Raw genomic sequence first — 56,887 nt, 5'->3', positions numbered from 1 at the left:
CCAGCAGGCATTCCAGGCATTGCGCCAACTTGACGTTATCGCCGTACAAGCGGTCCGGCAGGCCCGGTGTCACCTCGACCTTGAAGTCCAGCGACTTGCCCGACGCGTTGCCTTCGAACTGCACGCGCAAGGTATCGACCACGCTGCGCAAACTGAAGGTGGACGCCGAAGCCTTGAGCTTGCCGGCCTGCAATTCGGTCAGGGTAAGAATGCCGTTGACCATGCGCATCATGTCGCGTGCCGAACCGGCGGCCGTTTGCTGGTATTGCTCCAGCTCCGGGTCCATCTCGACGGTTTGCATCAATTCCAGCGAACCGATCACGCCGTTCATGGGGGTGCGCAATTCGTGGGTCAGCGTGGCGAGGAATTCATCCTTGAGCTTGTTACTGTGCGCCAGTTGCTGGTTGAGCACTTCAAGCTTCTGGCCAGCATCGAACAAGGTTTGCGCCTGTTGCTCGCGCATGGCGTTGATGCGGTCGGCCAGGGCCAGGGACAGCAGCGCCACTTCAATCGCCGAACCGATCTGGCTGGAATACATGGTCAGGAATACGTTCGGCAGGTAACCCAGCACCATCATCGTATTGATGATGCCGCCGAGCAAAAACGCCGACCAGGCGATGATGAAATAACGCGCCACCCGCAAGCCGCGCCACCAGGCGAAAAACCCTGCGGCGAAAATCACCACGGTGAACGACAGGGCCAGCGTCGTCGCCAGGCGCAGGGCCAGGGCGTAACTGGTCATCAATGACAACCCGACGACGACCGCACTGAACGCAATCAACGCCAGCAGCAGGCGATCGAGCCAGCGGCTGAGGGTCGCCGTTTGCAGGAAGCTGCGCGCAAACTGGCTGCCGAACAGCCCTGCACAACCAATGAAAAACGGCGTCGCGGCGTTGGCCCACCACGGGTTGTCTGGCCAGAAATACTCTACGGCCGCGCCATTCACCGACAGCTGATACAGGCCGAACGAGGCAATATAAAAGATGTAATAGAGGTAGCTGGTGTCGCGCACGCTGAGGTAGATGAACAGGTTGTAGACCAGCATCCCCAGCAACACGCCGTAAATCAGGCCCAACACATAAAGCCGCACCGGCTGTTCTTCGAGGAACGCGGTGCTCGACCACAACGTGACCGGCGCCTGGATCGACCCTTCGCTTTGCAGGCGCAAGTACACGGTTTGCGCTTGGTCGGGCGTGAAGTTCAGATCGAACAGGTAGTTGTTCTGGCGAATCTCGCGACTGCTGAACGGCAAGGCGTCGCCGGTCTGACGGGCCAATTGATAGCTACCGCCGGCATCAGGCAAATACAGATCAAGGTGATCGAGGGGCGGATAGGCCAGTTCCAGCAGCCACGTCCGCTGTGCAGCCGGATTGGTCGGGCGGTAATGCAGGTCGATTTTCAGCCAGAACACCGAACGCGAGTAACCGGCGTTGAGCGTGGCCTTGTCATGGGGCTTGAAGTGTCCGGCAGCGGCTTGCGCGCGGATATCGGCAATGCTCGCCTGACCATCGGCGTCTTCGAACACTTGCAGGGTTCGGCCCAAGGGCAGGCTTTGAGTGAACTCATCGAACTCGACTGCGCTTGCCATGAGGGGCAAGCAAAACAGCAACATCAGCAAATAGCGCATTTAAGCCCCAGCGTGGCCTGTCCGGTTATCTCAGGAAGCCCCTCATTCCTTTTGAGTAGACGTAAAACCGGCATTACCTGTTATTGGTTTGGATCCACTCTAGCATAGCCGTTGATGGCCATTGAACACCATTGAAATTTTTCTTGGAAAGGCTCTAGAACGGGTGTTCCAGAGAAGAATATAGAGCCAGAGCTGTTTGCTCGGTCAGATTGTGACAATCCCGGACGACTGCATTTCCAGCCCATAACACTCTATCGGCAGACCTGGCGGGCACTGCACCCGAAAATCGATGTTTGGTGGTAAGCTCGCGCACCATGAATATCTACAGCTCTCGCCCCGTTGTCCTCTGTCTCTCCGGCCACGACCCAAGTGGTGGCGCCGGCTTGCAGGCAGATATCGAAGCCCTGCTTGCCCAGGGATGTCATGCGGCTCCGGCCGTCACCGCCCTGACCGTGCAAGACACGGTCAACGTCACGGATTTCCGCGTCCTCGACCGTGAGTGGGTGCTGGCTCAGGCCAACGCCGTGCTCAACGACTCCGAAGTCGCCGCCGTCAAGCTGGGCATGCTCGGTTCCCTGGAAATGGTCGACACCGTCGTCGAACTGCTTCAGGCGCACCCGCATTTGCCGATGGTCTGCGACCCGGTGCTGCGCGCCGGCGGCGGCGGACGACTGGGCAAGGACGAAGTCGGCTACGCCATGCGCGAACGCTTGCTGCCCCTGGCTATCATCGCCACCCCTAACCTTCCCGAAGCCCGCATCCTCGCTGAACTGCCAGAAGGCACCGCCGACGAGTGCGCTGAAAAACTCCTGCCGTTCGTCAAACACCTGCTGATCACCGGCGGCCACGGTGATGAACACGAAATACACAATCGCCTGTACAGCCGCGACGGTCTGCGCGAAACCTATACCTGCCAGCGCTTGCCCGGCAGTTACCACGGTTCGGGTTGCACATTGGCGAGCGCCCTCGCCGGTCGTCTGGCCCAGGGTGAAAACCTCATCAGTGCCGTGCAGAGCGCGCTTAACTACACGTGGCGCACCCTGCGCGATGCCGAGCAGTTGGGCAAAGGCCAGTTCGTGCCGCGCCGCCTGCCACTGGATTTCTGTTCGTAACGCCATGAGGCTTGCCCGATGAAACTACGTGGCCTGTACGCCATTACCGACAGCCAGTTACTGGCCGGTAAATTTCTTTCGTACGTGGAGGCGGCGCTGGAAGGCGGCGTCACCCTGCTGCAATACCGCGACAAGAGCAGCGACGAGGCCCGCCGTCTGCGTGAAGCTGAAGCCCTGCGCGATCTGTGCGAACGCTACAAGACCCATCTGATCATCAATGACGATGCCGAACTGGCCGCACGCCTGAACGTCGGCGTGCACCTGGGCCAGACCGACGGCCCGCTGACCCCGGCCCGTGCGTTGCTCGGTCGCCAGGCGATCATCGGTTCGACCTGTCACGCGCAACTCGAACTCGCCGAACAAGCGGCCAAAGAAGGCGCCAGTTATGTCGCCTTCGGCCGTTTCTTCAATTCCAGTACCAAACCCGGCGCACCGACTTGCAGCCTCGAACTGCTCGACCAGGCCCGCAGCACATTGCACCTGCCGATCTGCGCGATCGGCGGCATCACCCTGGAAAACGCCGCCCCGCTGGTGGCCCACGGGGTCGATCTGCTGGCGGTGGTCCACGGCCTGTTTGGCGCCGAGAGCACGGCTGAAGTGACCCGCCGCGCCCGCGCATTTAACGAATTACTAAAAATCTGATTTGAGAGCCCCATCATGTCTCGTTCCGAAACGCTGTTTGCCAATGCCCAGAAACACATTCCCGGTGGCGTGAATTCGCCTGTTCGCGCGTTCAAGAGCGTTGGCGGCACCCCCCTGTTTTTCAAACACGCTGAAGGCGCCTACGTCACCGACGAAGACGACAAGCGTTATGTGGATTACGTTGGTTCCTGGGGGCCGATGATCCTCGGCCACAGCCACCCGGACGTGCTGGACGCGGTGCGCAAGCAGCTGGAACACGGCTTGTCCTATGGCGCCCCGACCGAGATGGAAACCGAGATGGCCGACCTGGTCTGCTCGATCGTCCCATCGATGGAAATGGTGCGCATGGTCAGCTCCGGCACCGAAGCGACCATGAGCGCGATTCGCCTGGCCCGTGGTTTCACCGGTCGCGACAGCATCATCAAGTTCGAAGGCTGCTACCACGGTCACTCCGACAGCCTGCTGGTTAAAGCAGGTTCCGGCGCCCTGACCCAAGGTGTGCCGAGCTCGGCCGGTGTACCGGCGGCCTTCGCCAAACACACCCTGACCCTGCCGTTCAACGACATCGACGCCGTGGAAACCATGCTCGCTGAAGTGGGCCAGGACGTGGCCTGCATCATCGTCGAGCCGGTGGCCGGCAACATGAACTGCGTACCGCCGGCACCGGGCTTCCTCGAAGGCCTGCGAACCCTGTGCGACAAGCACGGCGTGGTGCTGATTTTCGACGAAGTGATGACCGGTTTCCGCGTTGCCCTCGGCGGTGCTCAAGCGCATTACGGCGTTACGCCAGACCTGACCACGTTCGGCAAGATCATCGGTGGCGGCATGCCGGTTGGCTGCTTCGGCGGCAAACGCGCAATCATGTCGCACATCGCGCCACTGGGCCCGGTGTACCAGGCTGGCACCTTGTCGGGTAACCCGCTGGCAATGGCGGCCGGTCTGACGACCTTGCGCCTGATCAGCCGCCCAGGCTTCCACGCCGAACTGAGCGACTACACCAGCCGCCTGCTCGATGGCCTGCAACAGCGCGCCGACGCCGCCGGCATTCCGTTCGTGACCACCCAGGCCGGTGGCATGTTCGGCTTGTACTTCAGCGGCGCCGACGACATCGTCACCTTCGATGACGTGATGGCCAGCGACGCGAAGCTGTTCGGCCGTTTCTTCCACCTGATGCTCGAAGGTGGCGTGTACCTGGCGCCAAGTGCATTCGAAGCCGGCTTCACCTCGATCGCCCATGGCGAAGCCGAGTTGAAACTGACCCTGGATGCCGCCGAGCGCGCCTTCGCTGCATTGAAATAACGTTGTACCGCTGACGTTGGCGATTGCCAGCGTCAGCTTTCACCTACATTCCCGCCTCTTTTCCTACTCACCTGCCAATAATCCCCCGTAAAGTGGGCGATATATTCCCCGTGCAGCAGAAAAACGAGTAAAGACTTTGTAAGGTTGGCCCTGCTTATTTCATAATGCGCGCTTATTGGATCCCCTCGTTGGGTCCGCGCGCCCTTCAGAGGTAAGTCGATTCCCATGAACCGCACCGGCCGCGCCCTTGCAATGGGCTGCCTGTTGCTCCTTCAGCCCCTGCTCGCGCTCGCACAAGCAGGCGGCAACTCGTTGTTAATCCCAGCGATGGGTCGCTGCACCCTCAATACCCAGCCGCAAGACCTGGCACAGGCGCTCGCCGCCTGTCAGAAAGCGTCGGATGAAGGGGATGCGCAAGCGCAATACGAGTTGGGTGAGTTCTACTACGACGGCAAAAACACCCCGCGCGATCTGAAAAAAGCCCTGGACTACTTCGAAAAGGCCTCGCTGCAAGGCCATGCCCAGGCGCAATTCAAACTCGGCACCATGTTCTTCCACGGCGAAGGTGTACCGGCCAATAACGTTCAGGCATACATCGTGCTGAAAATGGCGGCGGTCAATGGTGCGGAAGAAGCGCTGGATACGGCGGATGAAGTCGCCGAGAAGATGCCGCGTGAAGAGCTTGAAGTGGCGACTCAGGTGCTTGGGCAGATCTTCCGCAAGTACCTGATGGAATTGCAAAGCGCCGATGGGCGTACGCCGTTTTCGCCTCTTCCCTGATTTCTGCCTCGATCTTTCTGGCCCCTTCGCGGGCAAGCCTCGCTCCTACAGGTCTTATGCGCACACATAACCTGTAGGAGCGAGGCTTGCCCGCGAAGGGCGCGACCCGGTCTTGAGCCTTACTTCTCAGGCATCGGCATCGGAAACGGCATCACATTGCCGACCGCGCCACGGGCTTCGCTGATTTTCGGGGTGCCCAGACGCTCGACTTCGTCGATGCGCACGATCGAATGCATCGGCACAAAACTGCGCACCACGCCCTCGAACTGAGCCTTGAGCTTCTCTTCGCTCGGGTCGACGACCACTTGCGTGCGCTCGCCAAAGACGAACTCTTCCACTTCCAGGAAGCCCCACAGATCACTTTGATAGATCTGCTTGGCGTACATTTCGTACACCTGGCCCTGATTGAGGAAAATCACCTTGTAGATTGGAGCTTCACGTTTGGTCATGGTGGGCGAGCAACACATCGGGGGATAAAAATGAGGGCGCGAACTATAGCATAGCCACCGGACGCGCAACGGTAGGAACCTTGGGACATGTTCCCTATAATGCGCGGTTCTTTGAATCACGTGATGACTGTATCCATGGCCAAGAAGCTTTACATCGAAACCCACGGTTGCCAGATGAACGAGTACGACAGCTCGCGCATGGTTGATCTGCTGGGTGAACATCAGGCCCTGGAAGTCACCGCTCGCGCTGAAGACGCCGACGTGATCCTGCTCAACACCTGCTCGATCCGTGAACGCGCCCAGGACCGGGTGTATTCCCAGCTCGGCCGCTGGCGCGAACTGAAACTGGCGAACCCGGAGATGGTGATCGCCGTCGGCGGTTGCGTCGCCAGCCAGGAAGGCGCCGCCATCCGCGATCGCGCACCGTACGTCGACGTGGTGTTCGGCCCACAAACCCTGCACCGTCTGCCGGAAATGATCGACGCCGCCCGCGCTACCAAGCTGCCGCAAGTCGACGTCTCGTTCCCGGAAATCGAAAAATTCGACCATCTGCCCGAGCCGCGCATCGATGGCCCGAGCGCTTATGTGTCGGTGATGGAAGGTTGCAGCAAGTACTGCACATTCTGCGTGGTGCCCTACACCCGCGGCGAAGAAGTCAGCCGCCCGTTCGATGACGTGATTGCCGAGATCATCCACCTCGCAGAAAACGGCGTGCGTGAAGTGACGTTGCTGGGCCAGAACGTCAACGGTTATCGCGGGACCACTCACGATGGTCGCCTGGCGGACCTCGCCGAGCTGATCCGCGTGGTCGCCGCTGTCGATGGCATCGACCGCATCCGCTACACCACTTCCCACCCGCTGGAGTTCTCCGACAGCCTGATCCAGGCCCACGCCGAGGTACCGGAACTGGTGAAACACCTGCACTTGCCGGTGCAATCGGGTTCGGACCGCATTCTGTCGGCGATGAAGCGCAACCACACGGCGCTGGAATACAAATCCAAACTGCGCAAACTGCGCGCCGCCGTTCCGGGGATCTGCATCAGCTCGGACTTCATCGTCGGCTTCCCGGGCGAGACCGAAAAAGACTTCGAACAGACCATGAAGCTGATCGAAGACGTCGGTTTCGACTTCTCCTATTCGTTCGTCTATAGCCAGCGCCCAGGCACGCCGGCGGCCGATCTGGCCGACGAAACGCCGGAAGAACTGAAAAAAGAACGCCTGAACGCCTTGCAACATCGCCTGAACCAGCAAGGTTTCGAGATCAGCCGACAAATGGTCGGTTCGGTCCAGCGGATCCTGGTGACCGATTACTCGAAAAAAGACCCCGGCGAGCTGCAGGGCCGGACCGAGAATAACCGGATCGTCAACTTCCGCTGCGACAATCCAACCCTGATAGGTCAGTTTGCCGACGTGCATATCGATGCGGCACAACCGCACTCGCTGCGCGGCTCTCTAATTCAATGACACCACAAAACCTGTAGGAGCGAGGCTTGCCCGCGAAGGCTGCGCCGCGATCTGTCATACGGACCGCGTTATCGTTCTTCGCGGGCAAGTCGGATCGCCGCACCGCTCGCTCCTACAGGGGACGGTGTTTGGCACTGGATTATTTAAGAGCTTTCGCACCCAGGCCACTGGCGTTATCCTTGATTTCATCTTAATTGCCCCAGGGCGGCTAAATACGACCTTGAACGCACCCATAGAACCACATCGTTTTATCCTCGAGCCCTTTGAGGCTCGCCGCTTTGCCAATCTGTGCGGGATGTTCGACGAGCACCTGCGCTTGATCGAGCAACGCCTGACCATCGAAATCCGCAACCGCGGAAATCAGTTCGAGCTGATCGGCGACCCCAAACACACCACCTCCGCGGAAAATCTCCTGCGCCGCCTGTACCGGGAAACCAAGGGTACCGAGCTGTCGCCGGACATGGTTCACCTGTTCCTGCAGGAATCGGCCGTCGAAGAGCTGGACAACGTTTCGCCGTCCGAACCCTCCGTGGCCCTGCGCACCAAAAAAGGCATGATTCGCCCTCGCGGCTTGAATCAGCTGCGCTACGTGAAGGAAATCCTCGGCAACGACATCAACTTCGGCATCGGTCCGGCCGGTACCGGCAAGACCTACCTGGCCGTTGCCTGCGCGGTAGATGCATTGGAACGCGAGCAGATCCGCCGCATCCTGCTGGTGCGCCCGGCGGTTGAAGCGGGCGAAAAACTCGGCTTCCTGCCCGGCGACCTGTCGCAAAAGATCGACCCGTACCTGCGACCGCTCTACGACGCACTCTACGAAATGCTCGGCTTCGAATACGTCGCCAAGCTGATCGAGCGCCAGGTAATCGAAGTCGCGCCGCTGGCCTACATGCGCGGTCGCACGCTGAACAACAGCTTCATCATCCTCGACGAAAGCCAGAACACCACCGTCGAGCAGATGAAGATGTTCCTGACCCGGATCGGCTTCGGTTCCACAGCGGTCATCACCGGTGACATCACCCAGGTCGACCTGCCGAAAGGCACCAAGTCCGGGCTGCACCACGTGATCGAAGTGCTGAAAGACGTACCGGGCATCAGCTTCACCCATTTCATGCCCAAGGACGTCGTGCGCCATCCACTGGTGCAGCGGATCGTCGAAGCCTACGAGCGCTTCGAGAATCGCGGGGCAGACGAAACACCAAAGGACAGCCGCCGCGATGCTTGAGCTTGATCTGCAACTGGCCACCGAAGCATCTGCGCCAAGTGAAGCCGAGTTCCGCCAATGGTGTGAACTGGCCCTGCGCCAGCGCACCGCCGACTCCGAAATGACCATTCGCCTGGTCGACGAAGCGGAGGGGCGCGAGCTGAATCACACCTGGCGGCAAAAGGACTACGCCACCAACGTGCTGTCGTTTCCTGCCGATGTGCCTGACGAGTTTCTCGACATCCCGCTGCTGGGCGATCTGGTGATCTGCGTGGCGGTGGTCGAGCGCGAAGCCGCCGAACAAGGCAAGGAACCCAAGGCCCACTGGGCACATCTGGTCATTCACGGCTGCTTGCATCTGCTGGGTTACGACCATATAGATGACGACGAAGCCGAAGAAATGGAAGCACTGGAACGAACGTTGCTTGCTGAGTTGGGCTACCCCGACCCGTACGCGGACGACGAAACAGAAACATCCCCTATCGTTACAACAAAGGATTCAGAGTAATCGCTATGAGCGAAGATCGATCGAGCAACGGGCAGAAGTCATGGCTGGGTAAGCTCACCCAGGCTTTTGCCCACGAGCCGAAGAACCGTCAGGAGCTGCTGGAGCTCCTGCGCGATGCACATCAAAACAAGTTGCTGGACAGCGAAGCGCTGGCCATCGTCGAAGGCGCCATCCAGGTTGCAGACCTGCAAGTACGGGACATCATGGTCCCGCGTTCGCAGATGATCAGCATCAAGGCGACCCAGACACCCCGCGAGTTTTTGCCCGCCGTGGTCGACTCGGCCCACTCCCGCTACCCGGTCATCGGCGAAAGCCACGATGACGTGATGGGCGTGTTGCTGGCCAAGGACTTGCTGCCGTTGATCCTCAGGGAGAACGGCGACAGCTTCAACATCAAGGACCTGCTGCGCCCGGCCACCTTCGTGCCCGAGTCCAAGCGCCTGAACGTGCTGCTGCGCGAATTCCGCGCCAACCACAACCACATGGCCATCGTCATCGACGAATACGGCGGCGTGGCGGGTCTGGTGACCATCGAAGACGTGCTGGAACAGATCGTCGGCGACATCGAAGACGAGCATGACGTCGAGGAAGACAGCTACATCAAGCCGCTGCCCAGCGGTGATTTCCTGGTCAAGGCCCTGACGCCGATCGAGAACTTCAACGAATTCTTCGACAGCGAGTTCTCCGACGACGAATTCGACACCGTTGGCGGCCTGGTGATGAGCGCGTTCGGGCACTTGCCAAAACGCAATGAAATCACTGAAATCGGCCCTTACCGCTTCCGTATCCTCAATGCGGACAGCCGTCGAATCCACCTCTTGCGCCTGACTCCAATTGCCCGTTAAGGACTGACATGCTCCGCGTAACCCGCCCCGGCTGGCCCGGTAACCTGCTGGCCGTGGCGGCCGGTGCACTCACCACCCTGGCCCTGGCGCCGTTCGATATCTGGCCGCTGGCACTGCTGGCGGTCGGGTTCTTTTATGCCGGTTTGCGCGAACTGAACCCACGTCAGGCCCTGGGCCGTGGCTGGTGCTTCGGTTTTGGTCTGTTTGGCGCGGGCACCAGCTGGATCTACTACAGCATTCACAACTTCGGTGGCGCTTCCGTGCTGCTGGCCGGGTTCCTGATGCTGCTCTTCACCGCAGCGATTGCCTGGTTTTTCGCCCTGCCCGCCTGGATCTGGGCGCGCTGGCTGCGACGCAACGAGGCGCCGCTGGCCGATGCCCTGGCATTTGCGGCGTTGTGGGTCGGCCAGGAAGCGTTTCGTGGCTGGTTCCTGACCGGTTTCCCGTGGCTCTACTCCGGTTACAGCCAGCTCGACGGCCCGTTGGCCGGGCTCGCACCCGTGGGCGGGATGTGGCTGATTTCCTTTACCCTGGCCCTGACCGCCGCACTGATCTACAACGCCTTGCGCCTGGTGAAAGCGGGTCGCAAAGGCTTCATCGCCGCCGGCGTATTGCTGTTGCTCGGCCCTTGGGTCGCCGGCATCGCACTCAAAGGCCATGCCTGGACCACCCCGGCCGGCGAGCCGCTGAGCGTCGCGGCGATTCAAGGCAATATCGAACAAAGCATGAAGTGGGACCCGGCGCAGCTCAATGCGCAACTGGCGCTGTACCGCGACATGAGCTTCAGCTCCAAGCCGGTCGACCTGCTGATCTGGCCGGAAACCGCCGTCCCGGTGCTCAAGGAGTCCGCCCAGGGCTACCTGAACATGATGGGAAACTTCGCCGCAGAACGTAAGAGCGCGCTGATTACCGGCGTACCGATCCGTGAAGAGGTTCACCACCAGAAGCGCTTCTACAACGGCATTACCGTAGTGGGTGAAGGCGATGGCACGTACCTCAAGCAGAAACTGGTGCCGTTCGGTGAGTACGTACCGTTGCAGGAAGTGCTGCGCGGGCTGATCGCGTTCTTCGATTTGCCGATGTCGGACTTTGCCCGCGGCCCCGCCGACCAGGCGATGCTGCAAGCCAAGGGTTATCAGATTGCGCCGTTCATCTGCTACGAGGTGGTTTATCCGGAATTCGCCGCCAGCCTTGCCGCTCGCAGCGATCTGTTGCTGACCATCAGCAACGACACCTGGTTTGGCACCTCCATCGGCCCGCTGCAACACTTGCAGATGGCGCAGATGCGCGCACTTGAGGCCGGTCGCTGGATGATCCGCGCCACCAACAACGGCGTCACCGGCCTGATCAACCCGTTTGGGCAGATCACTGTCCAGATCCCACAGTTCGAACGCGGCATTCTGTATGGCGAAGTAGTGCCAATGCACAACCTGACGCCGTATCTTGAATGGCGTTCGTGGCCGCTGATCATCGCGTGCGTGTTGTTGTTCGGCTGGGCGCTGGTCGCGAACCGGATGGCCAAAACCGTCTGAATCTCTGTAGGAGCGAGCTTGCTCGCGATGGACGTGAACGATGACGCGTGTTTGCCGCAAACAAGCGCCGCTTTCAGACTCATCGCGAGCAAGCTCGCTCCTATAGGGAATGTGCAAGTTTTGGGCTATCGGTAAAACAGCGGATACCCCACCTGCCCCGCCGCCTCATTCAACAACATCCCGCTTTGCCAGATCGACTTGAATTCCGGGACCCAGCCAGCCAGCGGCCGGGCATTATCCACCCCGAGAAACCCCATCGGTGCCGCCACCACCTCAAAACCTGCCTTCTGAAAACTCCAGACCGCTCGCGGCATGTGCCAGGCCTGGGTGACAACGACCACGCGCTTGACCCCTTCCGGCAACAACACTTCAGCACTGAATTGAGCGTTCTCCCACGTGGTGCGGCTGCGCTCTTCCTGCCAGCGCACGGTCACGCCGAAATCATCGCGCAACGAATCGGCCATCAACCTGGCTTCGCTCGGCGGCGTCCCGTAATGCAATCCGCCGCTGGTCAGGATCGGCAAGCCCGACGCCTTCGCCAGCCGCGCCGCATAACGTTCGCGCTCCAGCGCGACACCGGTCGGCTGGTCGGCGCCCCAGGCCAGGTCGCCACGTTCGCGCCCCGCACCGAGCACGATGATCGCGTCGGCGCGCTGAGCCAGGGTTGCCCACTCCTCGCGAGCCAGCGGCGGCTCGCGCTCCAGGGCTTTGGCGCCCCATTGCACAGCCACCGGCAGGCTCATCAGCCAGAAGCCGCCCGCCCCCAGCGCAAAGCACACACCGGCAAGGCGCGGTCTTGAGCGGCGAAACCACCAGGCAAGCACCAACAACAGCAACAAAATGCCGGGCGGCATGAGAAGGTGTTTAACGAAGTAACGAAAAGGCATCGAGCATCTCCTGAAGATGCTCGAAGCCTAAGTGGGTTGACGCAATGCGACAACAAATGCGAAAGGACTATGCTTTAAAAAACCACACGCCATGGGTTCAAGTGCCCTTACTTGAATTGCAGAGACCGGACCTTTACCGCGTCTTTGCCGGGTGCCTTGTCCTTGAGCCAGATGATCTTGGCCGAACGTGGTGCGTCGAGTTGCTTCACTGCTTCTGACAAGCATCCGTGTGTTTCACGTTCACTGCGATCCAGATACGCCTTGACCAGTTCAAACTCTGCGGGGCTCAGGCCACGCAGCTCCAGCTCCAGGGGACGTTCATCGCGCAACCGGCCAGCGGTTTTTGCCGCGTCCAAGGCCAATCCCAGACGATCGATCAGTCTTTCGTACAACTCCGGTTTTGTAACTTTTTGCTGTGACTCAACCATCCCTCACCTCATTGAAGATAAGACTCACTCCCCATTTAGAGCTTAGCTTCCATGAACAAACCGGCTGAACGCCGCGACCAACGGCCCTCGCAGCCATTTCTGCGAGACGCGCGGCAGTAATCAGGGTTTCCCTCGGTAGAGTGCGGTCATGTATGCTACGGCGCTTCCTGTAACTCCACTTCCAGCTCGTCTGGGCACCGAAACGCCGATTTGGCGTGATCACCGTCCAGCGTCGCATTGAAGAGGATTAGGCCACCCCTATTCAGTTCAAAAGTAGCCATGCACGAACAATATCAGCCCCGTGAAATCGAAGCCGCCGCCCAGTCGTTCTGGGACGAGCAAAAGTCCTTTGAAGTCAGTGAACAGCCAGGCAAGGAGACGTTCTATTGCCTGTCGATGTTCCCTTACCCCAGCGGCAAGCTACACATGGGGCATGTGCGCAACTACACCATCGGCGACGTGATCTCCCGCTACCAGCGCATGCAAGGCAAGAACGTCCTGCAACCCATGGGTTGGGACGCCTTCGGCATGCCGGCGGAAAACGCCGCGATGAAGAACAACGTAGCGCCCGCCAAGTGGACCTACGAAAACATCGCCTACATGAAATCCCAGCTGCGCAGCCTGGGCCTGGCGGTGGACTGGTCGCGTGAAGTGACCACCTGCAAGCCCGATTACTACCGCTGGGAACAATGGCTGTTCACTCGCCTGTTCGAAAAAGGCGTGATCTACAAAAAGAGCGGCACCGTGAACTGGGACCCGGTCGACCAGACCGTCCTGGCCAACGAGCAAGTGATCGACGGTCGCGGCTGGCGTTCCGGCGCGCTGATCGAAAAACGCGAAATCCCGATGTACTACTTCAAGATCACCGCGTACGCGGATGAACTGCTGGAGAGTCTCGACGATCTGCCGGGCTGGCCTGAACAGGTCAAGACCATGCAGCGCAACTGGATCGGCAAGTCCCGCGGCATGGAAGTACAGTTCCCGTACAACGTCGATTCCATCGGCGAAGCCGGCGCGCTGAAAGTCTTCACCACCCGTCCGGACACCCTGATGGGCGCGACCTACGTCGCCGTGGCCGCCGAACACCACCTGGCCACCCTGGCCGCACAGAACAATCCCGAGCTGCAAGCGTTCATCGCTGAATGCAAGGGCGGCAGCGTCGCTGAAGCCGACGTCGCCACCCAAGAGAAAAAAGGCCTGCCGACCGGCCTGTTCGTCGAGCACCCGCTGACCGGCGAGAAACTGCCAGTGTGGGTCGCCAACTATGTGCTGATGCACTACGGCGACGGCGCCGTCATGGCGGTTCCAGCGCACGACGAGCGTGATTTCGAGTTCGCCCACAAGTACAACCTGCCGGTCAAATCGGTGGTGCGCACCAGTTCAGGCGACACCAATCCGGCGCCGTGGCAAGACGCCTACGGCGAACACGGCACGCTGATCAACTCCGGCGAATTTGACGGCCTCGACTTCGCAGGCGCTTTCGACGCCATCGAAGTCGCGCTGATCAAGAAAAACCTCGGCGCCTCGCGCACCCAGTTCCGCCTGCGCGACTGGGGCATCAGCCGTCAGCGTTACTGGGGCTGCCCGATCCCGATCATCCACTGCGGCACCTGCGGTGACGTGCCGGTCCCGGAAGACCAGCTACCTGTCGTACTGCCGGAAGACGTGGTGCCGGACGGCGCCGGTTCGCCATTGGCCCGCATGCCCGAGTTCTACGAGTGCACTTGCCCGAAATGCGGCGCACCGGCCAAGCGTGAAACCGACACCATGGACACCTTCGTCGAGTCCTCGTGGTACTACGCCCGTTACGCCTCGCCGCACTATGAAGGCGGCCTGGTGGAGAAATCCGCAGCCGACCATTGGCTGCCGGTGGATCAGTACATCGGCGGTATCGAACACGCGATTCTTCACCTGCTCTACGCGCGCTTCTTCCACAAGCTGATGCGCGACGAAGGCCTGGTGAGCTCCAACGAGCCGTTCAAGAACCTGCTGACCCAGGGCATGGTGATCGCCGAGACTTACTATCGTCGCGAAGCCAATGGTGCTTACACCTGGTTCAACCCGGCGGACGTCGAACTCGAACGCGACAGCAAGGCCAAGGTCATCAGCGCCAAGTTGATCGCCGACGGCCTGCCGGTGGAAATCGGCGGCACCGAGAAGATGGCCAAGTCGAAGAACAATGGCGTTGACCCTCAGTCGATGATTGACCAGTTCGGCGCAGACACCTGCCGCCTGTTCATGATGTTCGCCTCGCCGCCTGACATGAGCGCGGAATGGTCCGACTCCGGTGTAGAAGGTTCGCACCGCTTCCTCAAGCGCGTCTGGCGTCTGGCTCAGGCCCACGTGACTCAGGGTCTGCCGGGCAAACTGGACATCGCCAGCCTGAACGACGAGCAGAAAGTCATTCGCCGTTCGATCCACCAGGCCATCAAACAGGCCAGCCACGACGTTGGCCAGAACCACAAATTCAACACCGCCATCGCCCAGGTGATGACGCTGATGAACGTGTTGGAAAAAGCCCCGCAAGCGACCGAACAGGATCGCGCGCTGGTTCACGAAGGTCTGGAAACCGTGACGCTGTTGCTGGCTCCGATCACCCCGCACATCAGCCATGAGCTGTGGCATCGCCTGGGTCACGCCGATCCGGTGATCGACGCCGGTTGGCCAGTGCTGGACGACAGCGCACTGGTGCAGGACAGCCTGACACTGGTTATCCAGGTCAACGGCAAGCTGCGCGGCCAGATCGAAATGCCGGCCAGCGCGACTCGTGAAGAGATCGAAGCCGCTGCCCGCATCAACGAAAACGTGCTGCGTTTTGTCGACGGCCTGACTATTCGTAAAGTGATCGTAGTGCCCGGGAAACTGGTCAATATCGTCGCCAGCTAATTGGATCAGGCGCCAGGTGAGCCTGGCGCCGAGTAAAACCTTTCGGGCCGCATGATCGGCCCACATGGTTTCAAGGGGAGCAACAAGATGATCAAACGCAATTTGCTGGTGATGGGCCTCGCGGTCCTGTTGAGCGCCTGCGGTTTCCAGCTGCGCGGCACCGGCACCTATGAAATGGCGATCAAGGAAATCGACCTGAGCGCGCGCAATTCCTACGGTGAAACCGTGACGCTCATGCGTCAGGTGATGGAAAACAGCGGCATCAATGTCCACAGCGGCGCACCTTACAAACTGGTGCTGGCCGACGAAAAAGAAACCCAGCGCATTCTCAGCTACGCAGGCGCCGGCCGTACTGGCGAGTATGAACTGAATACCGTGCTCGACTACGTCATCCTGGGTCGGAACGACCTGCTGCTGGTGAGCGACAAGATTGAAACGCAGCGAGTCTTCATTCACGACGGCAACAACCTGGTGGGTTCCGACCAGGAAGCCGCCGATGCCCGCAGGGACACGCGTCGTGAAATGGTTCAACGCATGATGATCCGCATGCAACAGCTCACGCCATCTCAGCTGGATCAGTTGCAAGAGACTGCCGAAGCCAGGGCCAAGGCTGAAGCCGCGGCACTTGAAGCAGCGCAAAAGGCTGAAGCGGAAACGCCGCGTCAGTCGCCTGTCGAAATCCCGCAGCAATAAGACTTACGGGGCGCTCAGGCGCCCCGTTTGCCCTCGCCTATGAAACTCGCCCCCGCCCAACTCGCCAAACACCTGCAAGGTACGCTCGCGCCGGTCTACATCATCAGTGGCGACGATCCGCTGCTGTGTCAGGAAGCCGCCGACGCCATTCGCGCAGCCGCCCGTCAACAGGGCTTCGATGAACGCCAGGTGTTCGCCGCCGAAGCCAGTTTCGACTGGGGAACGCTGCTGCAAGCCGGCGCAAGCATGTCGTTGTTCGCTGAAAAACGCCTGCTGGAACTGCGTCTGCCATCCGGCAAACCCGGTGACAAAGGCGCAGCCGCATTCATCGAGTACTGCTCGCGACCGGCCGAAGACACCGTGTTGCTGATCAGCCTGCCGAAGCTCGACGGCAGCGCGCAGAAAACCAAGTGGGGCAAGGCGCTGGTCGAAGGTCAGCACACTCAATTCGTGCAAATCTGGCCGGTGGACGCCAGCCAGTTGCCGGGCTGGATCCGGCAGCGCTTGTCCCAGGCAGGCCTGTCCGCCAGCCAGGACGCCGTGGAACTGATCGCCGCGCGAGTCGAGGGCAACTTGCTGGCGGCCGCGCAAGAGATCGAAAAGCTCAAGCTGATGGCTGAAGGCGGGCAGATTACCGTCGAAACCGTGCAAGCCGCGGTGGCCGACAGCGCGCGCTTCGATGTCTTTGGCCTGACCGACGCGATTCTCAACGGCGAAGCCGCCCACGCCCTGCGCATGCTCGAAGGGCTGCGCGGTGAAGGCGTCGAACCGCCGGTGATTCTCTGGGCGCTGGCCCGGGAACTGCGCTTGCTGGCCAACCTCTCGCTGCAATACAGCCAGGGCGTGCCGCTGGACAAAGCCTTCAGCTCTGCCCGACCGCCGGTCTGGGACAAACGCAAACCGTTGATGAGCAAAGCCTTGCAACGTTACTCGGCGCAACGCTGGGCACAGTTGTTGTTGGAAGCACAGCGCATCGACGCACAGATCAAAGGTCAGGCGGCGGGTTCGCCGTGGATGAGTTTGAGTCGGTTGTCGTTGTTGATGGCCGGACAGCGGCTGACATTGCCTGCCGAGTAAGGCGTTCGACCGCATCACGGCCATTCGCGGGCAAGCCTCGCTCCTACAAGGTTTAGCATCGGATCTGTAGGAGCGAGGCTTGCCCGCGAAGACGTCCGAAAGGTCCTACGCAATGTGGGGTCTAGACAGAACCCCAACTTCGGCAGATTATTTCCCCCGCAAAACCCCACTCAATCGAGAGATCCGATCATGAGCAAAAAGCCATCTAAACATGGCCCCAACAAGGCCAAATCCATCATCGCCCAGCCACTGTTCCGCAGCCGTCAGGAACGAGCCGGCAAGGGCAAAGGCAGCTACCGCCGCGAAGCCTTCCAGTCTGACAACTGGGAGGCTTCTTACTTTCTGGCGGCCTGAAAGGCAAGCCATCGCTCAACATGTTAAGGTCTGCACCTGATCCGTATTCCCTGGACCCGTGCATGCCCCTTTGTATTTCCCGTCGTTGGCATTTGCGCCAATTGATTGCTGCCTCCAGCCTCGTTCTGCTTGTCGCCTGCGCGGAAAAACCGACCGCCGCCGACGCCCAACCGCTTCAGACCCTTCCCGTCGCGACAGCCCCTGCGGTGATCCCGCCCGTGGTGCCGACCGGTGAAAATCTCGACATCCAGCCGACCCAGACCTTTGCCGAATGGCAGGCGGGTTTCCGCAAGGATGCGCTGGCCGCCGGCATCCGCGCCGACCTGTTCGACCGCGCCTTCGCCAATGTCAGCCTGGACACCAGCGTGATCCGTGCCGACCGCAGCCAACCGGAGTTTTCCCGCCCGGTGTGGGAATACCTCGATGGCGCCCTGTCGCCGCTGCGCGTGCGCAAAGGTCAGGCACTGGTCAGCCAGTACGCCGACATCCTGCAAAGCATCGAACAACGCTACGGCGTCGATCGTCAGGCACTGGTCGCGGTGTGGGGCATGGAAAGTAACTTCGGCCAGTTTCAGGGCAGCAAGTCGGTGATCAACTCCCTGGCGACGCTGGCCTACGAAGGCCGGCGCCCTGGTTTCGCCCACGCGCAATTGATCGCGGCCCTGCAGATCCTGCAACAGGGCGACATCGCGCCAGAGAAAATGCTCGGCTCCTGGGCCGGCGCCATGGGCCAGACCCAGTTCATCCCGACCACCTACAACACCCACGCCGTGGACTTTGATGGCGACGGCCGTCGCGACATCTGGGGCAGCTCTGCCGACGCCCTGGCGTCGACCGCGCACTACCTGCAAAGCTCTGGCTGGCAGAAAGGCCAGCCATGGGGCTTTGAAGTGCAGCTGCCGGGCAGCTTCAACTACGTGCTGGCCGATGGCTCGATTCGCAAGAGCGTCGCCGAATGGCAGCAATTAGGCGTCACGCTGCCTAACGGCGGCCAGGTTCCGGCCGGTTCGGAACACCTGTCGGCGGCCCTGCTGTTGCCGGCGGGCTATCGTGGCCCGGCATTCCTGGTGCTCGACAACTTCCGTGCGATCCTCAAGTACAACAACTCGTCGTCCTATGCGCTGGCCGTCAGTTTGTTGTCCGAGCGCTTCAACGGCGCGGGGTTCATCAATGGCACCTGGCCCAAGGATGATTTGCCGCTGAGCCGTACCGAACGGATCGAGCTGCAAAACTTGTTGAGCGCGCAGAAATACGAAGCGGGCACCGCCGACGGCATCATCGGCGCCAACACCCGCAAAGCGATCCGCAGCGCCCAGCAGTCGTTTGGCTGGCCGGCGGACGGGTATCCGACGCATAAGCTGCTCGAAGGCTTGCGTAACCGCTAAAAGCTTCGCGGGCAAGCCTCGCTCCTACAATGGATATGTAACACCTGTAGGAGCGAGCGGTGCGGCGATCCGACTTGCCCGCGAAGACTGACTATCAGGCGCTGTAGAACTATCGCTTGATAACCACATCCTGCTCCAACACCAATTCCTTATTGCCCGCATCCAGCCGGACCAATGCCCCCATCGGCAACGTCAGGTTCGGATCGCAATGCCCGCTGCGCCACCCCGACAACACCGGAATCCGCAACGGCTCGAACGTCTGCTTGAGCAACCGCTCCAGCGCAATCGAATCGACCCCGGCCACATCCCCCACCAGAACCCCGCGCAACTTGCCCAGCGTGCCGGCCAGACGCAGATGAGTCAGCAGCCGGTCGATGCGATACAACGGCTCGTTGATGTCCTCGAGAAGCAGGATGACGCCCTCGGCCTCGATTTCATAAGGCGTGCCCATGGTCGCGGCAATCATCGACAGATTACCGCCCAGCAAGCGCCCGTGAGCGATACCTGGCTCGATTGTGGTCAACGGGTAAGCCACCGGGTGCGTCAACACACTGCCGGCCTTCACCTGCCCCCTGAGCATGTTGAAAAACGAGGACTCGGTAGGTTTTTGCTTGTCCCCCAACAAATCAGCGTTGAGCAGCGGGCCATGAAAAGTCACGAACCCGGCATAACGGCTGATTGCCATGTGCAGCGCGGTGATGTCGCTGTAGCCGATGAACGGCTTGGCGTTGTTCTGCAATAGTTCGAAATCAATGCGATCGAGCAAACGCGGCGTGCCGTAACCACCGCGCAGGCAAATGATCGCATCGACCTCGCTGTCCGCGAACGCGGCGTGCAGGTCATTGAGCCGCACATCGTCGCTGCCGGCCAGGTAGCCGTCCTGCTCATACACACCGGGGAAAATCCGCAACGCGTAACCGCGCGCGCGCATCCAGCTGATGGCCTTATCGGTGTCCAGTGCAGCGGGGCCTGCGGGCGCAATGACGCCGATCAGCCCTTGCGAGGGCAAGGCCGGAACGGGTTTATGGGGAAAAAGAGTGTGGGTCGGTCGAACGGTCATCCATGAATCTCCCTGCGCGAAAGCTTCTGCACACAGTAGTCAGGAACGGGAATAAACAGAAGAGGGACAGTCGCCCCACAGCGTGCAGGAAAAGACTGTAGTTGCCGTAGGCACGGCAAAAAAATGCCCGCAAGGCTGAAAAGCCTTGCGGGCGTTTTGTTACAACGACGAGATCAGTTCAGCTTTAACCAGCTTCGCCTGCTCGTCGGCGTGGTACGAGGAACGTACCAACGGACCGGAAGCGACGTTCTTGAAGCCCATCTTGTAACCTTCCTCGGCGAACCAGGCGAAGGTGTCCGGGTGCACGAAACGTTGCACCGGCAAGTGGCTGCGGGACGGTTGCAGGTACTGGCCGAGGGTCAGCATGTCGATGTCGTGCTCGCGCATGCGCTTCATGACTTCGATGACTTCTTCGTCGGTCTCGCCCAGACCCAGCATCAGGCCGGACTTGGTCGGAATGTGCGGCATCATCTGCTTGAAGCGTTGCAGCAAGGTCAGCGACCACTGGTAGTCCGAACCCGGACGCGCAGCCTTGTACAGGCGCGGCACGGTTTCCAGGTTGTGGTTGAACACATCCGGTGGCTCGGCGGCGGTGATTTCCAGCGCCACGTCCATGCGCCCACGGTAATCCGGGACCAGGGTTTCGAGCTGCACGTTCGGCGACAGCTTGCGGATTTCGCGGATGCAGTCGGCAAAGTGCTGGGCACCGCCGTCACGCAGGTCGTCGCGGTCAACCGAAGTGATCACTACGTATTTCAGTTTCAGGTCGGCGATGGCAATGGCCAGGCTTTCCGGCTCATTCACGTCCAGTGGTTTCGGACGGCCGTGGCCGACGTCGCAGAACGGGCAGCGACGGGTGCAGATGTCGCCCATGATCATGAAGGTCGCGGTGCCGCCGGAGAAGCACTCGCCCAGGTTCGGGCAGGACGCTTCTTCGCACACACTGTGCAGCTTGTGCTTGCGCAGCAACGCCTTGATGCGGTCGACTTCCGGGGAAACCGGGATGCGCACGCGGATCCAGTCAGGTTTCTTCGGCAGTTCGGTGGTAGGAATGATCTTTACCGGGATGCGTGCAACCTTCTCGGCGCCGCGCAGCTTGACGCCGGCTTCAACCTTGGCACGCGGGGCCGGACGCTCGGTGACATCCAGCGTCGGGATCATGGTTTGCACTGCATCAGTAGTCATATCAGTCGATTCCGCCCGTTAGGGTCGTCTGCTCAGCATAGTCGAGGTGTTTGACGAGCTGCGCGCGCAGCCGGGCACTTACCTCGGCAAATTCAATCGATCCTGCGTGATCGCTCAGCTGGGTCATCGCCAGCCCGGCGTAGCCGCAGGGATTAATCCGTCGAAACGGTTCCAGGTTCATGTCCACGTTCAGGGCCAGGCCATGAAAGGAACAACCGTGGCGGATCCGCAGACCCAGGGAAGCGATTTTCGCCCCATCGACGTAGACACCCGGTGCATCCGGCTTGGCCGCAGCCGTCACGCCGTAGCTGGCCAGCAGCTCGATCAGGCAGAGTTCCATGCGGGTGACCAGGTCACGCACGCCAAAACCCAGCTTGCGCACATCGAGCAACAGATAGGCGACCAACTGGCCGGGACCGTGATAAGTCACCTGACCACCGCGATCGACCTGCACCACCGGAATATCCCCCGGCAGCAACAAGTGCTCGGCCTTGCCGGCCTGGCCCTGGGTGAACACCGGTGGGTGCTCAACCAGCCAGATTTCGTCCGCGGCATCGCTGCCGCGTTCGTTGGTGAAGCGTTGCATGGCATGCCAGACCGGCTCGTACGCCATCTGGCCGAGCTCGCGAAAGCCCAGCGTGCCAGACATCACAGCACCATGTGCACGAAGCCGGTAGCCCGCAGTTCGCTGTTGATGTTGTACAGCTGGTCCTGGTCGGTGGCGACGATGTGCAATTGAATCGTGGTGTATTTGCCGTTGGTGCTTTGGCGTTCATCCACACGGTCATGGTTGATCGTCGCGTGTTTCTTGACGATCTCGATGATCCTGTCTTTGTTGCCAACACCGGTATCGCTGATCACCTTAACCGGGTAATCAACGTTGGGGAATTCGATCTTGGGCGCCTTTACTTCAGTATCGGTCATGGCGTAACGGCCTCGTAAGCGTAAGCCGTGGCGACGGGCATGACCCCGCGCCGGATGAGCGCGGGACCATGCAGGTGCACACTAATTCAGTTGAACAAGCCGTAGAAGAATAGACGGATGCTATCCCACATGCGACGGAAGATACCACCCTCTTCGACGCCATCCAGAGCGATCAGGTCAGCGCTGTGCACCACCTTGTCGTCCAGTTTGACTTCGACTTTACCGATCACGTCGCCCTTGGCGATTGGCGCAACCAGTTGCGGGTTCATGGTCATGCTGGCAGCGAGCTTTTTCAGCTGGCCTTTTGGCAGGGTCATGGTCAGGTCTTCAGCCAGGCCGGCCTTGACTTGATTGGTGGAGCCTTTCCAGACAGGGGCCTGAGCCAGCTCGGCGCCTTTCTGATAGAAGGTCTGGGTTTCGAAGAAACGGAAACCGTAGGTCAGCAGCTTCTGGGTTTCCGACGCACGTGCCACTTCGCTGTTGGTGCCGAACACCACGGCGATCAGGCGCATGCCATCACGTACGGCCGAAGACACCATGCAGTAGCCGGCTTCATCGGTGTGGCCGGTTTTCAGACCGTCGACAGTCTTGTCGCGCCACAGCAGCAGGTTACGGTTAGGTTGCTTGATGCCGTTCCAGAAGAACTCTTTCTGCGAGTAGATCGCATAGTGAGCCGGGTCTTCGTGGATGATCGCGCGAGCCAGCACGGCCATGTCGTGAGCCGACGAGTAGTGCTCAGGGTTCGGCAGACCGGTCGGGTTCATGAAGTGGCTGTTGGTCATGCCCAGGTCGGCCACGGTTTTGTTCATCATGTCGGCGAAAGCGTCTTCGCTGCCGGCGATGTGCTCGGAGAGCGCAACACTGGCGTCGTTACCCGACTGAATGATGATGCCGTGCAGCAGGTCGCTGACGGTCACTTGCGAACCGACTTTGATGAACATCCGCGAACCGCCGGTGCGCCAGGCGTTTTCGCTGACGGTCACCGGGTCGTTTTCGCCGATCTGGCCGCGACGGATTTCCAGGGTCGCGATGTACGCGGTCATCAGCTTGGTCAGGCTGGCTGGTGGCAGACGCTGGTCACCGTTGTTCTCGACCAGCACGTTGCCGCTGCTGGCATCCATGAGCACATAGGCTTTGGCGGCCAGTTGTGGCGGCGACGGCATCATCTCGACCGCGAAAGCGGCAGGCGAGAGGAGCAGCGGGACTAGAAGGCACAGGCGTTTGGCAAAGGTGGTGATGTTCATCCGTCTCTCGAAATCGCTAATGGAAACTGCCCGAAGGCAAAACTAATCAGACAGCTTTCTAACGAGCTGTCGCGTGTTCAGTCGTTCACTCAGAACCCTTGCCGGGCTTTTGTTCTTCAACGAGCCAACAACCAGGTTCACCCCTCAAAACCGCAAGTGAACCGTCAATCAAGTACTACGTATTACTCGGCGGTGACCACGCTCGGCGAACCGAGATTGGCCAGGCGCACGCTGTTCTGCACTTGCTGGATTTCACCCGGCGAGCCGATCGGCCCCAAGCGCACCCGATGCAGTGTCTGTTGATTGCGCACGATCGAGCTGATGAACACCGGAGCGCTCACCATCCCGCTGAGCTTCGATCTCAGGAGTTCTGCAGCGTCCGGGTTGGCGAACGCGCCCACCTGCAGATACTGGCCAGAGGCTGGTACAGAAGCGTTTTTTTTTGCATCGATCTGCACGGGCACAACGGCCGCGGCATGTTGCTGCGGCGGCGGCGTCCATTGCTCGACCGTGCCGGCCGATGCGGTAATCGTCGGCGCGGCATTTTGCGCTACTTGCGGCTCGTTGAGCATCAAAGGCGCCGGACGGCCTTTGGCCGCCCACCATTGCTGCGGGTCGATGCCTTCGACCTTGACCCGTGCGGTGCCGGTTTCGGCGTAGCCGAGTTTCTTCGCGGCAGCGTAGGACAAGTCGATGATGCGATCCGAGTAAAATGGCCCGCGATCGTTGACCCGCAAAATCACTGACTTGTTGTTGTCGAGGTTGGTCACCCGAACGTAACTCGGCAGTGGCAAGGTCTTGTGAGCGGCGCTCATGCCATACAGGTCGTAAACCTCGCCATTGGCGGTGTTCTGGCCGTGGAACTTGGTGCCGTACCAGGACGCCGTGCCCGAGGCGACGTAGGTCTTGGATTCTTGCAGCGGGAAGTAAGTCTTACCCAGCACGGTGTACGGGTTGGCCTTGTAAGGACCGGTGTGCAGGGTCGGCGTGGCATCCGGGATGCGCGATACGTCGACGTCCCACCACGGTGCGCCATCTTTGTGGGCGCGGTTGATGTCCAGCCCCGGCGCCGAGCGCACGGCGGTGGATGATTTCTGTGACGGTGCGCGGCTGGTCGAACAACTGGCGACCAGCACTGCCAACGCGGCGAATGCCATCAGCTTCAGGGGTTTATTCATAGGCAATGCCCGCATTACTTGACGCCCCGTGCTTGGACCAGCTGTTCAGACAGTTGATGTACTGCCATGGCGTACATCACGCTGCGGTTATAACGCGTGATTGCGTAAAAATTCGTCAGGCCCACCCAGTATTCAGGGCCATTGTCACCTTCCAGGCGGAATGCCGTGACCGGCATATCATCGCGCAGCGCATCATGACTTGACCACCCTAGAGCCCGCAACTCCCCGACGGTTTTAGTCGGTTCGATGCCGGTGGTCAAACCTTCGTCGACCTGATCGCCACGCACATCGGCGCGGCTGACCACCGGTTCGCCGGCCACCCAGCCGTGACGCTTGAAGTAACTGGCGACGCTGCCGATGGCATCGTCCGGATTGGTCCAGATATTAATGTGGCCGTCACCGTCGAAGTCCACCGCATAGGCGCGGAAGCTGCTCGGCATGAACTGCGGCAAGCCCATCGCCCCGGCGTAGGAACCTTTGAGGGTCAATGGATCGACCTGCTCTTCCCGGGCCAGCAACAGGAATTCACGCAATTCCTTGCGGAAGAATTCGGCACGGGGAGGATAGTCGAAACCCAGGGTCGACAAGGCGTCGATTACCCGGTAATTGCCGGTATTTCGACCAAAAAAGGTCTCAACGCCGATGATCGAGACAATCACCTGGGCCGGTACGCCATATTCCTGCTCGGCACGGGCGAGTACCGCCTCGTGCTGCCGCCAGAAATCCACGCCGCGTGCGATGCGCGCGTCGGTGATGAACATCGGGCGATATTCTTTCCACTGCTTGACCCGTTCGGCGGGCTTGGAGATCGCGTCCAGAATCGACTGCTTACGCTCGGCTTCGCGGAACACGCCCATCAGCTGTTCACCGGCAAAACCGTAGTCGCGGGTCATTTCACCGACGAAGCCGGCCACCTGGGGTGAGCCTTCGTAATCGCCGGCCAACGCGTCCTGCGCTGTGCCAAGGATGCTTACCAGGCCGACCCATGGCGCGTATCGAGTCGCCCAGCCACGCATTACTTGCATTGAAATCTTCACCTTATTCAAACCTGTGCGATCCACTTGCGATGGGTATGGATCGACATCAAAACCCCAAACGCTGACAGCAGCGTTACCAGCGAAGTTCCTCCGTAGCTAATGAACGGCAACGGCACCCCTACAACCGGCAACAGGCCACTGACCATACCGATGTTGACGAAAACGTAAACAAAAAACGTCATGGTCAGGGCGCCCGCGAGCAGTTTGCCGAACAATGTCTGGGCCTGGGCGGTAATCACCAGCCCGCGACCGATCAACAGCAGGTAAATCAGCAGCAGTGCGCAGATGCCCACCAGGCCGAACTCTTCACCCATCACCGCAATAATGAAGTCGGTGTGGCTTTCCGGCAGGAAATCGAGGTGCGATTGCGTGCCCAGCAGCCAACCCTTGCCGAACACGCCGCCGGAACCGATGGCGGCTTTCGACTGAATGATGTTCCAGCCGGTGCCCAGCGGATCGCTTTCCGGGTCGAGGAACGTCAGGATTCGTTGCTTCTGGTAGTCGTGCATGATGAAAAACCACATCCCCACGGCCACCGGCACGGCGGCGGCCAGCACGCTGATGATCCAGCGCCAGCGCAGCCCGCCCATGAACAAAACGAATGCCCCACCCGCCAGGATCAACAGCGAAGTGCCGAGGTCGGGCTGACGCACGATCAGAATGAACGGCAAACCGATCAGGAACAGACTGACGCCCACATGCTTGAGCTGCGGCGGCAAGGTGCGCTTGGACAAGTACCAGGCGATGGTCGCCGGCATCAGGATCTTCATGAACTCCGAAGGCTGGAAGCGGATCACCCCCGGAATGTTGATCCAGCGCGTGGCGCCCATGGCGTTGTGGCCCATGACGTCCACCACCACCAGCAACAGCACGCCGACGACATAAGCGACCGGCACCCAACGGGCCATGAAGCGCGGCTCGAATTGGGCGATTACGATCATCGACACCAGGCCGATGCCGAAGGAAGTGGCTTGCTTGGCCAGCAGGTCCCAGCTCTTGCCGCTGGCGGAATACAGCACGAAAAGGCTGCCGGCGGCGAGGGTCAGCAGCAGGATCAGCAGCGGTCCGTCAATGTGCATGCGTTGCAACAGCGTCGCACGGCGACGCATCACATCCTCGCTGGAGAGGATGCGATCGAAATTACTCTTCACGGGCCGTAGCCTCCGCACTGATAGGGCTGGCGTATTCGGCTTTCAGTCGGCCGTCCTGGTCGAGGAGCCAGGCGTCCATGACTTGACGCACCACAGGCGCGGCGACACCGGAACCGGACTCGCCGTTCTCGACCATCACCGACACCACGATTTTCGGGTCGTCGGCCGGCGCGAAGCCGACAAACAAGGCGTGGTCGCGATGACGTTCCTGAACCTTCGAACGGTCGTACTTCTCGCCCTGCTTGATCGCGACCACCTGGGCGGTACCACTTTTGCCGGCGATCCGGTATTGCGCGCCGATCGAAGCCTTGCGCGCCGTACCGCGCGCACCGTGCATCACTTGCTGCATGCCGTGGTTGACCCGGGTCCAGTCGGACGGATCGCGCAGGATGATGTCCGGCATCGGGTTGTCATCCTTCGGCCGCTCGCCTTCGACGGTCTTGGCCAGGTGCGGACGGTTCCACACGCCTTTGTTGGCCACCAGCGCCGTGGCCTGGGCCAGTTGCAGCGGCGTGGATTGCATGTAGCCCTGACCGATCCCGAGAATCAGCGTTTCACCCGGGAACCAGGCCTGGCGCCGGGTCGCGCGCTTCCACTCACGGGACGGCATCAGCCCCGGCGACTCTTCGAACATGTCCAGCGAGACCTTTTGGCCGATGCCGAACTTGCCCATGTAGGCCGACAAGCGATCAATCCCCAGCTTGTGGGCCAGGTCATAGAAGTAGGTGTCGTTGGACCGCATGATCGCCGTGTCCAGATCGACGTAGCCGTCACCGGTACGGTTCCAGTTGCGATACTTGTGATCGTAATTGGGCAGCATGTAGTAGCCGGGGTCGAAGACCCGGGTCGACGCGGTGACAACGCCCGAGTCCAGGCCCGCAATGGCCACCGCGGGCTTGATGGTCGAACCCGGTGGGTAAAGACCACGCAGCACGCGGTTGAACAGCGGCCGGTCGATGGAATCACGCAGTTCGGAATAAGCCTTGAAGCTGATGCCGGTCACAAACAGGTTCGGGTCGAAACTCGGCTGACTGACCATTGCCAGCACTTCGCCGGTTTTCGGGTCCAGCGCGACCACCGCACCACGGCGACCACCGAGTGCCGCTTCGGCCGCTTCCTGCAATTTGATGTCCAGGCTCAGGACGATGTCCTTGCCGGGAATCGGATCGGTACGCTTGAGCACCCGCAAAACGCGGCCTCGTGCGTTGGTTTCGACTTCTTCGTAACCCACCTGGCCATGCAGCTCGGGCTCGTAGAAACGCTCGATGCCGGTCTTGCCGATGTGGTGGGTGCCGCTGTAATTGACCGGATCGAGAGACTTCAGCTCTTTCTCGTTGATCCGCCCCATGTAACCCACCGAGTGCGCAAAGTGCGCGCCCTGCGGGTAATGCCGCACCAGCTGCGCAACCACTTCCACACCCGGGAGGCGGAACTGGTTCACGGCGATGCGGGCGATTTGCTCTTCGGTCAGCTCGAACAGGATCGGCACCGGCTCGAATGGCCGACGCCCCTGGCGCATGCGTTTCTCGAAGATCACCCGATCCTCGGGCGTCTGCTCCAGCACTTCGACGATCACATCGAGCACTTGCTGCCAGTCGCCGGAACGCTCGCGGGTCATGCTCAGGCTGAAGCTGGGCCGGTTGTCGGCCACCACTACGCCATTGCGGTCGAAGATCAATCCGCGGGTCGGCGGAATCGGCTGCACATGGACGCGGTTGTTTTCCGACAGGGTCGAGTGGTACTCGTACTGGATCACCTGGAGGAAATACAGGCGAGCGATCAGCACGCCGATCAGCACCACCACTGCAATAGCCCCGAACACGACGCGGCCACGCACCAGACGGGCGTCTTTTTCGTGGTCCTTGATGCGGATCGGCTGGGACATGAGGCAGAACTACTTGTGGTAAGGGTGGCCGGACAGAACTGTCCAGGCACGGTACAGCTGTTCGCCGATCAGAATCCGCACCAGCGGGTGCGGCAACGTCAACGGTGACAACGACCAGCGCTGATCGGCCCGCGCACACACTTCCGGCGCCAGCCCTTCGGGGCCGCCGACCATGAAATTCACCGTGCGCGAGTCCAGCCGCCAGCGATCGAGCTCGACCGCCAACTGCTCGGTGCTCCAGGGCTTGCCGTGGACTTCGAGGGTGACAACGCGCTCGTTCGGCCCGACCTTGGCCAGCATGGCTTCGCCTTCCTGACGGATGAAGCGTGCCACGTCGGCGTTCTTGCCACGGGTGTTGAGCGGTATTTCCACCAGTTCCAGCGCCAGCTCGGACGGAAGACGCTTGGCATATTCATGCCAGCCTTCTTCCACCCACTTGGGCATGCGTGAACCGACGGCGATCAGTCGCAGTCGCACAGCAATCCCTTACAGCTGGTCTTTGTTGAGCTTGGTGAAATGCTCGTGGGTGTTTTCCGGGCTGTGATGCGCAGCGCTGGCCGAACGGCTCTGCTCTGCACCGGCCCACAGGCGCTCCAGGTCGTAGAACTGGCGAGCCGAGGCGGTCATCATGTGCACGATGACGTCGTCCATATCCAGCAGGACCCAGTCGCTGTCGCCCTTGCCTTCTTCACCCAAAGGCTTGACGCCCTGGGCTTTGACGGCTTCGCGGACCTTGTCCAGCATGGCGCCGATCTGGCGGTTGGACGTACCGGTGGCGATGATCATGAAGTCAGTGATGCTCTGCTTTTCACGAACGTCGATGACCTGGATGTCCTGGGCCTTCACGTCTTCCAGGGCTGCCACGGCAACCTTGACCAGCGCTTCGCCAGCCAGCTCAGGGCCGGTTGGAGCTTCTACTGGCAGCGGGGCGCTCTTGAATGTGCCTTTGCGCTTTACTTTAGCTACGTCTTTGTCAGTCATATAAAACTCGTTTTGCTCGTATGTTCGGGCGCTTCGCTACACGCATTCACGTGCCTTGAAGCGCACCCTTTTTCAGTTCGACGCACGGTAAAGTCCGTGCGCATCGATGTAGGCCAGGACCGCGTCGGGCACCAGGAAACGTACCGACTTACCGCTGGCCAGCAGTTGACGGATCTGGGTGGCGGATACCGCGAGCGGCGTCTGCCAGACGAATGCAATCTGTCCGCTCGGCCCTTTAAGGGCCAGCGGGTCGCTCACCGAGCGCGCTGCCAGCAGGTTGCGCAAGGCATCCGGCGGTTCGCTGTCGGCATCCGGGCGTTGCAGCACCAGGATGTGGCAATGCTGGAGCAACTCTTCCCAGCGGTGCCAAGTGGGCAGGCCGCAAAATGCGTCCCAGCCCAAAAGTAGAAAAACCTGGTCTTCAGCGGCCAGTTCGGCGCGCATCAGTTCCAGGGTGTCGATGGTGTAGGACGGCTTGTCCCGCTGCAATTCGCGGGCGTCCACCACCAACGGCGCCACACCGGCCACCGCGCACTCGACCATCGCCAGACGGTCCTTCGCCGACACCTGCGGCGTACCGCGATGCGGCGGCCTGGCACTGGGTGTCAGGCGCAACTCGTCGAGCGCCAGCGCTTCGGCGACTTCCAGCGCACCGCGCAAATGGCCGATGTGCACCGGGTCGAACGTCCCGCCCAGCATGCCGATACGTCGAGGCGCAGGTTCGCTGGTGGTTACCGGGGCCGACGGATTAAGGTCGCCCAAGTCAGACCGACGCCTGGCCGCGCAACTGGCCATCACCGACCACGATGTACTTCTCGCAGGTCAGACCTTCGAGACCCACCGGGCCGCGGGCGTGCAGCTTATCAGTAGAAATGCCAATCTCGGCACCCAATCCGTATTCGAAGCCATCAGCGAAGCAAGTCGGGGTGTTGATCATCACCGACGACGAATCGACTTCCGCGACGAAACGCCGGGTGTCTGCGAGGTTTTCGCTGACGATCGAATCGGTGTGATGGGAGCCGTACTTATTAATGTGCTCGATGGCCTGGTCCAGCCCGTCGACCACGCGGATCGAGAGGATCGGCGCCAGGTATTCGGTGTGCCAGTCTTCTTCTGTGGCCACTGCGGCATCGATGATTGCCCGCGTGCGCTCGCACCCCCGCAGTTCAACGCCTTTTTCGCGGAACTGGGCAGCCATCGATGGAAGGAAATCTTTGGCAACGGTTTGATCCACCAACAGCGTCTCCATCGCACCGCAAATGCCATAACGGTAAGTCTTGGCATTGAAGGCAATACGCTGGGCCTTCGGCAGATCGGCGTGGGCACTGACGTAAACGTGGCAGATACCGTCCAGATGCTTGATCACCGGCACGCGCGCATCACGGCTGACGCGTTCGATCAGGCCACGGCCGCCACGGGGCACGATGACGTCGACGTATTCAGGCATGGTGATCAGCGCGCCAACGGCGGCACGGTCGGTGGTTTCGACCACTTGCACCACGGCGGCCGGCAGATCGGCTTCGGCCAGGCCGCGCTGGATGCAGGCGGCGATGGCACGGTTGGAATGAATCGCTTCGGAACCGCCGCGCAGGATGGTCGCGTTGCCGGACTTCAGGCACAGGCTGGCGGCGTCGATGGTCACGTTGGGCCGGGATTCGTAGATGATCCCGATGACGCCCAGCGGCACACGCATCTTGCCGACCTGAATCCCCGACGGACGGAAGCTCATGTCGCGAATGGCGCCGACCGGGTCCGGCAACGCTGCAACCTGGCGCAAACCGACGATCATGCCGTCGATACGCTCCGGGGTCAGCGCCAGACGTTCCAGCAGCGCAGGTTCCAGGCCATTGGCTCGACCAGCCGCCAGATCCAGCTCATTGGCGGCCGTCAGCTCGGCACGCGCGGCATCCAGCGCATTGGCAGCCGCCTGCAAGGCGCGGTTTTTCTGCGCGGTGCTGGCACGGCCGATGATGCGCGACGCTTCACGGGCGGCGCGACCCAGGCGGGTCATGTAGTCGAGAACGGACTCAGTCATTGTCTGCTGTGATCTTGGCAAAGATGAAAGCGGCAGATTATAGCTGTCGCGTCCCCTGACTAACAGCGGTGACGGGCGGATGGTCGAAATGGAGGGCAATTTGCCGACGTTCAGCCGTGATTAAGCTGCAAATTGTTATCATCACGACTCAATCAGCTTTGATAAATGCCGCTCATCATGTCCAACCTGACTGTTCGTGCGACCGCTGCGGGCCTGCCCACCGGGCTCCCGGACGCATTTTTCGACCGGGATGCGCAAACGCTGGCCCGGGATTTACTTGGCAAAGTCATACGGCATCGGGTCGGTGAACTGTGGCTCAGCGCCCGGATCATCGAGACCGAAGCCTATTACTTCGAAGAAAAAGGCAGCCATGCCTCTCTCGGCTACACAGAAAAGCGTAAGGCTTTGTTTCTGGATGGCGGCCACATTTATATGTATTACGCCCGGGGCGGCGATTCCCTGAATTTCAGCGCTCAAGGTCCGGGCAATGCGGTTTTGATCAAATCCGCGTATCCGTGGGTCGATGAGTTGAGCGGCCCGGCAAGCCTGGCGCAGATGCTGCTGAACAATCCCGACGCCCAGGGCCGCCCTCGCCCGTCGCAAAAACTCTGTGCCGGGCAAACGCTGTTGTGCAAGTCGCTGGGTTTGAAGGTGCCGGTCTGGGACGCCAAGCGTTTTGATCATGAAGTGCTGCTGGTGGAAGATGTCGGCCCGGCGCCGGGCCACATTATTCAAACCACACGCCTGGGTATTCCCCATGGGCGCGATGAGCATCTGATGTACCGCTTCGTCGATGCGGCTTACGCGCCGTATTGCACGCGAAACCCGCTGCGACGGGGGCAGGTCGAAGGTCGCGATTATTTTTTGCTCACTTGAACAATGAAAATCCCTTGTAGGAGCAAGCTTGCTCGCGATAGCGGTCTGACAGTCGAAGCAGATGTTGCCTGACACTCCGCCATCGCGAGCAAGCTTGCTCCTACAAGGGTCTGTAGTGTTTTGAAGAGTGCGTTCGGCCCTTGAGGCCAATTGATTATTCAATGGAGTTGTTTTTATGGGCCCATGGCTCGATAGCGTGACCGGATGGCTGACGGTCAACCCGCAATGGCTGGCTGCGGCGGTATTCATCGTGGCCTTCGTGGAATGCCTGGCGATTGCCGGACTGATCGTACCCGGCACGGTGTTACTGTTTGCCGTCGCCGTGCTGGCCGGCAGCGGTGCACTGTCGTTGAGCGAAACCTTGCTGCTGGGATTCGTCGCCGGCGTGCTGGGCGATATCGTTTCCTACTTTGTTGGGCGACATTTCCATCAGAACATCCGGCGCCTGCCCGGCCTGCGCCATCACCCGGAGTGGATCGCCGGTGCCGAGGCTTACTTCCAGCGCTATGGCATCGCCAGCCTGCTGGTCGGACGATTCATCGGGCCACTAAGGCCGATGCTGCCGATGGTCGCAGGGATGTTCGACATGCCGTTCCCGCGCTTCGTCGCCGTCAGCCTGCTTGCCACTGCCGGCTGGAGCGTCGCCTACCTGCTGCCCGGCTGGGCCACGGGCGCGGCGATTCGCTTGCCATTACCGGAAGGTTTCTGGCCTGAGGCCGGGATCGTCGCCGGCAGCATCGCCGTGATGATCGGCCTGAGCGCAACCAGCAGCCTGCGCCGCCATCGCAAGGCCACGATACTGATCGCCAGCATGAGCTTGTTGATTCTGGCCGGATTGTTTATCGGCTACCCGCACCTCACCGCTCTCGACCAGGGTTTGATGACGCTGGTGCAGGAACACCGCAGCCCGATGCTCGATGAAGTCGCCGTGACTTTCACGCTGATCGGCGAGTTCCGCAACATGCTGCTGTTCAGCGCCCTGCTGACCGTTTTGCTGCTGCTGACCCGACAATGGCGACAGGCGATTTTCGCTGGCAGCACGCTGCTCGTCACCGCACTCGGCAATACGCTCACCAAACACTTTTTCGCCCGGTTGCGCCCGGAAGTCCTGAGCGACCCGCTTACCAGCTACAGCATGCCCAGCGGCCATGCCTCGGGCTCTTTCGCGCTGTTTCTGACGCTCGCCGTGCTGGCCGGTCGCGGACAACCGCCAAGGATGCGCCTGACCTGGTTGCTGCTGGGTTGCCTGCCGGCGCTGGCGATTGCCTTGTCACGCGTGTACCTGGGCGCGCACTGGCCAACGGATGTGCTGGCCGGCGCCATGCTGGCGGCGTGCGTGTGTGCGGCGAGCCTGGGGTTGAGTCAGCGTCAGACACCGCTCAACGCCATGCCACCCAAAGTCTGGTGGCTGGTGTTGCCGGCGATGGTGGTGTTATTTGGCTTCTTTGCGTTGCGGCATTTACCGCACGCAATGTTGCGGTATGCCTATTGATCAGGCGAACAACTCACCCTGCAATTCATCGAGCAGCGCCTGGATCGCATCCAGTCGTTGCTGCGGATCGTCGAGTTGCAGCAGGTCGATCTTGTCCACCTCGGCGAATGGCAGCAGGTACGCCAACTGATTGGCCAGCGACTGTTGCCCGGTCGCTTCGGTGCCCATGTTCAGCGCTTCGACCATCGGGTGTTCGGCCAGGGCCTTGAGCAGTGCGACAAGGTCGGCATCCTCATCCTGCAAGGGTTGCTCCGGTTCGTCTTCCAGCCACTCGACCTCGGCGACGGTCAACTGATCGCGCTGAACCTCGGTGCGCAATACGTGAAAGCGCCGCCCGCCCTGCACCCGAATGCCCAGCAGGCCATTGTCCTGCTGCTTGAAATCGGTGATCAGCGCCTCACACCCGACCAGCGCATAACCTGACGGGGCGATGCCGACCTCTTCACCCTCAAGGATGCACACCACGCCGAAGCCGCCGCCCTGTTTCATGCAGCGACCAATCATGTCCAGGTAGCGCGCCTCGAAAATCTGCAAGTCGAGGATGCAGCCCGGAAACAGCACCGTATTCAGCGGGAAAAGCGGCAGGCTCATAGACATTTCCTTACACCACCATCGACACCGCCAACGGCAGGAACACCGCCGTGGCCACGCCCATCAGACTCATCGCCAGCGCCGCGAAGGCGCCGCATTCTTCACTTTCCTGCATCGCCACGGCCGTGCCCACCGCATGGGCGGTCATGCCCAGCGCCATGCCGCGCGCCTCGGGGCTGTGGACGCCGAGCCGGTTCAGCAGGCTCGGCCCAAAGATCGCCCCGATCACGCCGGTGATCAACACAAAAACCGCCGCCAGCGCCGCGACGCCGCCGATCTGTTCGGCCACCAGCATGGCGATCGGCGAGGTCACCGATTTCGGCGCCATGGTCATCAGGATCATGTGCTCGGCACCAAACGACCACCCCAGCAACACGCCCATGCCGGTGGCAATCACGCCACCTATCACCAGCGTAGTAAATATCGGCCAGAACAACTGCCGAATCCGCCGCAGGTTGAGGTAAAGCGGCACGGCCAGCGCAACGGTGGCCGGGCCGAGCAAAATACTGAGGATCTCGGTGCTCTTGCGGTACTCGGCGTAGGTCAGGCCGCAGCCGACCAGCACGCCAATGACCAACAGCATGGACACCAGCACCGGCTGCAGAAAAATCCAGCGGGTTTTCTCGAACGCCGCCAACACCAGCTGATAGGCGCCGAGGGTGATGCCGATGCCGAACAATGGATGATGAATCACCGACACCCAGGCGCCCTGCCAGTCGAAGATCATTGCGAGTCCTCGCGGTGCGCGTGGCGTTTGACCATGCGCTGCATCAGCACACCGGCGAACGCCATGGACAGCAGCAGCGACAACACCAGTGCGCCGACGATGGCCCAGAAGTCCGCTGCAATGTCCTTGGCGTAAACCATCACGCCCACGGCCGGCGGCACCAGCAGCAATGGCAGGTAACGCAGCAGGCTGCCGGCCGCCAGGCTCAACGGCTCGCCGACCTGGCCACGGCTGATCAGGAACACCAGCAGAAGCAGCAGGCCGATGATCGGCCCCGGCAGCACCGGCAAAAACAAATGGTTGATGGCGGTGCCCAGCAATTGGAACAACACCAGCCAGGTCAGGCCACGTAACAACATCCGTCCTCTCCCCCGAAAAATCGCGCCCGGCATTATAAGCATGCCAACGCTATAGACCGGCATTCGCCAAAAGCATGGTCAGTTGACCGGAGCAATTTGCCATGTTGATCTAAAGTGGTAATCCGGGAGGTCAAATCCCCCCACCTCAAAACTATAAAACCGATGAACCCAAGGAGAGTCTCAATGCCCTATGTTCCAGTTGCAGAGCTCAAAGATTATGTCGGCAAGGAACTTGGACGTTCCGAATGGCTAACTATCGATCAGGAGCGCATCAACCTGTTCGCCGAAGCCACTGGAGACTATCAGTTCATCCACGTCGACCCGGTCAAAGCCGCGCAAACGCCATTTGGCAGCACCATTGCCCACGGTTTCCTGTCGCTGTCGCTGATCCCGAAACTGATGGAAGACATCCTCATCCTGCCTGAAGGCTTGAAGATGGTGGTCAATTACGGCCTCGACAGCGTGCGGTTCATTCAGCCGGTCAAGGTCAATTCGAAAGTGCGCCTCAAGGTCGATCTGACCGAAGTCACCGAGAAGAAGCCCGGCCAATGGTTGCTCAAGGCCACCGCCACGCTCGAGATCGAAGGTTCGGAAAAACCGGCCTATATCGCCGAGCCACTGTCGCTCTGCTTCGTGTAAACGCTCCCGGATGCGAAGCAGCTCACGCTGTTTCGCGACCTCTCTCTATATCTCAGTCATAGAGCTGCGGCATACTCGGTCGCCTAATTGCCCGGATCCCGCTATGCGCTCACTTGCACTCATTGCCTTGACCCTGATGCTCACCGCTTGCGGCGACAGCGAATCGCTGTTGCCGCCCGATGCGCGCCTGCCGGACGGCGGCCGCTATCGCGGAGACCTGGTCAACGGCTTGCTGCAAGGCCAGGGTCGCGTCGATTACCCGAACGGCAGCTGGTACGCCGGCAGTTTCGACAAGGGCCAGTGGCACGGCCAGGGCGAATGGCACGGCAGCAACGGCGAGCTGTATCGCGGCAATTTCAACCTGGGGCTGTTCGACGGCCAGGGCACGCTGACCACCAGCGGCAGCAGCTACACCGGCGGCTTCAAGGCGGGTCGGCGCGAAGGCGAAGGCACCCTCAAAGAAAACGGCATGACCTACCGCGGCGAATTCAAGGCCGATCAATATTCGGGGCTCGGCCGTCTGGAACTCGAAGACGGCAGCTCGTATCAAGGTCAGTTCGCCCACGGCAAACCCAACGGCGAAGGCCAGCGTGGCGACGCCAGCGGCAATCAGTTCACCGGGCATTTCAAGGACGGTCAGCTGGAAGGCAACGGGACATTCAACAGCGCTGAAGGCGACATTTACGTCGGCAGCTTCAAGAACAACCAACTGCACGGCAAGGGCCGCTACGAAAACGCCGACGGTGATGTCTGGCTCGGCCAGTTCAAGGAAGGCTCGCTGAATGGCAAAGGCGAGTTGATCGGCGCCGACGGCAGCCACTATATCGGCCAGTTCAGCGACTGGCGCTTCACCGGTCAGGGTCGACTGAACCTTTCAGATGGCAGCTTCTACATCGGCCAGTTCGACGGCGACAATTATCAGGGACGCGGCACGCTGGTGCTGACCGATGGCACCGTGCAGAGCGGCACGTGGGCCAATGGTCAGCGAGTACGCGATGCCGACGGCAAGCTGTTGCCCGACAGCCTTGAACTCGGATTGCTGGCACAGGGCCGCTTGCTCGAAGACGCGCTGGCCAATGTGCCGGCTTCGACCCCGGCGATCGAGTTGTACACCTTGACTGTCGGCGGTGACGGCAAGCAGAGCGTGTTCCTGCGTGAATCCGATTACGTCAGCAACATGCTCACCAGCCGTTTCGGTGCGTTTGGCCAGATCCGCCTGGTGAACCATCGCGACCACCTCGTCGACCGGCCGATGGCCACCCGGGAAAACCTGCGCCGTGCGGCGCTGACGCTGGCCGAGCGCAGCGGCCCGGAAGACCTGATCTTCATCTACCTGACCAGCCACGGCACCAGCGAGCACGAACTGGTGCTCGACCAGCCACGCATGGAGCTGTCCGACCTGCCGGCCAACGAACTCGGCGCCGTGCTCGCCCCGCTGAAAAACCGCGACAAGATCATCGTGATTTCGTCTTGCTACTCCGGTGGTTTCATCCCCGCCCTGAAGGACGAACGCACCCTGATCATGACCGCGTCGCGCGCCGACCGCGTGTCCTTCGGGTGCTCGGAAGAAGCCAACTTCACCTACTTCGGCGACGCGCTGTTCGCCCAGGCCCTGAACCAGACCGACGACCTGGAACAAGCCTTCAAGCTGGCCAAGGCCTCCGTGGCCGAGCGTGAATTGGCGGACAGTTTCGAAGCCTCTGAACCGCAAATCTGGGCGCCGAAAACCGTTCTCTCCCATTGGCAGCTGTTACGTAAACAGCAGGCACGAAAAGCGCTACAAAGTGTCTCTATCGACAGCAAGGACGCAAAGAGCAACTAAGCTGATCAGTATCAAGGGGGACATATTATGTACTTGACGCCTCAGCACGTATTGCTTGCCGGAGCTACCGGGTTAACCGGTGAACACTTGCTTGATCGCCTGCTCAACGAGCCCACGATCACGCGCGTATTGGCCCCCTCACGTCGGCCGCTGGCCGAGCATCCGCATCTGGAAAACCCGGTCGGCGACCCGGCGATGTTCCTGCCGCAACTTAGCGGTCGCGTCGACATCGCCTACTGCTGCCTCGGCACCACGATCAAGCAGGCCGGCTCGGAAGCGGCGTTCCGCGCGGTCGATCTGGACATGGTAGTGGCCTTCGCCAAACGGGCGCGGGAAATGGGTGCGCGACACTTGATCGTGATCAGCGCCCTGGGGGCCGATCGCAGATCCTCGGTTTTCTACAACCGGGTCAAAGGCGAGATGGAGTACGCATTGCGCGCACAAAACTGGCCACAGCTGACCATTTGTCGACCTTCGGTGTTGCTGGGTGAACGCCTCGAACCGCGTCTGGCCGAGCAGGTCGCCGGTCCGTTGTCCCGCTTGATCCCCGGCAAATACCGTGGCATCGAAGCGTGCCAACTGGCCAGGGCGATGTGGCGACTGGCGCTGGAAGAACAGGATGGGATACGGATTGTCGAGTCGGATGAGTTGCGCAAGTTAGGCAAATGATCCTGCAGTGTCTGCAATGACGCCTTCGCGGGCAAGCCTCGCTCCTACAGGTTTTGTGTCGAATCCAACATTGGCGAACGACCTCAATCCTGTAGGAGCGAGGCTTGCCCGCGAAGGGAACAACGCAGGTCTAAAGCCGAACGGCTACAACCCGCCAGTCGCCTGAAAACTCACGCCAATCACCGTCAACACCGACAACGGCAACAGCAACGTATCAAGCAACGCGCTGGCCGGCAGATCGACACCCGGATAACTCGGCGCCTCCGCCCCAAAACGATCCATCGCACAGCAACCGCCATTCAGGGCGTACAAGTCCAGGCGCGTCCCCGCATACACCACCGGCGCCCCCGGTTTGGCAGCATCCAGCGTGCGTGCCGTGGCGCACCCCGCCAGTTGCAGCGCCAGCACAATCGTCAGCAGCTTATTCATCGCTGGTCAGATGGTGTTCGCCCCAACGCGGCAGCATGTCTTGTGGAATGTTCAGCAGGTTGAGAATCCGCGCCACCACGAAATCGATCAGGTCATCGATGGTCTGCGGCTGATGATAGAAGCCCGGCGACGCCGGCAAAATGGTCACGCCCATGTTCGACAACTTGAGCATGTGCTCCAGATGAATGCTCGAATATGGCGCTTCACGCGGCACCAGAATCAGCTGGCGACGCTCCTTCAGCGTGACATCGGCGGCGCGCTCGATCAGGTTGTTGCAGGCACCGGTGGCAATGGCCGACAGCGTACCGGTCGAACACGGCACGACCACCATCGCCGACGGCGCACCGGAGCCCGAGGCCACCGGCGACATCCAGTCTTCCTTGCCGTACACCCGAATCTGCCCGGCGGCAGCGCCGGTGTACTCGGTGAGGAAGGCCTGCATCATTTGGGTTTTCGGCGGCAGCGTGACGTCAGTCTCGGTGGCCATCACCAGTTGCGCAGCCTTGGAAATCAGGAAGTGCACCTCGCGGTCTTCGCGGATCAGGCAGTCCAGCAGGCGCAAACCGTACTGGGCGCCCGAAGCGCCGGTCATCGCCAGCGTGATGCGTTCCGGGCCGTTGTTCATTGCAGCGCCTCGGCGAGTTTGCCGTGCAGGCCGCCGAAGCCGCCGTTGCTCATGATCACCACGTGAGTGCCGGGCTGCGCCTGGCTCTTCACGCGCTCGATGATGCCTTCCAGTGATTCGCTGACAATCGACGGCACACTGCACAGCGCAGCGGTCGCGCCCAAATCCCAACCGAGGTTGGCCGGTGCGTACCAGATCACCTGATCGGCATCGACCACGCTTTCCGGCAAACCGTCGCGGTGCGCGCCAAGTTTCATGGAGTTGGAACGCGGCTCGATGATGGCGATCAGCGACGCGTCGCCGATGCGTTTGCGCAGACCGTCGAGGGTCGTGGCGATGGCCGTCGGGTGATGGGCAAAGTCGTCATAGATGGTAATGCCGCGGACCTCGGCGACCTTTTCCATCCGGCGCTTCACGCTTTTGAACGCGCTCAACGCGGCGATGCCCATCGACGGCACAACACCGACATGCCGCGCGGCTGCCAAGGTGGCCAGTGCGTTGGCAACGTTATGCTGGCCGGTCATGTCCCAATCGACCACGCCTTGAGCGACGCCTTCGAACATCACTTCGAATTTCGAACCGTCTTCGCTCAGCAGTTTGACCTGCCACTGACCACCGGCGCCGGTGGTTTGCACCGGGGTCCAGCAGCCCATCTCGATCACGCGCTGCAATGCCGGCTCGGTGGTCGGATGGATCACCAGGCCTTCGCTCGGGATGGTCCGCACCAAATGGTGGAACTGTCGCTCGATGGCTGGCAGATCGGGGAAGATGTCAGCGTGATCGAACTCCAGGTTGTTCAGGATCGCCGTGCGCGGGCGGTAGTGAACGAACTTGGAGCGCTTGTCGAAGAACGCACTGTCGTACTCGTCGGCTTCGATCACGAAGAACGGCGTGCCGCCCAGACGCGCCGACACCGAGAAATTCTGCGGCACGCCGCCGATCAGGAAACCGGGGCTCATGCCCGCGTGTTCCAGCACCCAGGCCAGCATGCTGCTGGTGGTGGTTTTGCCGTGCGTACCGGCGACGGCCAGTACCCAGCGGCCTTGCAACACGTGATCGGCCAACCATTGCGGACCGGAGACGTATGGCAGGCCTTTGTTCAGTACGTATTCAACAGCCGGGTTGCCGCGGGACATGGCGTTGCCGATGACCACCAGATCCGGCGCCGGATCGAGCTGCGCGGGGTCATAACCTTGGGTCAGTTCAATGCCCTGCGCCTCGAGCTGAGTGCTCATCGGCGGATAGACGTTGGCATCGGAGCCGGTCACGTGATGGCCCAGCTCTTTGGCCAGAACCGCCATCGAACCCATGAAAGTGCCGCAGATACCAAGAATATGAATGTGCATTAGTCGACCTCGTAAAACATGGCCGCAGGTTAGCGTAGGGAGGCGAAAATCGCACCTTTGTTTCGTGTCAGCCTCTGTAGGAGCCCGGCTTGCTGGCGATGGCGTCCTTGAAATCGCCATCGCCGGCAAGCCGGGCTCCTACAGGTCCGGCGTTTTAACCGATGAACGGGGAACGCCCCATTTTTGTAGGAGCCGGCTTGCCGGCGATGGCGTCCTTGAAACCGCCATCGCCAGCAAGCCGGCTCCTACAGGTTTGCATTCACCGGGCGATGCCGTGTTTACGCAGCTTTCTATAGAGGGTGTTACGGCTGACACCCAACTGCTCGGCGGTATGGGTCATGTGCCAACGGGTTTGCTCCAGCGCATTCAGCAACGCCAGGCGCTCGGCATCATCCAGCGGATGTTCGCAAGGCGGTTCGACGGTAACAACCGGCACCGGCCTGGCCTGTCGAATCATCGCCGGCAAATCCTCCAGCCCGATCCGCCCGCCATCACACAACGCCGCCAAGGTGCGCAGCACGTTGCGCAGTTGCCGCACGTTCCCGGGCCAGGCGAAACCCAGCAACGCCTGGCGTGCGGGCTCATCAATCAGCACCGTTTCCCCGCCCGCCTCTTCCGCCAGCAGGAAGTCGAGCAACTGCGATTTGTCACTGCGTTCGCGTAACGCCGGCAACGCAATCTCCAAACCATTGAGCCGGTAATACAAATCCTCGCGGAAGCTGCCGTCCTGCACCCGCTCCAGAAGATTACGGTGAGTCGCGCTGATGATCCGCACGTTGACCGCCTCCGGCTCGCCGCCAATCGGCACCACTTGCCGATCTTCCAGCACTCTTAATAGCCGGGTCTGCAACGCCAGCGGCATGTCGCCGATTTCATCGAGAAACAAGGTCCCGCCATCCGCCTGCTGCAACTTGCCGCGCATGCCTTCCTTGCGTGCGCCGGTAAAGCTGCCGCCGCGATAGCCGAACAACTCGCTCTCGATCAGGCTTTCCGGGATGGCCGCGCAGTTGAGCGCGACGAAGGCTTTTTCGGCCCGCTGACTGGCCTGATGCACCGCTTTGGCGAAGGCCTCCTTGCCGGACCCGGTTTCGCCGTTGATCAACAGCGGCACATCCCGTTCGAACACGCGCAGGGATTTGCGGAAGTCTTCCTGCAAACCCGCATCGCCCAGACAAATGCCCGACAGGCGCGCAGGTTCGGCAACGACCCGACTGGTCACTACCGGCACCGGAATGCTGCGCGGCTGACCGCGCAACACGGCAAACAGGGCACGCCCGTCACGTGCGCGCAACGGCCAACTGGCGCTGGCATTCACACTCGCCCGGCCCAGCAACTCATCCAGCGAGCAATCGAAAAACGCCTCGACCGGTTTGCCCAGCAGCCCGCCGCGACTATGCCCCAGCAGGTTCAGCGCGCTCTGATTGACCGCGCTGATCCGACCTTCGCCGTCGAACGCCAGCAGCCCTTCGCTGAACAGCCCGACGGATTCCGCCTGCAGGTGAAAACGCAGCAACCATTGATTGTCGAAGTAACGCAGGAAATAGCAGCTCTCGATCATCTTCGCCGACAGATTGACCAGGGCCATGGTGTGGAACTGACTTTGCCGCGACACCTCGTGCCGCGCCGAGGACACGTCGAGCACCGCCAGCAGTTCGCCATGCGGATCGAACACCGGGCTCGCCGAGCAAGTCAGGCCGGTGTGACGCCCACGAAAGTGTTCGTCCTGGTGAATGGTCAGCGACTGTCGCTCCACCAGGCAGGTGCCGATGCCGTTGGTGCCTTCGCAGGCTTCGCTCCAGTCGGCACCGAGCCAGAGGCCGGCGCGTTCAAAAATCTTCCGCTCGGCGGGTGCCGTCACACAATTGAGGATCACCCCGCGCGCATCCGTCAGCAGCACCGCATGGCCGGCGCCGGACAGCTGCTGATGAAGACTGCTCATTTCATTGCCGGCGATGTGCAGCACTTGCTGCAAGCGTTCGCGGCTTTCGAGGACACGACCGTGCTCCAGCACCGTCGGCGCCATGGTCAGGGCCGGGTCGAGGTGATAGTCCTCAAGACAACGCAGCCAGGAACGGGCAATGGACGGATCGCTGCCGGGACCGTGCAGGTGGGATTTCCCCTGGGTCACGGTCAGCACTTGCTGGGCATGGCGACTCAAATGGTTGTCGTGCATTTCTTATTATTCTCCCCGGGGCTCGGTGACCCGCATTGAGGTGATGCCCGAGCATCCTCCAGCCTAGCCCGCATTGCAATGCTGGCAAGACCGGTCAGTCACAGCTTGTGCCACAAGCGGTACAAACTGTCATGGGGGCTGTACCGAAAGCGTCACAGCCGCCATCCATCCGTCCGACAAAAAACGCGCAAGGCCTTGATTTGCCTAGCTCACAGGGCAGTGGCCCGACCTTTGCTCTACGCTTATAGCAAGCGCACATGCGCCTCTCTAATAAGTACAAAAGCCAAGGAGAAAACACCATGCGTTACGCTCACCCCGGTACTGAAGGCGCTATCGTTTCGTTCAAAGCCAAATACGGTAACTACATCGGCGGCGAGTTCGTCGCGCCTGTCAAAGGTCAGTACTTCACCAATACCTCGCCAGTGAATGGCCAACCGATTGCCGAATTCCCGCGCTCCACGGCCGAAGACATCGACAAAGCCCTGGACGCTGCCCACGCCGCTGCCGATGCCTGGGGCGCCACGTCCGCCCAGGCGCGCTCGCTGGTGCTGCTGAAAATCGCCGACCGCATCGAGCAGAACCTGGAACTGCTGGCGATCACCGAATCCTGGGACAACGGCAAAGCCGTTCGCGAAACCCTCAACGCCGACATCCCGCTGGCCGCCGACCACTTCCGTTATTTCGCCGGTTGCATCCGCGCGCAGGAAGGCAGCGCTGCCGAGATCGACGGCAACACCGTGGCCTATCACATCCATGAACCGCTGGGCGTGGTCGGGCAGATCATCCCGTGGAACTTCCCGATCCTGATGGCCGCGTGGAAACTCGCCCCGGCGCTGGCGGCGGGTAACTGCGTGGTGCTCAAGCCAGCAGAACAAACGCCGCTGGGCATTACTGTGCTGGTCGAGCTGATCGGCGACCTGCTGCCACCGGGCGTGCTCAACATTGTGCAAGGCTTCGGCAAAGAAGCCGGCGAAGCGCTCGCCACCAGCAAACGCATCGCCAAGATCGCCTTCACGGGCTCGACCCCGGTCGGCTCGCACATCATGAAATGCGCCGCCGAAAACATCATCCCGTCCACCGTGGAGCTGGGTGGCAAATCGCCGAACATCTTCTTCGAAGACATCATGAAAGCCGAACCGTCCTTCATCGAGAAAGCCGCTGAAGGCCTGGTGCTGGCATTCTTCAACCAGGGCGAAGTCTGCACCTGCCCGTCCCGCGCGCTGGTTCAGGAATCGATCTACGACGACTTCATGAAAGAGGTGATGAAAAAAGTCCTGTCGATCAAACGCGGTGACCCGCTGGACACCGACACCATGGTCGGCGCCCAGGCGTCCGAGCAGCAATTCGACAAAATCCTTTCGTACCTGGAAATCGCCAAGGGCGAAGGCGCCGAGCTGCTGACCGGCGGCAAGGTGGAAAAACTCGAGGGCAGTCTGGCGACGGGTTATTACATCCAGCCGACCCTGCTCAAGGGCACCAACAAAATGCGTGTGTTCCAGGAAGAAATCTTTGGCCCGGTGGTGAGCATCACCACGTTCAAGGACGAAGCCGAAGCCCTGGCCATCGCCAACGACACCGAGTTCGGCCTCGGCGCCGGCCTCTGGACCCGCGACATCAACCGCGCCTATCGCATGGGCCGCGCCATCAAGGCCGGTCGCGTTTGGACCAACTGCTATCACCTGTACCCGGCGCACGCCGCGTTCGGTGGCTACAAAAAGTCCGGCGTCGGTCGTGAAACCCACAAAATGATGCTCGATCACTATCAGCAGACCAAAAACCTGCTGGTGAGCTACGACATCAATCCGTTGGGCTTCTTCTAACCCGGCGCGAAACCGCGTAACGGCCTTCGCGAGCAAGCTTCGCTCCTACAGGATCACGCCGTACCTGTAGGAGCGAGGCTTGCCCGCGAAGGCATCCTCAAACACACCGCAAATCACCGCCCTGCCGCTCTGGCACGGGCTTTGCGTGCCCGCTCCACACCAAAAACCAGTTTCCGAAAGTCCAACAGATCAAACAATAAAAAAGACAGCGAGGACTTATGACTTCTTCCACACAGCTCAAACCCACACTCGGCACCCTGCACTTATGGGGCATTGCCGTCGGCCTGGTGATTTCCGGCGAGTACTTCGGCTGGAGTTACGGCTGGGGCACCGCAGGCACTCTGGGTTTCCTCGTCACCGCCCTGATGGTGGCGACGATGTACACCTGCTTCATCTTCAGTTTCACCGAATTGACTACCGCCATTCCCCACGCTGGCGGGCCCTTTGCCTACAGCCGACGGGCCTTCGGCGAGAAAGGCGGCTTGATTGCCGGCATTGCCACGCTGATTGAATTCGTCTTTGCGCCGCCAGCCATTGCCATGGCCATTGGCGCTTATCTGAACGTTCAATACCCGGAACTTGACCCCAAGATTGCCGCCGTTGGCGCCTATTTTGTGTTCATGACGCTCAACATCCTCGGCGTCAGCATCGCCGCCACGTTTGAACTGGTGGTGACCGTGCTGGCCGTCGCCGAGTTGCTGGTGTTCATGGGCGTGGTCGCACCGGGCTTCAGCTTCAGCAACTTCGTGCTCAACGGCTGGTCGGGTTCGAACGAGTTCACCATTGCCTCAATCCCCGGCATCTTTGCGGCGATCCCTTTTGCGATCTGGTTTTTCCTCGCCATTGAAGGCGCGGCGATGGCGGCTGAAGAAGCCAAAGACCCGAAACGCACGATTCCCAAGGCGTACGTCAGCGGCATTCTGACGTTGGTGTTCCTCGCGATCGGCGTGATGGTGATGGCCGGCGGCGTGGGCGACTGGCGTCAATTGTCGAACATCAACGACCCGCTGCCTCAGGCGATGAAAGCCGTGGTCGGCAACAATTCGACCTGGATGCACATGCTGGTCTGGATCGGCCTGTTCGGGCTGGTGGCGAGTTTCCACGGGATCATTCTCGGTTACTCGCGTCAGTTCTTCGCCCTGGCCCGGGCCGGCTACCTGCCACGTTCGCTGGCCAAACTGTCACGTTTCCAGACCCCGCACCGGGCCATTCTGGCCGGCGGCGTGATCGGCATCGCGGCAATCTACAGCGACGGCCTGGTCAACCTGCAAGGCATGACGCTGACGGCAGCGATGATCACCATGTCGGTATTCGGTGCCATCGTGATGTACATCATCAGTATGCTGAGCCTGTTCAAGCTGCGTAAGACCGAGCCGAACCTGGAACGCAGCTTCCGCGCGCCGGGTTACCCGATCGTACCGGGGATTGCGCTGTTCCTGGCGGTGGTGTGCCTGGTGGCGATGGCGTGGTTCAACCCGCTGATCGGCTGTGTGTTCCTTGGTTTCATGGCGGCCGGGTATTTGTATTTCCAACTGACCGCCAAGCAGCGCTTCGATGCGCCGGCGGATGCGATGCTCGAAGGCGCCTGAGTTGCACCGGTGCCGGGCTAACTTCCCGGCGCCTGCTTTATTGAAGTGCACATCACTCCCCCTGTGGGAGCCAGCCTGCTGGCGATTGCGGTCTGACAGTCAGCATAGATTTTGAATGGCACACTGCAATCGCCAGCAGGCTGGCTCCCACAAGGGAATGTCAGGGTAATCAAGACTTCTACACATCAGGAGGACACCGTGGCCACATTTGCCCATTCCATCGGCGCCCAGACCTACCGCTTTGCCAGCCTCAAAGAGGTCATGGCCAAGGCCAGCCCGGCGCGCTCCGGGGATTTCCTGGCCGGTGTCGCCGCCCTTAACGACGGCGAGCGCGTCGCCGCGCAAATGGCCCTGGCTGATATCCCGCTGACTCACTTCCTGCAGGAAGTGCTGATTCCTTACGAGACCGATGAAGTCACCCGACTGATCATCGACACTCACGACAAACAAGCCTTCGCCGTGGTCAGCCATCTCACCGTTGGCGGATTTCGCGACTGGCTGCTCAGCGATGCCGCCGACGAACAGAGCCTGCGCGCCCTCGCACCTGGCCTGACGCCGGAAATGGCAGCAGCCGTGTCGAAAATCATGCGCGTGCAGGACCTGGTGCTGGTCGCGCAGAAAATCCGCGTGATCACGCACTTTCGCGGCACCATGGGCCTGCGGGGACGCTTATCCACCCGCCTGCAACCCAACCACCCCACCGACGAACCGGCCGGTATCGCCGCGAGCATTCTCGACGGCCTGCTGTACGGCAACGGCGACGCGATGATCGGCATCAACCCGGCCACCGACAGCATTGCCTCGATTTGCGCGATGCTGGAAATGCTCGACGCGATCATCCAGCGCTACGAAATTCCTACACAAGCCTGCGTGCTGACCCACGTCACCACGTCCATCGAAGCGATCAATCGCGGCGTTCCGCTGGACCTGGTATTCCAGTCGATCGCCGGCACCGAAGCGGCCAATGCCAGTTTCGGCATCAACCTGAACGTGTTGCAGGAAGGTTACGACGCCGGTTTGAGCCTGAGTCGCGGCACGCTTGGGCAAAATCTGATGTATTTCGAGACCGGCCAGGGCAGCGCCCTGTCGGCCAACGCCCACCACGGCATCGATCAACAAACCTGCGAAACCCGCGCCTACGCGGTTGCCCGACATTTCAAACCGTTTTTGGTGAACACCGTCGTAGGATTTATCGGCCCGGAATACCTCTACAACGGCAAACAGATCATCCGTGCAGGCCTGGAAGACCACTTCTGCGGCAAATTGCTGGGCGTGCCGATGGGCTGCGACATCTGTTACACCAACCACGCCGAAGCCGACCAGGACGACATGGACACCCTGCTGACCCTGCTGGGCGTGGCCGGGATCAACTTCATCATGGGCATCCCCGGTTCCGACGACATCATGCTCAACTACCAGACCACTTCGTTCCACGACGCGCTCTACGCCCGACAAACCCTGGGCTTGAAACCGGCGCCGGAGTTCGAACAGTGGCTGGCAAAAATGGGCATTTTCACTCAGGCCGATGGCAAGATTCATTTCGGCGAGCGCCTGCCGCCAGCCTTCCGCCAGGCGATGGGGCAACTGGGATGAGTGTCGAGATGGATAAACCGCCTGTTGATTCAGAAAATCCATTGCTGGAACTGCGGCGCCTGACCCCGGCACGGATAGCCTTGGGCCGCACCGGCACCAGCATGCCGACCAGCGCACAGCTCGATTTCCAGTACGCCCACGCCCAGGCTCGGGACGCGGTGCACCTGCCCTTCGACCATGCCGGGCTCAGCGCTCAATTGGCCGAATGCGGATACGAAAGTGTGCTCCTGCACAGCGCCGCCACAAACCGCGACAGTTATTTGCAGCGCCCTGACTTGGGGCGGAAATTGAGCGATGAGTCCGCGCAAATCCTGCGCAACCATGCTTCAGCCTATCCCGGCGGCGTCGATCTGGTGATTGTCGTGGCCGATGGTTTGTCGGCACTGGCTGTGCACCGTCACACCGTGCCCTTCCTTTCACGCATGCGAGAGCAGATCGAAGTCGATGGCTGGACGGTTTCGCCGGTGATTCTGGTAGAACAAGGCCGGGTCGCGATAAGCGACGAAATCGGCGAGTTGCTGGGCGCAAAAATGGTGGTAATCCTGATTGGCGAACGCCCTGGCCTCAGCTCGCCAGACAGTCTGGGATTATATTTCACCTACAATCCAAAGGTCGGTCTGACGGATGCTTACCGCAACTGCATCTCCAATGTGCGACTGGAAGGCCTGAGTTATGGCATGGCGGCACACCGATTGCTGTATTTGATGCGCGAAGCCTGTCGGCGGCAGTTGTCGGGGGTCAACCTGAAGGACGAAGCGCAGCTTCAGACGCTGGAGTCGGACGCAGGTGCAGACATGAAAGGTAATTTCCTACTGAGCCTGCCGGATGCCTGAACCGTTTCCGCATTGCGTTTCTGATTCAATTTCAGGCAGGATCGAAACACGGCTGCCCGAGTGAAGAACCGTTCGCCGTCAGAGCATGTGAAGACAGCCACTTGAAGACGAGACCTATCGATGCGGATTATTCAAGCGACCCTTGAACACCTGGACCTGCTGACCCCGTTGTTCGTCAAATATCGCGAGTTTTATGGTTCCCTGCCGTATCCGGACTCGTCCCGGGCGTTCCTCGAGAAACGCCTGCGTCGCAAGGAATCGGTGATCTACCTGGCCCTGGCCGATGACGACGACAAGAAGCTGATGGGTTTCTGTCAGCTGTACCCGAGCTTTTCGTCGCTTTCACTTAAACGCGTGTGGATCCTCAACGACATTTATGTCGCCGAAGACGCCCGCCGGCAGTTAGTGGCTGACAACCTGATGCGCACCGCGAAAAAAATGGCCAAGGAAACCAATGCCGTGCGCATGCGCGTTTCCACCAGCAGCGACAACAAAATCGCACAGAAAACCTACGAGTCCATCGGATTCAAGGAAGACACAGAGTTCAAAAACTACGTGTTGCCGATCAGCGACGAGCTTTGATCCGCACCGAGCCCTCGCAGGAGCGAAGCTTGCTCGCGAAAGCGGTATGTCATTCAGCATATCCGCCGGATGCTCGACCGCTTTCGCGAGCAATCGAGCGTCGACCGGCTGCTCCTACAAAAAAAAGCAGACCGCGCCGCCGGTCTTGCGCGACACTCCTCGCTACAAACTCGACGCGCTTTTCACTTCTCAGCCCGTATAATGCCGACCTTTCCGGCTTGTAAGAAAAACTACACCCGTCTGTAGCCTTACGCGAAGTCATCCGCACAGGCCTGCCGAGTCGGGCCGTCACCACAGGTGCCTCCATGGATTTCAACCCGCTCGACCTTATCCTGCATCTCGATGTTTACCTCGACTTGCTGGTAAACAACTACGGGCCATGGATCTACGCCATCCTGTTTCTGGTGATCTTCTGCGAGACCGGCCTGGTGGTGATGCCTTTCCTGCCGGGCGATTCCCTTCTTTTCATCGCCGGCGCCGTGGCGGCCGGTGGCGGCATGGACCCGGTATTGCTCGGTGGCCTGCTGATGCTGGCGGCGATCCTCGGGGACAGCACCAACTACATCATCGGACGAACGGTGGGCGAGCGACTGTTCAGCAACCCGAACTCGAAAATTTTCCGCCGCGATTACCTGCAACAAACCCACGACTTCTATGACAAGCACGGCGGCAAAACCGTGACCCTGGCGCGCTTCCTGCCGATCATTCGCACCTTTGCACCGTTCGTCGCCGGCGTGGCGAAAATGCCTTACCCGCGTTTCTTCTTTTTCAGCGTCCTCGGCACCATCCTCTGGGTTGGCGGCCTGGTGACCCTCGGTTACTTCTTCGGCAACGTGCCGTTCATCAAGAAAAACCTCTCGCTGCTGGTAGTGGGCATCATTCTGCTGTCACTGGTGCCGATGATCATCGGCGTGATTCGCAGCCGCTTCGGCAGCGCCGCGTCCAAAGCCGAACCACACTGAACGATGTGGTCGCTCAGCGCCTGGCGTCGCCGGCGCATCCTGGCCAGGCACCCTATTGCCGACGATATGTGGCAACGGGTGCGCCATCACCTGAGTTTCCTCGACGGCATCAGCGCGGCTGAAGACCAGTGGTTGCGCGAAGCCTGCGTACTGTTTCTCGACGACAAGCACCTGACCGCCCTGCCCGGCGTCGAACTCCATCAGGAGCAGCGTTTGCTGCTCGCCGCCCAGGCGCAATTACCGTTGCTGAAGCTGGGCGATCTGAACTGGTATCAGGGTTTTCACGAAATCGTCCTCTACCCCGACGACTTCCTCAGCCCGCAGCGCCATCGCGACGCCAGTGGCGTTGAACACGAGTGGGACGGCGAACACAGCGGCGAAGCCTGGCAGCAAGGTCCGATCATTCTGGCCTGGCCCGGCGTGATGGCCAGTGGTGGCTGGGAAGGCTACAACCTGGTGATCCACGAACTCGCGCACAAGCTCGACATGCTCAACGGCGACGCCAACGGCCTGCCGCCGCTGCACGCCGACATGCGCGTCAGCGACTGGGCCAAGGTCATGCAAGAGGCCTACGACGACCTCGACCGGCAACTGGAACGCAACCCGGACGCCGAAACCGCCATCGACCCCTACGCCGCGGAAAACCCCGCCGAGTTCTTCGCGGTCACCAGCGAATACTTCTTCAGCGCCCCGGATTTGCTGCATGAGGCTTATCCACAGGTGTATGAGCAATTAAGGCTGTTTTACCGGCAGGATCCACTGGCGCGTCTGCGGCAACTTCTGGCCGAGAACCCTGTCTATCAGGCACACGACTAAGGTCTACACGACCTCTGATCCGTAGCGTGATCGGCGGAATATGCCTATAATCGCCGCCACTTTTTGGTCAATCCGGCCAAGTGTTTTTGGTCAACTAACGGGGGCACCGCCCAATGAGCTACAGCAAGATTCCGGCTGGCAAAGACCTGCCGAACGACATCTACGTCGCGATCGAGATTCCGGCCAACCACGCGCCGATCAAATACGAAATCGACAAAGACAGCGATTGCCTGTTCGTTGACCGTTTCATGGCCACCCCGATGTTCTACCCGGCCAACTACGGTTACATCCCGAACACCCTGGCTGACGACGGTGATCCCCTCGACGTGCTGGTCGTGACCCCTTACCCGGTTGCTCCAGGCTCCGTGATCCGCGCTCGTCCGGTCGGCATCCTGAACATGACCGACGACGGCGGCGGCGATGCCAAAGTCATCGCAGTCCCACACGACAAGCTGTCCCAGCTGTACGTCGACGTGAAGGAATACACCGACCTGCCAGCCCTGCTGATTCAGCAGATCGAGCACTTCTTCGCGAACTACAAAGATCTCGAAAAAGGCAAATGGGTGAAAATCGAAGGCTGGGCCGGTGCAGACGCCGCCCGCGAAGCGATCACCAAGTCGGTTGCTGCCTACAAAGGCTGAGACGCCACTGGCCTTGCGCCACTGACGACTTGAAAAAACCCCGGTTTATCCGGGGTTTTTTGTGCCCGCAGAAAAGCTTTTAAACGTGCCGTTTAACCATCCGGCGATTCGGTTTTTTCTTGTTTAATTTTTACTCGATACGTCTTACATCCGGTCTTAAATTTCCCTCGTATTTTGAACGGTTCGTTTATTCAAAGCCTCGCCATACGCCCGTAAACTCGTGCCCATGAAGAAAAAAAACACTAGCGGTCCACGGTTTAAAGCGCTCCTCAAAGTAGCGAACATCACGACGACCGGATTCGCCGAATACCTCGGCACGGCGCCGCAAAACGTCCACAACTGGTACACCCGCGGTGTGCCCGATCACTGCATGGAAGCCGTCGCCAGAAAACTCTCGGTCAACAGCGAGTGGCTCAAATATCTCGAAGGCCCGAAAGACGCCAAACACCTGCGTCTGGTCAGCGACACCGGCAACACCTTCGACGCCCAGGCCCTCCGCGGCATCTACACCGTCATCGAACCCACCGATGTCGAATTGCCCTTTTACAAAGAAACGCCCGTCGCTCCCGGCTCCAGCAAAACCCACGTGATCGAGGACACCAGCCACCCCATCCGCCTACCCCGCAGCCACCTCGATTCCCTGGAAATCAACCATGCGGATGCCATCTGCGCCTACATGATCGGCAACAGCATGGCCGAGAAAATTGAAGACGGCTCAACCATCGCCATCGATCGCGGCCTGACCCAGATTGTCGATGGAGAAATTTATGCGATCGAACACGACGGGATGCTGCGCATCAAGTACCTGCACCGAATGCCGGGCAATGGATTGCGAATGCGCAGCCACAACAGCGCCGAGTACCCGGATGAGACTTTCAGGGCCGCGCAAATTGAAGAGCAGAACATCCGGGTGTTGGGTTGGGTGTTCTGGTGGTCGACGCTAAACAAGCGTCGCCCGCCCATTCCGTTCCTGTAACACCGCGCCGCCCCCTTCGCGAGCAAGCCCGCTCCCACAGGGATTGCGTAGAACCTGTGGGAGCGGGCTTGCCCGCGAAGGCGGTGGAACATTCACCTCAAAACCCGGATCAGCTACCCGATCCCAAGCAACTAACAGCTCTACCCCGCACACCACACTGGGAATTCCCCAAAAAAATCAGTATGCTGCGCCCCACATTTGCGCATCGACCCGCCCCGCGGTTCCGATCGCACCGACAAGGCAGATGATTTTCTCGCCGAGTCTCACAGCCGGACGCAAGATCCGGGTGTACGTTTTGAAGGCTGGCGCGGTTTACCAAAAATGAACCAAGCCAGTCCCCGAGAAGCCGGCCACAAGCCGGCTTTTTAATGCCTGCTGGAAGTCACTCGCACTTCTTAATCTCTCTGCTTTTGCCAGCCTTTTTTCCGCTCATTGAGCAATAACGGCCTAAAAGTAAGCAGCTTCGCTTTCTTTTGAAGGAAAGATCCTTGGAAGCCCAACCTGCTTGTGCCTGACAAATGGGCTGACTAATCTTCGACCGTCACTACTGACCTCTAAACCGACATAGCGGCACACGCGGCGAAGGCCGCTCCGAAAAAATTACCAGGGACAAAAGCATGAGCGACACCCCTGTCAGCCTGAGCACGCCACCCGAAGGTTATGGCGATTGGCTGGCCGACCTCAAAGTCCGAATCCATTACGCCCAACAGCGCGCCACTCTAGCGGTGAACCGCGAACTGGTGCTGCTCTACTGGCAGCTCGGTCACGAAATTTTGTCCCGACAAGCACAGCAGGGTTGGGGGGCCAAGGTGATCGACCAACTGGCTCAGGATTTGCGCGCAGCCTTTCCTGATATGAAGGGGTTTTCTCCACGCAACCTCAAATACATGCGCGCCTTTGCAGAAGCGTGGCCGGACGAAAAATTTGTGCAAGAGGTGCTTGCACAATTGCCTTGGTATCACCAGTTAGCGCTGCTGGAAAAACTGTCTAGCCAGGAAAGCCGCTACTGGTATGCCGTGCAGGCCATCGAACACAACTGGTCGCGCAATATTCTGGTGATGCAGATCGAGACGTGTCTGCTGGAGCGCAGCGGCAAGGCAGTCAGTAATTTCGAGTGCCAGTTGCCCAAACCGCAATCCGACCTTGCGCGCGAATCACTGAAAGACCCTTACCGTTTCGATTTCCTCGGCCTGACTCTTGATGCCCAAGAGCGCGAGATCGAAAACGCTCTGGTTAAGCATGTCACCGACTTCTTGCTGGAACTGGGTGCAGGCTTTGCCTTCGTCGGCAAGCAAGTGCTGCTGGATGTAGGTGGTGACGAATTTTTCGTCGACTTGCTGTTTTATCACCTCAAGCTACGTTGCTATGTCGTCATTGAACTCAAGGCTGGCAAGTTCAAGCCCGAACATCTGGGTCAGCTTGGTTTTTACCTCACCGCAGTGGATGCTCAACTCAAGCACCCGCAGGACGGCCCAACCATCGGCCTTCTACTATGCAAGAGCAAGAATAAAGTAGTGGCCGAATACGCCCTGCGTGATAACGCCCGTCCCATCGGCGTGGCCGAGTACCTGTTAGTGGAGTCCTTGCCAGCAGAGTTGCGAACCAGCCTGCCCAGCATTGAACAAATTGAGCGCGTACTTGCAACTGAAGGCTCATCCTTCGAGGACGATGCGCAATGAGGGAACAAACACTGCGAATGCGGTGTTTGAGCCTCACGGATAACTAAACCCCTTAACCAACGTCAACTCCCCCACCGCCCGCATCGGCACCAGAAAAGTCTCCATCTTCTCGTTCGGCGTCCCTTCCTCCGTAATCACCGTCACCTGAGCCGTGGTCAGCGGCTGAACCGCATCCTCCTGCCCGTCTTCATCACTCCGATACCCGCCCCCAAAGTAGTTCACGTAAACGAGATACTGCCCTTTGATCGGCGCCGGCATGGCGAAGATTTCCGGCCCATACCCCGTCGTCACGTCCACATCCAGCGCCGCGCCATTGGGCGCAACACGATCGCCATACCAGATATGCGCGCCATCGGGCGTGATGAGGTGCAAGTCCAGATCCGTACCGTCGCTGTCCCAGGCCAGCAACACCCGCAATTTCGCCGGTGTCGCACCGCCACTTGCATTGAGGAACTGTGTGCGATGGCGTTGTTGGCCATCGGGGCTGCGGACTTCGACGCTGTTGCTGCCGTTGGGGAAGGAGAACGGTCGGTCAAAGCGGCCAGCGGGATCGATCTTCAGCGGCATGCTGACGCCGTTGACGATCAACCGGCCCGGCTCAGTGGACTTGGGGGTGGCTTTGATCTGGCCGGTGATGCGTGCGGTGTTGGCCTGGCCCACTGGGGTGTTCACCGAGGAGGCCGGGTAGTTGACGGTCTGGCGGAAGTTTTCGCCTTCGCCCTCGGCCGCGCCCGTGCGCCAGCCGTCGACGGGGGTGTCGAGTTTGACGGCGCTTTCAGCCGCAATAACCGTCGGCAACACGCAAACAGAACAAAGGAACAGGAAGACCTGTGGATAACGGAGTTTCATGGCCTATTCCAGCAAGAGGTGGCGGGCGAGCCCTTCGATGTAGGTTTCATCCTGGCCGTTGGGGTGTGCTTCGAAGGCCAGGTGCAGGTATTCGTGGGTCAGGTCGAGGCGGTCTTGCAGCGACAGCACGCCGCGCACGTAAATGCGCTGACGTTCGCGGTCCACAAAAGGGCGACCGAAAGCCAGGCGGCAGACGGCGAAGGTGCTGACTTCGTTGTAGCCGGTTTCGTTTTCGAGGCGTTGGCGCCAGCCGCGTCGTTGGGTTTGCAGCCAGTCTTGGGCGGCGGGCAGTGCTTCGCAGGAGGCGACTGGGTTGTCCCAGCGGCTGAGGCTCGCGCGCGGGTAGGCATGCAGCAGGATGGCGTCGTAGCGTTGGCCGGCGTTGGCTTGTTCGACGGCGTGCTGCCAGGAGAGTTTGTCCGGGCCGGGTTGGTCGGAGTGGTAGGTGACGGTGCTGCCGGCGAGTACCAGGTCGCTGGTCCATGCGGCGATGTTGCGTGATTCGGCGGTGGCCGGGCGTGGGGCGACGCGTTGGCGGCTGCTGCTGTCGTCGATGCTCAGGCAGTCGCCGTTGCGGGTGGCGTTTTGCAGCAGGTAGGTGCGGATGGCGATGGCCAACGCTTTGGCGGCTTCAGCAGGTTCGGGTTTGGCTTCTCGTTGCAGGACGCGAGCGACATATTCTTCGCGGTCCAGACGGGCGATCAATTTATCGCCCACCAAAAACAGTTCTCCGTCGCTGTGGATATCGAGTTGGTTGCCATTAGAAAACTCGACGCGAAAATCGCCCTGCAGTGGTCCGGAAGAAACAACACGAGCCCCCGCCAGAACCCGCCCGATCGGATAACGAGAAAACAGACCGACTTCGACGCAGCGCCCCGCATCCAGAGGCCATTCAACCGGCAGCACCGAAGCCAACGCCTCACCATAATTGCGCAGCACCATTTGAC

General features: G+C 60.5%; 55 protein-coding genes (1 of these 55 cut by a window edge). 29 read left to right on the top strand and 26 right to left on the bottom strand.

Annotation, left to right across the window (positions count from 1 at the left end; all coding sequences use genetic code 11):
• A protein-coding gene (locus KGB25_RS07630) for a hybrid sensor histidine kinase/response regulator (protein ID WP_223434722.1) crosses the window boundary here: on the bottom strand, window positions 1-1,627 show its 5' portion. It extends 758 nt beyond the left edge of the window; the window shows 1,627 of its 2,385 coding nt (coding positions 1-1,627); it begins with the start codon at window positions 1,625-1,627; its stop codon lies off the left edge, out of view.
• Window positions 1,628-1,941: 314 nt separating this feature from the next.
• Between KGB25_RS07630 and KGB25_RS07625 the strand changes: the two genes are divergently transcribed.
• The 4 genes from KGB25_RS07625 to KGB25_RS07610 all read left to right on the top strand — a co-directional run bounded on the left by KGB25_RS07625 (window position 1,942) and on the right by KGB25_RS07610 (window position 5,460).
• A complete protein-coding gene (locus KGB25_RS07625) occupies window positions 1,942-2,739 on the top strand; it encodes a hydroxymethylpyrimidine/phosphomethylpyrimidine kinase (RefSeq protein ID WP_008044566.1) in 798 nt (265 codons plus the stop codon).
• Window positions 2,740-2,757: 18 nt separating this feature from the next.
• Complete coding sequence (gene thiE, locus KGB25_RS07620) at window positions 2,758-3,381, top strand: thiamine phosphate synthase (protein WP_008044565.1); 624 nt, start codon at window positions 2,758-2,760, stop codon at window positions 3,379-3,381.
• Window positions 3,382-3,396: 15 nt separating this feature from the next.
• Window positions 3,397-4,680 carry a glutamate-1-semialdehyde 2,1-aminomutase gene (gene hemL / locus KGB25_RS07615; protein WP_008035126.1) on the top strand — a complete coding sequence of 428 codons (1,284 nt, stop codon included), beginning with the start codon at window positions 3,397-3,399 and terminating at the stop codon, window positions 4,678-4,680.
• Window positions 4,681-4,905: 225 nt separating this feature from the next.
• Complete coding sequence (locus KGB25_RS07610) at window positions 4,906-5,460, top strand: tetratricopeptide repeat protein (RefSeq protein ID WP_008035122.1); 555 nt, start codon at window positions 4,906-4,908, stop codon at window positions 5,458-5,460.
• 119 nt (window positions 5,461-5,579) lie between these two features.
• Here the strand turns inward: KGB25_RS07610 and KGB25_RS07605 are convergent, their stop codons facing one another.
• Window positions 5,580-5,909, bottom strand: coding sequence for a DUF1820 family protein (locus tag KGB25_RS07605; RefSeq protein WP_007894425.1), 330 nt, complete (start codon window positions 5,907-5,909; stop codon window positions 5,580-5,582).
• Window positions 5,910-6,044: 135 nt separating this feature from the next.
• On the opposite strand from KGB25_RS07605, the gene miaB reads away from it, so the two are divergent.
• From miaB to lnt, 5 genes are all read left to right on the top strand, one after another.
• Window positions 6,045-7,373, top strand: a complete 1,329-nt coding sequence (miaB, locus tag KGB25_RS07600) for a tRNA (N6-isopentenyl adenosine(37)-C2)-methylthiotransferase MiaB (RefSeq protein ID WP_032832882.1) — start codon at window positions 6,045-6,047, stop codon at window positions 7,371-7,373.
• 220 nt (window positions 7,374-7,593) lie between these two features.
• Window positions 7,594-8,598, top strand: coding sequence for a PhoH family protein (locus tag KGB25_RS07595; protein ID WP_032829221.1), 1,005 nt, complete (start codon window positions 7,594-7,596; stop codon window positions 8,596-8,598).
• Window positions 8,591-9,085 carry an rRNA maturation RNase YbeY gene (gene ybeY, locus KGB25_RS07590; RefSeq protein WP_008035119.1) on the top strand — a complete coding sequence of 165 codons (495 nt, stop codon included), beginning with the start codon at window positions 8,591-8,593 and terminating at the stop codon, window positions 9,083-9,085. Before KGB25_RS07595 ends, ybeY begins: the two co-directional genes overlap by 8 nt.
• A 5-nt stretch (window positions 9,086-9,090) precedes the next feature.
• The gene (locus KGB25_RS07585; protein WP_008035118.1) at window positions 9,091-9,930 is read left to right on the top strand and encodes an HlyC/CorC family transporter; all 840 of its coding nucleotides are present in this window, start codon (window positions 9,091-9,093) and stop codon (window positions 9,928-9,930) included.
• An 8-nt stretch (window positions 9,931-9,938) separates the two neighbouring features.
• Window positions 9,939-11,462 (top strand): apolipoprotein N-acyltransferase, encoded by a 1,524-nt coding sequence (lnt, locus tag KGB25_RS07580; protein WP_223434721.1) that lies wholly within the window; start codon window positions 9,939-9,941, stop codon window positions 11,460-11,462.
• Window positions 11,463-11,587: 125 nt separating this feature from the next.
• Here the strand turns inward: lnt and KGB25_RS07575 are convergent, their stop codons facing one another.
• Both KGB25_RS07575 and KGB25_RS07570 read right to left on the bottom strand, forming a co-directional pair.
• Window positions 11,588-12,349: a YdcF family protein gene (locus KGB25_RS07575; protein WP_223434720.1), complete on the bottom strand. Its 762-nt coding sequence runs from the start codon at window positions 12,347-12,349 to the stop codon at window positions 11,588-11,590.
• A 107-nt stretch (window positions 12,350-12,456) separates the two neighbouring features.
• Complete coding sequence (locus KGB25_RS07570; protein WP_008044553.1) at window positions 12,457-12,777, bottom strand: hypothetical protein; 321 nt, start codon at window positions 12,775-12,777, stop codon at window positions 12,457-12,459.
• Window positions 12,778-13,056: 279 nt separating this feature from the next.
• On the opposite strand from KGB25_RS07570, the gene leuS reads away from it, so the two are divergent.
• The 5 genes from leuS to KGB25_RS07545 all read left to right on the top strand — a co-directional run bounded on the left by leuS (window position 13,057) and on the right by KGB25_RS07545 (window position 19,172).
• A complete protein-coding gene (leuS, locus tag KGB25_RS07565) occupies window positions 13,057-15,663 on the top strand; it encodes a leucine--tRNA ligase (protein ID WP_008044551.1) in 2,607 nt (868 codons plus the stop codon).
• An 87-nt stretch (window positions 15,664-15,750) separates the two neighbouring features.
• The gene (lptE, locus tag KGB25_RS07560) at window positions 15,751-16,356 is read left to right on the top strand and encodes an LPS assembly lipoprotein LptE (protein ID WP_008044550.1); all 606 of its coding nucleotides are present in this window, start codon (window positions 15,751-15,753) and stop codon (window positions 16,354-16,356) included.
• A 39-nt stretch (window positions 16,357-16,395) separates the two neighbouring features.
• On the top strand, window positions 16,396-17,433 hold the full coding sequence (holA, locus tag KGB25_RS07555; protein ID WP_008035107.1) for a DNA polymerase III subunit delta: 1,038 nt from the start codon (window positions 16,396-16,398) through the stop codon (window positions 17,431-17,433).
• Between the two features lie 189 nt (window positions 17,434-17,622).
• The gene (gene arfA / locus KGB25_RS07550; RefSeq protein ID WP_008035105.1) at window positions 17,623-17,787 is read left to right on the top strand and encodes an alternative ribosome rescue factor ArfA; all 165 of its coding nucleotides are present in this window, start codon (window positions 17,623-17,625) and stop codon (window positions 17,785-17,787) included.
• Between the two features lie 62 nt (window positions 17,788-17,849).
• On the top strand, window positions 17,850-19,172 hold the full coding sequence (locus tag KGB25_RS07545) for a lytic murein transglycosylase (RefSeq protein ID WP_192228051.1): 1,323 nt from the start codon (window positions 17,850-17,852) through the stop codon (window positions 19,170-19,172).
• A gap of 109 nt (window positions 19,173-19,281) precedes the next feature.
• Here KGB25_RS07545 and KGB25_RS07540 read toward each other — a convergent pair whose 3' ends face one another.
• The 13 genes from KGB25_RS07540 to KGB25_RS07480 all read right to left on the bottom strand — a co-directional run bounded on the left by KGB25_RS07540 (window position 19,282) and on the right by KGB25_RS07480 (window position 31,852).
• Entirely contained in the window at window positions 19,282-20,232 is a 951-nt protein-coding gene (locus KGB25_RS07540) for an LD-carboxypeptidase (RefSeq protein WP_223434719.1), read from the bottom strand.
• Between the two features lie 159 nt (window positions 20,233-20,391).
• Window positions 20,392-21,417 (bottom strand): lipoyl synthase, encoded by a 1,026-nt coding sequence (lipA, locus tag KGB25_RS07535; protein ID WP_008035102.1) that lies wholly within the window; start codon window positions 21,415-21,417, stop codon window positions 20,392-20,394.
• Window position 21,418: 1 nt separating this feature from the next.
• A complete protein-coding gene (gene lipB / locus KGB25_RS07530) occupies window positions 21,419-22,066 on the bottom strand; it encodes a lipoyl(octanoyl) transferase LipB (RefSeq protein WP_008044547.1) in 648 nt (215 codons plus the stop codon).
• Window positions 22,066-22,341, bottom strand: a complete 276-nt coding sequence (locus KGB25_RS07525; protein WP_008022933.1) for a DUF493 domain-containing protein — start codon at window positions 22,339-22,341, stop codon at window positions 22,066-22,068. The genes lipB and KGB25_RS07525 overlap by 1 nt, the downstream gene beginning before the upstream one ends.
• Window positions 22,342-22,427: 86 nt before the next feature.
• Window positions 22,428-23,585 (bottom strand): D-alanyl-D-alanine carboxypeptidase family protein, encoded by a 1,158-nt coding sequence (locus tag KGB25_RS07520; RefSeq protein ID WP_008035100.1) that lies wholly within the window; start codon window positions 23,583-23,585, stop codon window positions 22,428-22,430.
• Between the two features lie 182 nt (window positions 23,586-23,767).
• Window positions 23,768-24,778, bottom strand: coding sequence for a septal ring lytic transglycosylase RlpA family protein (locus KGB25_RS07515; RefSeq protein WP_008044546.1), 1,011 nt, complete (start codon window positions 24,776-24,778; stop codon window positions 23,768-23,770).
• On the bottom strand, window positions 24,778-25,788 hold the full coding sequence (gene mltB, locus KGB25_RS07510) for a lytic murein transglycosylase B (protein ID WP_223434718.1): 1,011 nt from the start codon (window positions 25,786-25,788) through the stop codon (window positions 24,778-24,780). Before mltB ends, KGB25_RS07515 begins: the two co-directional genes overlap by 1 nt.
• 17 nt (window positions 25,789-25,805) lie before the next feature.
• Window positions 25,806-26,909, bottom strand: coding sequence for a rod shape-determining protein RodA (rodA, locus tag KGB25_RS07505; RefSeq protein WP_050550375.1), 1,104 nt, complete (start codon window positions 26,907-26,909; stop codon window positions 25,806-25,808).
• 31 nt (window positions 26,910-26,940) lie between these two features.
• Complete coding sequence (gene mrdA / locus KGB25_RS07500; RefSeq protein WP_223434717.1) at window positions 26,941-28,836, bottom strand: penicillin-binding protein 2; 1,896 nt, start codon at window positions 28,834-28,836, stop codon at window positions 26,941-26,943.
• A 9-nt stretch (window positions 28,837-28,845) separates the two neighbouring features.
• The gene (gene rlmH, locus KGB25_RS07495; protein WP_007937439.1) at window positions 28,846-29,313 is read right to left on the bottom strand and encodes a 23S rRNA (pseudouridine(1915)-N(3))-methyltransferase RlmH; all 468 of its coding nucleotides are present in this window, start codon (window positions 29,311-29,313) and stop codon (window positions 28,846-28,848) included.
• 9 nt (window positions 29,314-29,322) lie between these two features.
• Window positions 29,323-29,817 (bottom strand): ribosome silencing factor, encoded by a 495-nt coding sequence (gene rsfS, locus KGB25_RS07490; protein ID WP_008035092.1) that lies wholly within the window; start codon window positions 29,815-29,817, stop codon window positions 29,323-29,325.
• 72 nt (window positions 29,818-29,889) lie between these two features.
• Window positions 29,890-30,579, bottom strand: a complete 690-nt coding sequence (gene nadD, locus KGB25_RS07485; protein ID WP_085988415.1) for a nicotinate-nucleotide adenylyltransferase — start codon at window positions 30,577-30,579, stop codon at window positions 29,890-29,892.
• A gap of 1 nt (window position 30,580) precedes the next feature.
• On the bottom strand, window positions 30,581-31,852 hold the full coding sequence (locus tag KGB25_RS07480) for a glutamate-5-semialdehyde dehydrogenase (RefSeq protein WP_008035088.1): 1,272 nt from the start codon (window positions 31,850-31,852) through the stop codon (window positions 30,581-30,583).
• A 177-nt stretch (window positions 31,853-32,029) separates the two neighbouring features.
• On the opposite strand from KGB25_RS07480, the gene KGB25_RS07475 reads away from it, so the two are divergent.
• Window positions 32,030-32,728 (top strand): DNA-3-methyladenine glycosylase, encoded by a 699-nt coding sequence (locus KGB25_RS07475; protein ID WP_223434716.1) that lies wholly within the window; start codon window positions 32,030-32,032, stop codon window positions 32,726-32,728.
• A 175-nt stretch (window positions 32,729-32,903) separates the two neighbouring features.
• The gene (locus tag KGB25_RS07470; protein WP_008044540.1) at window positions 32,904-34,220 is read left to right on the top strand and encodes a bifunctional DedA family/phosphatase PAP2 family protein; all 1,317 of its coding nucleotides are present in this window, start codon (window positions 32,904-32,906) and stop codon (window positions 34,218-34,220) included.
• Here the strand turns inward: KGB25_RS07470 and KGB25_RS07465 are convergent, their stop codons facing one another.
• From KGB25_RS07465 to KGB25_RS07455, 3 genes are read right to left on the bottom strand one after another with little or no spacing between them, the layout of a single operon-like run.
• Entirely contained in the window at window positions 34,221-34,811 is a 591-nt protein-coding gene (locus tag KGB25_RS07465) for an LON peptidase substrate-binding domain-containing protein (RefSeq protein WP_008035081.1), read from the bottom strand. It abuts the gene before it with no gap.
• A gap of 10 nt (window positions 34,812-34,821) precedes the next feature.
• Window positions 34,822-35,538 (bottom strand): LrgB family protein, encoded by a 717-nt coding sequence (locus KGB25_RS07460; protein WP_008035079.1) that lies wholly within the window; start codon window positions 35,536-35,538, stop codon window positions 34,822-34,824.
• Window positions 35,535-35,897, bottom strand: a complete 363-nt coding sequence (locus tag KGB25_RS07455) for a CidA/LrgA family protein (RefSeq protein ID WP_008044533.1) — start codon at window positions 35,895-35,897, stop codon at window positions 35,535-35,537. Before KGB25_RS07455 ends, KGB25_RS07460 begins: the two co-directional genes overlap by 4 nt.
• 183 nt (window positions 35,898-36,080) lie before the next feature.
• On the opposite strand from KGB25_RS07455, the gene KGB25_RS07450 reads away from it, so the two are divergent.
• From KGB25_RS07450 to KGB25_RS07440, 3 genes are all read left to right on the top strand, one after another.
• On the top strand, window positions 36,081-36,536 hold the full coding sequence (locus KGB25_RS07450) for a MaoC family dehydratase (RefSeq protein WP_017341009.1): 456 nt from the start codon (window positions 36,081-36,083) through the stop codon (window positions 36,534-36,536).
• A 103-nt stretch (window positions 36,537-36,639) separates the two neighbouring features.
• Window positions 36,640-38,358, top strand: coding sequence for a C13 family peptidase (locus KGB25_RS07445; protein WP_192228055.1), 1,719 nt, complete (start codon window positions 36,640-36,642; stop codon window positions 38,356-38,358).
• A gap of 27 nt (window positions 38,359-38,385) precedes the next feature.
• Window positions 38,386-39,027, top strand: a complete 642-nt coding sequence (locus tag KGB25_RS07440) for an oxidoreductase (RefSeq protein WP_008042977.1) — start codon at window positions 38,386-38,388, stop codon at window positions 39,025-39,027.
• A gap of 144 nt (window positions 39,028-39,171) precedes the next feature.
• On the opposite strand, the gene KGB25_RS07435 is transcribed toward KGB25_RS07440, so the two are convergent.
• The 4 genes from KGB25_RS07435 to KGB25_RS07420 form a co-directional block, all read right to left on the bottom strand.
• Window positions 39,172-39,456, bottom strand: coding sequence for a YceK/YidQ family lipoprotein (locus tag KGB25_RS07435; protein ID WP_008035760.1), 285 nt, complete (start codon window positions 39,454-39,456; stop codon window positions 39,172-39,174).
• The gene (ubiX, locus tag KGB25_RS07430; RefSeq protein ID WP_008035761.1) at window positions 39,449-40,081 is read right to left on the bottom strand and encodes a flavin prenyltransferase UbiX; all 633 of its coding nucleotides are present in this window, start codon (window positions 40,079-40,081) and stop codon (window positions 39,449-39,451) included. Before ubiX ends, KGB25_RS07435 begins: the two co-directional genes overlap by 8 nt.
• Entirely contained in the window at window positions 40,078-41,427 is a 1,350-nt protein-coding gene (mpl, locus tag KGB25_RS07425; protein ID WP_223434715.1) for a UDP-N-acetylmuramate:L-alanyl-gamma-D-glutamyl-meso-diaminopimelate ligase, read from the bottom strand. Before mpl ends, ubiX begins: the two co-directional genes overlap by 4 nt.
• Window positions 41,428-41,686: 259 nt before the next feature.
• Window positions 41,687-43,600 carry a sigma-54-dependent Fis family transcriptional regulator gene (locus KGB25_RS07420; RefSeq protein ID WP_223434714.1) on the bottom strand — a complete coding sequence of 638 codons (1,914 nt, stop codon included), beginning with the start codon at window positions 43,598-43,600 and terminating at the stop codon, window positions 41,687-41,689.
• A 299-nt stretch (window positions 43,601-43,899) separates the two neighbouring features.
• On the opposite strand from KGB25_RS07420, the gene KGB25_RS07415 reads away from it, so the two are divergent.
• From KGB25_RS07415 to KGB25_RS07370, 10 genes are all read left to right on the top strand, one after another.
• Window positions 43,900-45,420, top strand: a complete 1,521-nt coding sequence (locus KGB25_RS07415; protein ID WP_008035766.1) for an aldehyde dehydrogenase family protein — start codon at window positions 43,900-43,902, stop codon at window positions 45,418-45,420.
• Between the two features lie 218 nt (window positions 45,421-45,638).
• Window positions 45,639-47,009 carry an ethanolamine permease gene (eat, locus tag KGB25_RS07410; RefSeq protein WP_008035770.1) on the top strand — a complete coding sequence of 457 codons (1,371 nt, stop codon included), beginning with the start codon at window positions 45,639-45,641 and terminating at the stop codon, window positions 47,007-47,009.
• Between the two features lie 198 nt (window positions 47,010-47,207).
• The gene (locus KGB25_RS07405) at window positions 47,208-48,602 is read left to right on the top strand and encodes an ethanolamine ammonia-lyase subunit EutB (protein ID WP_223434713.1); all 1,395 of its coding nucleotides are present in this window, start codon (window positions 47,208-47,210) and stop codon (window positions 48,600-48,602) included.
• A gap of 8 nt (window positions 48,603-48,610) precedes the next feature.
• Window positions 48,611-49,435: an ethanolamine ammonia-lyase subunit EutC gene (gene eutC / locus KGB25_RS07400; RefSeq protein ID WP_177318901.1), complete on the top strand. Its 825-nt coding sequence runs from the start codon at window positions 48,611-48,613 to the stop codon at window positions 49,433-49,435.
• A 120-nt stretch (window positions 49,436-49,555) separates the two neighbouring features.
• Window positions 49,556-50,017 carry a GNAT family N-acetyltransferase gene (locus KGB25_RS07395; RefSeq protein ID WP_008042983.1) on the top strand — a complete coding sequence of 154 codons (462 nt, stop codon included), beginning with the start codon at window positions 49,556-49,558 and terminating at the stop codon, window positions 50,015-50,017.
• A 305-nt stretch (window positions 50,018-50,322) separates the two neighbouring features.
• Window positions 50,323-50,979 (top strand): DedA family protein, encoded by a 657-nt coding sequence (locus KGB25_RS07390; RefSeq protein WP_008042985.1) that lies wholly within the window; start codon window positions 50,323-50,325, stop codon window positions 50,977-50,979.
• A gap of 3 nt (window positions 50,980-50,982) precedes the next feature.
• On the top strand, window positions 50,983-51,795 hold the full coding sequence (locus tag KGB25_RS07385) for a zinc-dependent peptidase (protein ID WP_223434712.1): 813 nt from the start codon (window positions 50,983-50,985) through the stop codon (window positions 51,793-51,795).
• Window positions 51,796-51,908: 113 nt separating this feature from the next.
• Entirely contained in the window at window positions 51,909-52,436 is a 528-nt protein-coding gene (ppa, locus tag KGB25_RS07380) for an inorganic diphosphatase (RefSeq protein WP_007990564.1), read from the top strand.
• A gap of 226 nt (window positions 52,437-52,662) precedes the next feature.
• On the top strand, window positions 52,663-53,412 hold the full coding sequence (locus tag KGB25_RS07375; protein WP_223434711.1) for a S24 family peptidase: 750 nt from the start codon (window positions 52,663-52,665) through the stop codon (window positions 53,410-53,412).
• Between the two features lie 617 nt (window positions 53,413-54,029).
• A complete protein-coding gene (locus KGB25_RS07370) occupies window positions 54,030-55,091 on the top strand; it encodes a YhcG family protein (protein WP_223434710.1) in 1,062 nt (353 codons plus the stop codon).
• A 33-nt stretch (window positions 55,092-55,124) separates the two neighbouring features.
• On the opposite strand, the gene KGB25_RS07365 is transcribed toward KGB25_RS07370, so the two are convergent.
• Together KGB25_RS07365 and KGB25_RS07360 are read right to left on the bottom strand one after the other, a co-directional pair.
• Window positions 55,125-55,940, bottom strand: a complete 816-nt coding sequence (locus tag KGB25_RS07365; protein WP_223434709.1) for a YfaP family protein — start codon at window positions 55,938-55,940, stop codon at window positions 55,125-55,127.
• Between the two features lie 3 nt (window positions 55,941-55,943).
• Window positions 55,944-56,887, bottom strand: a 944-nt coding sequence (locus KGB25_RS07360) for a DUF2300 domain-containing protein (RefSeq protein WP_223434708.1), incomplete at its 5' end; no start/stop codon positions are given.

The organism is Pseudomonas sp. BF-RE-21 (genome assembly GCF_019947305.1).
Taxonomy (GTDB): Bacteria; Pseudomonadota; Gammaproteobacteria; order Pseudomonadales; family Pseudomonadaceae; genus Aquipseudomonas; species Aquipseudomonas migulae.
This window is presented reverse-complemented; position numbering and strand designations above follow the sequence as displayed.

Coding starts and splice junctions, on each gene's coding strand:
- KGB25_RS07625 (WP_008044566.1), top strand. CDS start 1,942: ATGAATATCTACAGCTCTCGCCCCGTTGTCCTCTGTCTCTCCGGCCAC.
- thiE (WP_008044565.1), top strand. CDS start 2,758: ATGAAACTACGTGGCCTGTACGCCATTACCGACAGCCAGTTACTGGCC.
- hemL (WP_008035126.1), top strand. CDS start 3,397: ATGTCTCGTTCCGAAACGCTGTTTGCCAATGCCCAGAAACACATTCCC.
- KGB25_RS07610 (WP_008035122.1), top strand. CDS start 4,906: ATGAACCGCACCGGCCGCGCCCTTGCAATGGGCTGCCTGTTGCTCCTT.
- KGB25_RS07605 (WP_007894425.1), bottom strand. CDS start 5,909: ATGACCAAACGTGAAGCTCCAATCTACAAGGTGATTTTCCTCAATCAG.
- miaB (WP_032832882.1), top strand. CDS start 6,045: ATGGCCAAGAAGCTTTACATCGAAACCCACGGTTGCCAGATGAACGAG.
- ybeY (WP_008035119.1), top strand. CDS start 8,591: ATGCTTGAGCTTGATCTGCAACTGGCCACCGAAGCATCTGCGCCAAGT.
- KGB25_RS07585 (WP_008035118.1), top strand. CDS start 9,091: ATGAGCGAAGATCGATCGAGCAACGGGCAGAAGTCATGGCTGGGTAAG.
- lnt (WP_223434721.1), top strand. CDS start 9,939: ATGCTCCGCGTAACCCGCCCCGGCTGGCCCGGTAACCTGCTGGCCGTG.
- KGB25_RS07575 (WP_223434720.1), bottom strand. CDS start 12,349: ATGCCTTTTCGTTACTTCGTTAAACACCTTCTCATGCCGCCCGGCATT.
- KGB25_RS07570 (WP_008044553.1), bottom strand. CDS start 12,777: ATGGTTGAGTCACAGCAAAAAGTTACAAAACCGGAGTTGTACGAAAGA.
- leuS (WP_008044551.1), top strand. CDS start 13,057: ATGCACGAACAATATCAGCCCCGTGAAATCGAAGCCGCCGCCCAGTCG.
- lptE (WP_008044550.1), top strand. CDS start 15,751: ATGATCAAACGCAATTTGCTGGTGATGGGCCTCGCGGTCCTGTTGAGC.
- holA (WP_008035107.1), top strand. CDS start 16,396: ATGAAACTCGCCCCCGCCCAACTCGCCAAACACCTGCAAGGTACGCTC.
- arfA (WP_008035105.1), top strand. CDS start 17,623: ATGAGCAAAAAGCCATCTAAACATGGCCCCAACAAGGCCAAATCCATC.
- KGB25_RS07545 (WP_192228051.1), top strand. CDS start 17,850: ATGCCCCTTTGTATTTCCCGTCGTTGGCATTTGCGCCAATTGATTGCT.
- KGB25_RS07540 (WP_223434719.1), bottom strand. CDS start 20,232: ATGACCGTTCGACCGACCCACACTCTTTTTCCCCATAAACCCGTTCCG.
- lipA (WP_008035102.1), bottom strand. CDS start 21,417: ATGACTACTGATGCAGTGCAAACCATGATCCCGACGCTGGATGTCACC.
- lipB (WP_008044547.1), bottom strand. CDS start 22,066: ATGTCTGGCACGCTGGGCTTTCGCGAGCTCGGCCAGATGGCGTACGAG.
- KGB25_RS07525 (WP_008022933.1), bottom strand. CDS start 22,341: ATGACCGATACTGAAGTAAAGGCGCCCAAGATCGAATTCCCCAACGTT.
- KGB25_RS07520 (WP_008035100.1), bottom strand. CDS start 23,585: ATGAACATCACCACCTTTGCCAAACGCCTGTGCCTTCTAGTCCCGCTG.
- KGB25_RS07515 (WP_008044546.1), bottom strand. CDS start 24,778: ATGCGGGCATTGCCTATGAATAAACCCCTGAAGCTGATGGCATTCGCC.
- mltB (WP_223434718.1), bottom strand. CDS start 25,788: ATGCAAGTAATGCGTGGCTGGGCGACTCGATACGCGCCATGGGTCGGC.
- rodA (WP_050550375.1), bottom strand. CDS start 26,909: ATGCGTCGCCGTGCGACGCTGTTGCAACGCATGCACATTGACGGACCG.
- mrdA (WP_223434717.1), bottom strand. CDS start 28,836: ATGTCCCAGCCGATCCGCATCAAGGACCACGAAAAAGACGCCCGTCTG.
- rsfS (WP_008035092.1), bottom strand. CDS start 29,817: ATGACTGACAAAGACGTAGCTAAAGTAAAGCGCAAAGGCACATTCAAG.
- KGB25_RS07480 (WP_008035088.1), bottom strand. CDS start 31,852: ATGACTGAGTCCGTTCTCGACTACATGACCCGCCTGGGTCGCGCCGCC.
- KGB25_RS07475 (WP_223434716.1), top strand. CDS start 32,030: ATGTCCAACCTGACTGTTCGTGCGACCGCTGCGGGCCTGCCCACCGGG.
- KGB25_RS07470 (WP_008044540.1), top strand. CDS start 32,904: ATGGGCCCATGGCTCGATAGCGTGACCGGATGGCTGACGGTCAACCCG.
- KGB25_RS07465 (WP_008035081.1), bottom strand. CDS start 34,811: ATGAGCCTGCCGCTTTTCCCGCTGAATACGGTGCTGTTTCCGGGCTGC.
- KGB25_RS07460 (WP_008035079.1), bottom strand. CDS start 35,538: ATGATCTTCGACTGGCAGGGCGCCTGGGTGTCGGTGATTCATCATCCA.
- KGB25_RS07455 (WP_008044533.1), bottom strand. CDS start 35,897: ATGTTGTTACGTGGCCTGACCTGGCTGGTGTTGTTCCAATTGCTGGGC.
- KGB25_RS07450 (WP_017341009.1), top strand. CDS start 36,081: ATGCCCTATGTTCCAGTTGCAGAGCTCAAAGATTATGTCGGCAAGGAA.
- KGB25_RS07445 (WP_192228055.1), top strand. CDS start 36,640: ATGCGCTCACTTGCACTCATTGCCTTGACCCTGATGCTCACCGCTTGC.
- KGB25_RS07440 (WP_008042977.1), top strand. CDS start 38,386: ATGTACTTGACGCCTCAGCACGTATTGCTTGCCGGAGCTACCGGGTTA.
- KGB25_RS07435 (WP_008035760.1), bottom strand. CDS start 39,456: ATGAATAAGCTGCTGACGATTGTGCTGGCGCTGCAACTGGCGGGGTGC.
- ubiX (WP_008035761.1), bottom strand. CDS start 40,081: ATGAACAACGGCCCGGAACGCATCACGCTGGCGATGACCGGCGCTTCG.
- mpl (WP_223434715.1), bottom strand. CDS start 41,427: ATGCACATTCATATTCTTGGTATCTGCGGCACTTTCATGGGTTCGATG.
- KGB25_RS07420 (WP_223434714.1), bottom strand. CDS start 43,600: ATGCACGACAACCATTTGAGTCGCCATGCCCAGCAAGTGCTGACCGTG.
- KGB25_RS07415 (WP_008035766.1), top strand. CDS start 43,900: ATGCGTTACGCTCACCCCGGTACTGAAGGCGCTATCGTTTCGTTCAAA.
- eat (WP_008035770.1), top strand. CDS start 45,639: ATGACTTCTTCCACACAGCTCAAACCCACACTCGGCACCCTGCACTTA.
- eutC (WP_177318901.1), top strand. CDS start 48,611: ATGGATAAACCGCCTGTTGATTCAGAAAATCCATTGCTGGAACTGCGG.
- KGB25_RS07395 (WP_008042983.1), top strand. CDS start 49,556: ATGCGGATTATTCAAGCGACCCTTGAACACCTGGACCTGCTGACCCCG.
- KGB25_RS07390 (WP_008042985.1), top strand. CDS start 50,323: ATGGATTTCAACCCGCTCGACCTTATCCTGCATCTCGATGTTTACCTC.
- KGB25_RS07385 (WP_223434712.1), top strand. CDS start 50,983: ATGTGGTCGCTCAGCGCCTGGCGTCGCCGGCGCATCCTGGCCAGGCAC.
- ppa (WP_007990564.1), top strand. CDS start 51,909: ATGAGCTACAGCAAGATTCCGGCTGGCAAAGACCTGCCGAACGACATC.
- KGB25_RS07375 (WP_223434711.1), top strand. CDS start 52,663: ATGAAGAAAAAAAACACTAGCGGTCCACGGTTTAAAGCGCTCCTCAAA.
- KGB25_RS07370 (WP_223434710.1), top strand. CDS start 54,030: ATGAGCGACACCCCTGTCAGCCTGAGCACGCCACCCGAAGGTTATGGC.
- KGB25_RS07365 (WP_223434709.1), bottom strand. CDS start 55,940: ATGAAACTCCGTTATCCACAGGTCTTCCTGTTCCTTTGTTCTGTTTGC.